Source organism: Microcoleus sp. PH2017_24_DOB_U_A, from assembly GCF_020738205.1.
Lineage (GTDB): Bacteria > Cyanobacteriota > Cyanobacteriia > Cyanobacteriales > Microcoleaceae > Microcoleus.
Genome location: NZ_JAEQCT010000016.1, coordinates 115,071 through 172,741, shown reverse-complemented (window position 1 = coordinate 172,741; position 57,671 = coordinate 115,071). Strand labels below are relative to the sequence as shown.

49 protein-coding genes and 1 CRISPR repeat array (3 of these 50 running past the window's edge) are annotated in these 57,671 nt (G+C 44.6%); of the genes, 21 read left to right on the top strand and 28 right to left on the bottom strand.

Features of this window, described 5'->3' with window-relative positions; genetic code table 11:
- Window positions 1-4: the 3' portion of a hypothetical protein gene (locus JGK07_RS01460; RefSeq protein WP_293174641.1), read on the top strand. Its footprint begins 236 nt before the window's first position; the window shows 4 of its 240 coding nt (coding positions 237-240); the start codon falls outside the window, past its left edge; the stop codon is at window positions 2-4.
- Here JGK07_RS01460 and JGK07_RS01455 read toward each other — a convergent pair.
- The 4 genes from JGK07_RS01455 to JGK07_RS01440 all read right to left on the bottom strand — a co-directional run.
- On the bottom strand, window positions 1-920 hold the 5' portion of the coding sequence (locus JGK07_RS01455; protein ID WP_293174644.1) for a protein kinase. The gene continues 19 nt to the left of window position 1, outside the view; the window shows 920 of its 939 coding nt (coding positions 1-920); its start codon is at window positions 918-920; its stop codon lies off the left edge, out of view. The genes JGK07_RS01460 and JGK07_RS01455 overlap by 23 nt on opposite strands.
- Window positions 921-1,381: 461 nt before the next feature.
- Window positions 1,382-2,113: a hypothetical protein gene (locus JGK07_RS01450; protein ID WP_293174647.1), complete on the bottom strand. Its 732-nt coding sequence runs from the start codon at window positions 2,111-2,113 to the stop codon at window positions 1,382-1,384.
- Between the two features lie 216 nt (window positions 2,114-2,329).
- Window positions 2,330-3,232: a hypothetical protein gene (locus JGK07_RS01445; RefSeq protein WP_293174650.1), complete on the bottom strand. Its 903-nt coding sequence runs from the start codon at window positions 3,230-3,232 to the stop codon at window positions 2,330-2,332.
- A gap of 10 nt (window positions 3,233-3,242) precedes the next feature.
- Window positions 3,243-4,754, bottom strand: coding sequence for an MBOAT family O-acyltransferase (locus JGK07_RS01440; RefSeq protein WP_293174653.1), 1,512 nt, complete (start codon window positions 4,752-4,754; stop codon window positions 3,243-3,245).
- A 546-nt stretch (window positions 4,755-5,300) separates the two neighbouring features.
- On the opposite strand from JGK07_RS01440, the gene JGK07_RS01435 reads away from it, so the two are divergent.
- Entirely contained in the window at window positions 5,301-5,576 is a 276-nt protein-coding gene (locus JGK07_RS01435; protein ID WP_293174656.1) for a hypothetical protein, read from the top strand.
- A gap of 131 nt (window positions 5,577-5,707) precedes the next feature.
- On the opposite strand, the gene JGK07_RS01430 is transcribed toward JGK07_RS01435, so the two are convergent.
- On the bottom strand, window positions 5,708-6,601 hold the full coding sequence (locus tag JGK07_RS01430) for an EI24 domain-containing protein (protein ID WP_293174659.1): 894 nt from the start codon (window positions 6,599-6,601) through the stop codon (window positions 5,708-5,710).
- 222 nt (window positions 6,602-6,823) lie between these two features.
- On the opposite strand from JGK07_RS01430, the gene JGK07_RS01425 reads away from it, so the two are divergent.
- On the top strand, window positions 6,824-7,573 hold the full coding sequence (locus tag JGK07_RS01425; RefSeq protein ID WP_293174662.1) for a 2-phosphosulfolactate phosphatase family protein: 750 nt from the start codon (window positions 6,824-6,826) through the stop codon (window positions 7,571-7,573).
- Between the two features lie 474 nt (window positions 7,574-8,047).
- On the opposite strand, the gene JGK07_RS01420 is transcribed toward JGK07_RS01425, so the two are convergent.
- Window positions 8,048-9,442 carry a lipid-A-disaccharide synthase-related protein gene (locus JGK07_RS01420; RefSeq protein ID WP_293174665.1) on the bottom strand — a complete coding sequence of 465 codons (1,395 nt, stop codon included), beginning with the start codon at window positions 9,440-9,442 and terminating at the stop codon, window positions 8,048-8,050.
- A 164-nt stretch (window positions 9,443-9,606) separates the two neighbouring features.
- Here JGK07_RS01420 and JGK07_RS01415 point away from each other — a divergent pair, with 164 nt between their 5' ends.
- Window positions 9,607-10,170, top strand: coding sequence for a Uma2 family endonuclease (locus JGK07_RS01415; protein ID WP_293174668.1), 564 nt, complete (start codon window positions 9,607-9,609; stop codon window positions 10,168-10,170).
- A 150-nt stretch (window positions 10,171-10,320) separates the two neighbouring features.
- Here JGK07_RS01415 and JGK07_RS01410 read toward each other — a convergent pair whose 3' ends face one another.
- The 3 genes from JGK07_RS01410 to JGK07_RS01400 form a co-directional block, all read right to left on the bottom strand.
- Window positions 10,321-15,513: a PAS domain S-box protein gene (locus tag JGK07_RS01410; RefSeq protein WP_293223476.1), complete on the bottom strand. Its 5,193-nt coding sequence runs from the start codon at window positions 15,511-15,513 to the stop codon at window positions 10,321-10,323.
- 578 nt (window positions 15,514-16,091) lie between these two features.
- Entirely contained in the window at window positions 16,092-17,384 is a 1,293-nt protein-coding gene (locus tag JGK07_RS01405) for an ATP-binding protein (protein WP_293174674.1), read from the bottom strand.
- A 596-nt stretch (window positions 17,385-17,980) separates the two neighbouring features.
- The gene (locus JGK07_RS01400) at window positions 17,981-20,299 is read right to left on the bottom strand and encodes a tetratricopeptide repeat protein (protein WP_293174677.1); all 2,319 of its coding nucleotides are present in this window, start codon (window positions 20,297-20,299) and stop codon (window positions 17,981-17,983) included.
- 455 nt (window positions 20,300-20,754) lie between these two features.
- On the opposite strand from JGK07_RS01400, the gene JGK07_RS01395 reads away from it, so the two are divergent.
- Complete coding sequence (locus JGK07_RS01395; protein WP_293174680.1) at window positions 20,755-24,279, top strand: glycosyltransferase; 3,525 nt, start codon at window positions 20,755-20,757, stop codon at window positions 24,277-24,279.
- 207 nt (window positions 24,280-24,486) lie between these two features.
- Window positions 24,487-25,815: a beta-xylosidase gene (locus JGK07_RS01390; RefSeq protein ID WP_293189683.1), complete on the top strand. Its 1,329-nt coding sequence runs from the start codon at window positions 24,487-24,489 to the stop codon at window positions 25,813-25,815.
- 285 nt (window positions 25,816-26,100) lie between these two features.
- On the opposite strand, the gene JGK07_RS01385 is transcribed toward JGK07_RS01390, so the two are convergent.
- Together JGK07_RS01385 and JGK07_RS01380 are read right to left on the bottom strand one after the other, a co-directional pair.
- Window positions 26,101-26,400, bottom strand: a complete 300-nt coding sequence (locus tag JGK07_RS01385; protein ID WP_293174686.1) for a contact-dependent growth inhibition system immunity protein — start codon at window positions 26,398-26,400, stop codon at window positions 26,101-26,103.
- Window positions 26,397-26,936 carry an RNase A-like domain-containing protein gene (locus JGK07_RS01380; protein WP_293174689.1) on the bottom strand — a complete coding sequence of 180 codons (540 nt, stop codon included), beginning with the start codon at window positions 26,934-26,936 and terminating at the stop codon, window positions 26,397-26,399. Before JGK07_RS01380 ends, JGK07_RS01385 begins: the two co-directional genes overlap by 4 nt.
- Window positions 26,937-27,434: 498 nt before the next feature.
- Here JGK07_RS01380 and rfbF point away from each other — a divergent pair, with 498 nt between their 5' ends.
- From rfbF to JGK07_RS01350, 7 genes are all read left to right on the top strand, one after another.
- Window positions 27,435-28,211 carry a glucose-1-phosphate cytidylyltransferase gene (rfbF, locus tag JGK07_RS01375; RefSeq protein WP_293174692.1) on the top strand — a complete coding sequence of 259 codons (777 nt, stop codon included), beginning with the start codon at window positions 27,435-27,437 and terminating at the stop codon, window positions 28,209-28,211.
- 450 nt (window positions 28,212-28,661) lie between these two features.
- Window positions 28,662-29,036: an acyl-CoA dehydrogenase family protein gene (locus JGK07_RS33095; RefSeq protein WP_366934274.1), complete on the top strand. Its 375-nt coding sequence runs from the start codon at window positions 28,662-28,664 to the stop codon at window positions 29,034-29,036.
- 67 nt (window positions 29,037-29,103) lie between these two features.
- On the top strand, window positions 29,104-29,694 hold the full coding sequence (locus tag JGK07_RS33090; protein WP_366934273.1) for a hypothetical protein: 591 nt from the start codon (window positions 29,104-29,106) through the stop codon (window positions 29,692-29,694).
- Window positions 29,695-29,735: 41 nt separating this feature from the next.
- On the top strand, window positions 29,736-29,900 hold the full coding sequence (locus tag JGK07_RS01365) for a hypothetical protein (protein ID WP_293174698.1): 165 nt from the start codon (window positions 29,736-29,738) through the stop codon (window positions 29,898-29,900).
- Window positions 29,884-30,615, top strand: a complete 732-nt coding sequence (locus tag JGK07_RS01360; protein WP_293174701.1) for a cyclase family protein — start codon at window positions 29,884-29,886, stop codon at window positions 30,613-30,615. Before JGK07_RS01365 ends, JGK07_RS01360 begins: the two co-directional genes overlap by 17 nt.
- 147 nt (window positions 30,616-30,762) lie before the next feature.
- Entirely contained in the window at window positions 30,763-31,509 is a 747-nt protein-coding gene (locus JGK07_RS01355) for a DUF1995 family protein (protein WP_293174704.1), read from the top strand.
- A gap of 528 nt (window positions 31,510-32,037) precedes the next feature.
- Window positions 32,038-32,817: a metallophosphoesterase family protein gene (locus JGK07_RS01350; protein WP_293195714.1), complete on the top strand. Its 780-nt coding sequence runs from the start codon at window positions 32,038-32,040 to the stop codon at window positions 32,815-32,817.
- Between the two features lie 392 nt (window positions 32,818-33,209).
- Window positions 33,210-34,781: a CRISPR direct-repeat array (repeat unit 36 nt; unit sequence CTTTCCCAAACGACTTCCCCGCAAGGGGATTGAAAC).
- Between the two features lie 556 nt (window positions 34,782-35,337).
- Here the strand turns inward: JGK07_RS01350 and JGK07_RS01345 are convergent.
- Window positions 35,338-36,189: a M48 family metallopeptidase gene (locus JGK07_RS01345; RefSeq protein WP_293189673.1), complete on the bottom strand. Its 852-nt coding sequence runs from the start codon at window positions 36,187-36,189 to the stop codon at window positions 35,338-35,340.
- 710 nt (window positions 36,190-36,899) lie between these two features.
- On the opposite strand from JGK07_RS01345, the gene JGK07_RS01340 reads away from it, so the two are divergent.
- Window positions 36,900-37,427: a DUF4330 domain-containing protein gene (locus JGK07_RS01340; protein ID WP_293174713.1), complete on the top strand. Its 528-nt coding sequence runs from the start codon at window positions 36,900-36,902 to the stop codon at window positions 37,425-37,427.
- Between the two features lie 391 nt (window positions 37,428-37,818).
- Here JGK07_RS01340 and JGK07_RS01335 read toward each other — a convergent pair whose 3' ends face one another.
- Window positions 37,819-38,718: an alpha/beta hydrolase gene (locus JGK07_RS01335; protein WP_293174716.1), complete on the bottom strand. Its 900-nt coding sequence runs from the start codon at window positions 38,716-38,718 to the stop codon at window positions 37,819-37,821.
- Window positions 38,719-38,951: 233 nt separating this feature from the next.
- Here JGK07_RS01335 and JGK07_RS01330 point away from each other — a divergent pair, with 233 nt between their 5' ends.
- Both JGK07_RS01330 and JGK07_RS01325 read left to right on the top strand, forming a co-directional pair.
- Window positions 38,952-39,116 (top strand): hypothetical protein, encoded by a 165-nt coding sequence (locus JGK07_RS01330; protein WP_293189671.1) that lies wholly within the window; start codon window positions 38,952-38,954, stop codon window positions 39,114-39,116.
- A 130-nt stretch (window positions 39,117-39,246) separates the two neighbouring features.
- Entirely contained in the window at window positions 39,247-39,861 is a 615-nt protein-coding gene (locus JGK07_RS01325) for a hypothetical protein (protein ID WP_293189669.1), read from the top strand.
- Here the strand turns inward: JGK07_RS01325 and JGK07_RS01320 are convergent.
- Window positions 39,829-40,758, bottom strand: coding sequence for a hypothetical protein (locus JGK07_RS01320; protein ID WP_293223470.1), 930 nt, complete (start codon window positions 40,756-40,758; stop codon window positions 39,829-39,831). The two genes, JGK07_RS01325 and JGK07_RS01320, sit on opposite strands and share 33 nt — an antisense overlap.
- Window positions 40,759-40,969: 211 nt before the next feature.
- Window positions 40,970-41,143 carry a hypothetical protein gene (locus tag JGK07_RS01315; protein ID WP_293174728.1) on the bottom strand — a complete coding sequence of 58 codons (174 nt, stop codon included), beginning with the start codon at window positions 41,141-41,143 and terminating at the stop codon, window positions 40,970-40,972.
- Window positions 41,144-41,952: 809 nt separating this feature from the next.
- Here JGK07_RS01315 and JGK07_RS01310 point away from each other — a divergent pair.
- The 5 genes from JGK07_RS01310 (at window position 41,953) to JGK07_RS01290 (ending at window position 47,396) form a co-directional block, all read left to right on the top strand.
- Complete coding sequence (locus JGK07_RS01310; RefSeq protein WP_293174987.1) at window positions 41,953-42,096, top strand: hypothetical protein; 144 nt, start codon at window positions 41,953-41,955, stop codon at window positions 42,094-42,096.
- A 46-nt stretch (window positions 42,097-42,142) separates the two neighbouring features.
- Entirely contained in the window at window positions 42,143-43,378 is a 1,236-nt protein-coding gene (locus JGK07_RS01305) for a transposase (RefSeq protein WP_293174989.1), read from the top strand.
- A gap of 263 nt (window positions 43,379-43,641) precedes the next feature.
- Window positions 43,642-44,565, top strand: a complete 924-nt coding sequence (locus JGK07_RS01300) for an MBL fold metallo-hydrolase (protein ID WP_293174734.1) — start codon at window positions 43,642-43,644, stop codon at window positions 44,563-44,565.
- A gap of 373 nt (window positions 44,566-44,938) precedes the next feature.
- Window positions 44,939-46,165: a bifunctional riboflavin kinase/FAD synthetase gene (locus JGK07_RS01295; protein WP_293174737.1), complete on the top strand. Its 1,227-nt coding sequence runs from the start codon at window positions 44,939-44,941 to the stop codon at window positions 46,163-46,165.
- Between the two features lie 322 nt (window positions 46,166-46,487).
- Window positions 46,488-47,396, top strand: a complete 909-nt coding sequence (locus tag JGK07_RS01290) for a MoxR family ATPase (RefSeq protein ID WP_293174740.1) — start codon at window positions 46,488-46,490, stop codon at window positions 47,394-47,396.
- A gap of 153 nt (window positions 47,397-47,549) precedes the next feature.
- On the opposite strand, the gene JGK07_RS01285 is transcribed toward JGK07_RS01290, so the two are convergent.
- From JGK07_RS01285 to csx10, 13 genes are all read right to left on the bottom strand, one after another.
- Window positions 47,550-48,764, bottom strand: a complete 1,215-nt coding sequence (locus tag JGK07_RS01285) for a glycosyltransferase (RefSeq protein WP_293174743.1) — start codon at window positions 48,762-48,764, stop codon at window positions 47,550-47,552.
- Window positions 48,765-49,086: 322 nt separating this feature from the next.
- Complete coding sequence (locus tag JGK07_RS01280) at window positions 49,087-49,512, bottom strand: hypothetical protein (RefSeq protein ID WP_293174746.1); 426 nt, start codon at window positions 49,510-49,512, stop codon at window positions 49,087-49,089.
- Between the two features lie 158 nt (window positions 49,513-49,670).
- Complete coding sequence (locus JGK07_RS01275; protein WP_293174749.1) at window positions 49,671-50,165, bottom strand: hypothetical protein; 495 nt, start codon at window positions 50,163-50,165, stop codon at window positions 49,671-49,673.
- Window positions 50,166-50,168: 3 nt separating this feature from the next.
- Entirely contained in the window at window positions 50,169-50,390 is a 222-nt protein-coding gene (locus JGK07_RS01270) for a hypothetical protein (protein WP_293174752.1), read from the bottom strand.
- A 170-nt stretch (window positions 50,391-50,560) separates the two neighbouring features.
- Window positions 50,561-50,791, bottom strand: a complete 231-nt coding sequence (locus JGK07_RS01265; protein ID WP_293174755.1) for a hypothetical protein — start codon at window positions 50,789-50,791, stop codon at window positions 50,561-50,563.
- A 236-nt stretch (window positions 50,792-51,027) separates the two neighbouring features.
- Window positions 51,028-51,663, bottom strand: a complete 636-nt coding sequence (locus JGK07_RS01260; protein ID WP_293174758.1) for a hypothetical protein — start codon at window positions 51,661-51,663, stop codon at window positions 51,028-51,030.
- A 2-nt stretch (window positions 51,664-51,665) separates the two neighbouring features.
- Window positions 51,666-52,745: an RAMP superfamily CRISPR-associated protein gene (locus tag JGK07_RS01255; protein ID WP_293174761.1), complete on the bottom strand. Its 1,080-nt coding sequence runs from the start codon at window positions 52,743-52,745 to the stop codon at window positions 51,666-51,668.
- Window positions 52,742-53,218, bottom strand: a complete 477-nt coding sequence (locus tag JGK07_RS01250) for a hypothetical protein (protein ID WP_293174764.1) — start codon at window positions 53,216-53,218, stop codon at window positions 52,742-52,744. The genes JGK07_RS01255 and JGK07_RS01250 overlap by 4 nt, the downstream gene beginning before the upstream one ends.
- Window positions 53,215-54,174, bottom strand: coding sequence for an RAMP superfamily CRISPR-associated protein (locus JGK07_RS01245; RefSeq protein WP_293174767.1), 960 nt, complete (start codon window positions 54,172-54,174; stop codon window positions 53,215-53,217). The genes JGK07_RS01250 and JGK07_RS01245 overlap by 4 nt, the downstream gene beginning before the upstream one ends.
- A gap of 101 nt (window positions 54,175-54,275) precedes the next feature.
- Window positions 54,276-55,136, bottom strand: coding sequence for a CRISPR-associated RAMP protein Csx7 (csx7, locus tag JGK07_RS01240; RefSeq protein WP_293241273.1), 861 nt, complete (start codon window positions 55,134-55,136; stop codon window positions 54,276-54,278).
- A 29-nt stretch (window positions 55,137-55,165) separates the two neighbouring features.
- Window positions 55,166-56,341 (bottom strand): putative CRISPR-associated protein, encoded by a 1,176-nt coding sequence (locus JGK07_RS01235; protein ID WP_293290673.1) that lies wholly within the window; start codon window positions 56,339-56,341, stop codon window positions 55,166-55,168.
- 13 nt (window positions 56,342-56,354) lie between these two features.
- Entirely contained in the window at window positions 56,355-56,870 is a 516-nt protein-coding gene (locus JGK07_RS01230) for a hypothetical protein (RefSeq protein WP_293241269.1), read from the bottom strand.
- Window positions 56,871-56,872: 2 nt separating this feature from the next.
- A protein-coding gene (gene csx10, locus JGK07_RS01225; RefSeq protein WP_293241267.1) for a CRISPR-associated RAMP protein Csx10 crosses the window boundary here: on the bottom strand, window positions 56,873-57,671 show its 3' portion. Its footprint extends 470 nt past the window's final position; 799 of the gene's 1,269 nt are visible here — the last part of the coding sequence; the start codon falls outside the window, past its right edge; its stop codon occupies window positions 56,873-56,875.

Sequence of the window (57,671 nt, the reverse complement as noted above, 5' to 3'; positions counted from 1 at the left end):
GTAATCAAAAGGTTAATATTTTTGAGTTTTTCTAAAATAACTTGGGTATTTTCAGGTCGGTTTTCGGGTAGCGGTTCCATCAATTCGTCGATCAAGCTTACGAACAACTCGTCAACGCCTACAGCTTGATTTCTCCAATTTATTTTACCAGTTTTTGCATTGACGGGAAAGTCGATCGGCTGTAAACCCGTTAATAAATGTACAAAAGTACGCCCCAGGGCAAAAAAGTCCGTTAGCGAAGCCCTCGAAGAGGATCGCACTTCTGGTTTACCTGCAATTTGTTCGGGCGCGGAGTATCCAGCAGAACCTATGGGTGCGGTATCCGTGTCTGCTTCGGCTGCTGCGCCAAAGTCAATTAATCGCAATTTCCCATCCGCTGCAAGCATCAAGTTGGATGGCTTAATATCCCGATGCACTAAATGATATTTGTGAATTGCCTCCAAAATATAGAGCATTTGTTGCAGCCAATCAACAGCTAATGTTTGAGAAATGTACTGATGTTTAGTTAGAAATTCTGCCAAGTTTTCGCCAATAATTTTTTCCATCACCAAACAAGACAATTGCTGCGAGTTATGGGGGAATTTAAGCTGGAAATAACCGTCTGGTTCGACTTGGGGAACTCTTCCCTTTCCCGCTAGCCAAATTAATGCCCGCGCTTCTTGTTGAAACAAACGAAGTAAATCGGGATTGTGTGTATGTTTCAAGACTTTTAACACCTTGAGTGTTCCCCATTCATTGTCCCCGGTTCCCCAATCTTGGACTTCAAAGATGTCTGTGGGGCGTGCGGGATTGGGCGATCGCACTGGCTTGATGATACGATAGCGATCGGCAATTAGTAAAGCCGTGCCACAAGCCTGACAATTTTGAGTAGCAGCAGTATTTTCCCGTTGTTCGCATTGAGGATTGATACAGTAACTCATCTGTCTTGATGCGTCCTGGACTGACGGATTTAACGGATTGATTCAATTATTAGCGCGAAACCCAGTAGTTCTGACCTTACTACTGGGTTTCTATTACCGGCCATTTTACACGCTACCACATTTAAGTCAAGGATTTAAGATTAATATCATCGCGCTCTACCGATTGAGCTACTCCCCAGTGTTTGGTTGGGGAGGCTGGAATTGAACCAGCAACCTCGATGACCTGATTGTTCCTGACATTCGTTTTGGCGATCGGCGGTGAATGCTGAGTTTAGAGTAATAACTTGCTATTGAATTTGTACGCAACGCTGCCTCTGCCAATTTGGGCTACCCCTCATTATTAGGTTGAAGGGACAGGAGTCGAACCTGTACTGTCACAGTTGTACGGTTTAAGTTGAAGTTTGAGATTGAACTTGTACTCTGTTTATATCTTAAACCATAACTATCAAAAAAGCAAGCTATTAGCGGAAAATAAATTGAAAAATTCGCTCTCCTACTCTCTGTTCTTCAACTTCAGAATTGTTAGCTTCTTCGCGGGAAAACATCACAGCTTTCTGCAATATTTCCACCCTTTGCAGCAACTCATTGATCCGCTGCGCTGGTAAAGCTCCAGAAAACTTGACAGTGCGCCAGTAGCCGATCGTAATATCTTCGTAATAAACATCGACTTGAGCCGGATGGTGTTCCGTAGCTTCAGCTTTAACGTGATTGCGGGGAGTTTTAAAAGTCTTGAGAGTTTGCACCGGTTCTGTTGCCCAACAGTCGGCTGAAGCATCAAAGTTCCAAGTCTCGGAAGCATCTAAAACAGGAAGTTTTTTGATGAATGCTTGCAAATCTGACAGTTGCTTTTCAATGAATAGTAAATAGCTGACTGGCACTTGGCTCAAAAGCACGTTTCCGTCTACAGTTACGTCGGCACGGGCTCTGCAATTTGTCCAGTCTTTGGTTGCGGTTACGTCGAAGAGTTTGGTCAAAACTTCTGTTGTTTTGCGGATAATCTCTTCGGCTTTGACTTCGACTTTTTTGGACTCGGGCGGCAGTTGTTCGCCTTCTTCGTCTTTGGGGCGGTACGTGCGGGAGATTCCCGAAAGCACGGCGGGCTTCTGGAGGGCTTTTTGGGCTTCTGCTAGTTCTTGGATCGATCGGCTTTTGATGCCTTTCTCGATCGCGATAATCTGATTTAATCGTGCCATAGTTCTAAATTATTGATGCTGAACTCATGTCAAGTATGGTTGCAGGGCGATCGTCAAACTCTTTCTCGTGTGGCTTTTAGGGCTTTGAGGACTGAAGTCCTGACTGCAAACCTTACGATTTTTAAGTTGACATCACGGATATTTGTAGTATGACATACTTCAAAGAGGATGACAAGCTTTCCTTTGTAGGCGCGGTGCCAAGAGTCCCCGCCCTGACTAGCCCAGTAATTTATGCCTCAAAAACTCGGCAAAATCTCTAGCATCGCTGCGGATCAAGTGGATGCCGTCATTGGTGCGCCATTCTCGCGGGGGCGGGGGTGGCAACCACTCAAAGCGATCGGACGGAAACAGCTTTTTAGTCAATTCTCGGACTTGTTTTCTCCTGATTGCAGCGTCAACTCGCGACTCTTGAGGAATGTCAAATAAAATTATTTTTGCCCCGCTATTTTTATTGATTTCAGCGATTTGAGCTCTAATTACAGCAGCTTCTTTTTTGATATCTTCTGCATCTTTTTTAGACAAAGGTTGGCTTTGAATGTCAACTGTTGTTTGGATAGCTTTTTGCGATAATTCCGGAGTAAGATTGCGAGCCTCTCCGCTATCTAGTGCCTCTTTTGTTGCTTTTTGATTTTGTTTAGAGCGTTTTTTTAACGAATGTATAAAAATACTAACTGGACGATATTCTTCTCTCAGTATTGGCAAATACTGGCGCATCCAATAAAAAACAGGATTGTACAAAGATTCAACTAAATCCCTATCTATTGTGCGACTAATAGTATCGTTAATTTCTACCAAAATAATCGGAGGGTTGCTATTACTTTTTTTAACTATTTCTAAACCCGTCTGGCTCGATCCTCCCCCCAAAGCTATGCTCTTTACGCCCTTTCCAATGTCTGTAACATGAAGGTTGGCAGATAGAGAACTACCCACCATGACAATTTTCAGATCGGAATCATCATATACATACCTTTGAGCTTTGACAATATTATTTTGAATCAGGCTAACTCCGTCAGAAGCTGGCAACACTCCGCCACTGACGAGAACTTGATAAAAACTTATTACAAACAGGAAAATTAGTACCGGGCGCAGAATAGATCGCAACTTGTATTTTATAAACATTGAACACCTTCTAGAATTGGAAATAAATAAATTGTTTCGAGCTGCCACTGTTGAGGAATATCATTGCTAGCATAATTCCTAAAGCTACATCTTGATAAATACTCCAGAATTTTTGATTTTTTTTAAGTGAATCATGTTTCATCAGATTTTGCCAAGTGGGAAAATGAGGAATGTGATAAATTACTACTGGTAGGGAAAAAGTTAGCGTCGGAATAATGTGAGTCCAACCAGGCTTGACTTTATAGTTGCGAACTAAAGTAACTACGAAGTCAACTGCTTCTTCAAATCGTGGGAGTTTGAAAAGCAGCCATCCGAAGGAAACAAAAGAGAAAATTCCTACAACGCTAACGCTGTCAAATAATAATTGCTGCCAGATTGGTTTGGTTTCTGCTGAATTGGGTTCTGGGGATTTATTTTTGGATTTGTCGAACCCAAAAAAGCGTTCTACTGCTAAACCAAATCCGTGATAAATGCCCCAAACTGCATAACTCCAAGCAGCACCGTGCCACAATCCGCCTAAAGTCATTACTGTCATTAAGTTAAGATAAGTTCTGATTTTTCCTTTACGGTTTCCTCCTAGGGGAAAGTATAGATAATCTCTGAGCCAAGTTGATAGGGAAATGTGCCACCTTCTCCAGAATTCGGAGAGGGAACGGGAGATGTAGGGAAAGTTGAAGTTGTCGGGAATTGCGTAGCCCAAAGCCGCTGCTAAACCGATCGCAATTAAGGAGTAACCGGCAAAATCGGCAAAGATTTGGATTGAGTAGCCGAACAGCAGCGTCAGGTTGGTAATAGTTCCAAATCCTTGGTAGTAGGGAAAGCTGATCCAGAAGGTATAGTCTTTTAAGTTGTCGGCGACGACCATTTTTAGGAAGTAGCCGACTGTGAGCGATCTAAAAATGAAATTGAAAGAAATGTCTTTTAAATATTTAGGCTCAATCTGGGGATAGAATGTCTTGGATTTTAAAATAGGGCCTGAGAGTAAATTGGGAAAAAAGCTAATAAAAAATGAAGTATTGAGCAGGTGTTGGCTAAATTTGGGTGATACGTAAGCGTGGGATTCTGTTTCGCTTTCGCTTTTATCTTTTTGACTCAGTACATCTACCACTAAACTTATGCCTTCAAAGGTGTAGAAAGAAATACCGATTGGCAGAGGTAATTTTAAGAATAAATAAGCAATACTGCCTTCGGTTCGAGCAATATTAAAAACATCTGCAACAAAGTTAGTGAGCAAACCGGCGTATTTAAACAAGCTCAAAATTAATACATTCAGAACTACTCCTAATAAGGCCCAAAAAAAACGCTGTTTCTTGTCTGAAATTCTGGCAATTTGAAAGCTGGCTGTAGCGTTGATCGCAATTGAGAGGAGCAGGATTGACAGCAGTGCGGGAGCGTTCCAACTGTAAAATATGAAGCTGGCAATTATGAGGATGGGAACTTGCAGTTTTTGTAAGGGAGGCAAATAATATATGGTGAAAACAATTGCAAAAAATACTAGAAATTCAATACTGTTAAATAACATATTCTTTTGATTTCGGTCTTTGATAAGTCTAACGGACAGCGGGTTGATTACTTTGGTTTTTCATCGGTTTTTCAACCGATATCCCTCGCGTTGTCTGGTGGGATTTTTGTGAAAAAACCCAGTTTCTGCGTCTCAGAGTTTTTTACCTAAGTTGTGACACCATTTTCCTAAAATAATGCAACTGTTGGCAAGCTTTAAACCCATACATAGTAAGTCATTTCCAACTTTTTGATTTTCTATGCAAAAAGCGAAAATCGAAAATCGAAAAAGTTATCACTCACTATATCAAGGAGTGGCACTAATGCCAAGAGCGGACTCGTGGTGAGAGGTCGATCGCGCTTCCTGCAAAAGTGTAGCAAAGTTTACCTATTTTTCACGCTGCGACTACCTCCTGAGATAGATGTGCAAATACCTCCAGGGGCAAATTGCAATATTGGGAAACATTTCTTAACATATAGATAACAAAGGGAATCCGAGGAGACCAAAAATCCTTAAGCCCTTGGGGTGCTCGGTTAACCAGATTCTTCGCAAACAAGGGCTAAATCAATGAACAAGCAGCAAAACTCCGAAGTTTCAGCATTTTTGCCAATGCTCCAAAAAGGCATTTGGCTGTTTGGGATTCTGTCTTGGATATTCGGGCTGACAGATAGAAGCATTGCACTATTGTCTGACGGATATCTGTCCGCGATCGATATTGTCCAGCTATTTACAGCTTCCTTCTTTTTCGTTAGTTGGATTTTTTTAAGCCCGTTTCTGAGTTCTAACTCCCAGAGTCAGCGGAAGGTAGAAGGCATTCGGCAGAAAGTAGAAGCATCTCGCTAGTTTTTAAGGAATGAGAATTAAATAACTTACAATCTTTATTGTTCTTGTGGGATGGGCGTCCCGCCCGTCCAGAAAGGACGGGCGGGACGCCCATCCCACTTTCAAGAGTGTAAATTATTTAATTTGCGATCCTAAGTTGTTATGTTAGATTCGGTCGGGCTGTTGGTTTCTTCTGTGGCGAAGCGGGCGGGCCAAATGCGATCGCAAAAAAACAAAGTCCCCGCCGTCATACACAGTGGAATCGCCAACAGATTCAACAGGGGAATGCTCACCAAACCCAAACAAACCAAACCAAAACTCCCGCTAGCCGGCAAACTCGCCCGAATTATCTCAAATTTATCCTGAAAAGGTAGCTTCCGCCGCTCCAAAGGTGCATTTAAAAAGTCCAAACAGACAATAGTCGCGCCCAAAGCTACGCCTCCTAAACTGCTAAGAATAGAGCCGGGGCCGGGGAGAAAATTCAGCAGCAGGAGCGGTATCCCGATGCTGAACAAAAGTTGTAGTTTTCGGATTTCAAAGCCGATCGCCATTTGTAGATCCCGAAAAATACTCGCCAAGTTCATTGGTGCTTCTGCGGGCAATTGACCGTTCCGCAGAAGTTCCAATTGTTCGGATAATTTGCCGTACCAGGGCGAACCTAAAATCACGCCAAACTGGACTAATAAAAACCCGATTATTAACAAAAGTCCTGAAACCAAAAGTACGCGCAGCAGCCAGCCGAAACCGATTGTTAAGACGCCAAGAAAGCTCAGCCAAGCTGGCAAACTCGCAATTAAATCATTAAATTTGACTGACAAATCGGCAACTAAAACGTCTATGCCTGCCAAACTAGGAAATAGCAAGCTTAAATAAAGACCGATACCAATTAAAAAATTTAGGACGACGGGAATTAATACATAAGTCCACAGCTTGGGAGTTTGCAAAATCAGCGTGAAAGCTCGAAAAGGATAGGTGAAACCTACCAAAAGTCCAAGGGGAGCGGTAATGGCTGCGGGGGCGGGATTTGAATTGAGCTGTTTTGACATATGGTTAAACAGTTGACAGTTGACAGTTGACAGTTGACAGCGAATTGATAAGAACGGAGATTTAAACTCCGTTTTTATCACAATCTGCCTTCATGAGTAAGGGCTTCAAACCCGGCTATTCGGTGAAGGAAGAAGGAAGAAGGAAGAAAGCCCTTCGACTACGCTCAGGGTACAAATTCTATTATTATTACGTATGAGGATTTATTGCAGGTAGCCCCAAAAGTGAAGCTTTTTATTTACCATACCCCGGAACTTACGCCAGCAGACAAGATGCCGGCTTGCGCGATCGCAGTTGATGTACTGCGGGCGACTACGACGATGGCGACGGCCTTGAATAATGGGGCGGAAGCTGTGCAAGTTTTCAGCGACTTAGATAAGCTGATGGCCGAGAGCGAAAAATGGCCTGGAGACAAGCGGATTCGCGCCGGAGAGCGCGGTGGCGCGAAAGTTGACGGTTTTGACATGGGGAATTCGCCGCTGGACTGCCCGCCAGAAAAGGTGACTGGAAAGCGAATTTTTATCAGCACAACTAACGGTACTCGGGCTCTGCAACGAGTGCAAGATGCTGCTACGGTGTTGACGGCGGCTTTGAACAACCGCAAATCTGTGGTGCAGTTTCTGTTAAGCAAAAAGCCGGAAAGTATTTGGATTGTGGGTTCTGGTTGGGAAGGGAGTTATTCGTTGGAGGATACGGTGTGTGCTGGTGCGATCGCCCAAAGTCTTTTAGCAGAAAGCGGTATTCCTGCGATCGATTTTGCTGGTAACGATGAAGTGTTTGGGGCGATCGCTCTTTATCTGCACTGGCAAGATCGGCTGCATGAATTGTTGGAAAAAGCCAGTCACGGCCAGCGCCTCCTGGGTTTGGGTGTGATTGAAGATTTAAAATATTGCGCGCAATTAGATACTTTAGATGTGCTTCCTATGCAGCGAGAACCGGGTGTGTTGGTGAAGTCGGATTTTAAAATTTCTTAGGCTGATTTCTGGGTTTTATCTTCGGAAGAAACGGCGAATTGAAATTGTCTGCGAGTGCAGTATTGGTAGGTACGCTGGGAGCATCTCAGTTTTGCATTTACAACAGTGCGAGCTTAAGAGCTCGCGTATTGTACAATACGCGAGCTCTTAAGCTCGCACTACAATAAAAAAAATGCTTTTTACAAAACTGAGATGCTCCCGATGCTCCCGGAGCATCTCAGTTTTGCATTTGTAGTGCGAGCTTAAGAGCTCGCGGGTATTATACTCGCGAGCTCTTAAGCTCGCACTCAAAGAAAAAATGCTTTTTACCAAAATGAGATGCTCCCTGCGAGTCCGCATCCAATCGGAGGACTGAAGTCCTCACTACGAACGACGGAAGTTAGTAATTAGCGAACAATATTTTTTCAATAAAGTGCAATTAAAGATATTGAGTAGGGAGACAATATTGTTGTATTCCTAGTGTATTCCAGACAATTAAGAATTGTTGGATTCGCCGAACCGTTGAATTAAACACTCGGCAATTCTGGCTGATGCACCGCCTTCTCCCATGCGGCGCCAGCCATTTTCAGCGATTAGCTGCAACCTGTCGGGATCGCGAAGCAAAGACTGGATGGTGCCGGCAACTTCGGCGGGATGTTTGACTAAAATTAATGAGGGGCCTAAGAGGCGACTTTGAGCTTCGGCAAAAGCGGGAGTAAATTGCGGGCCGCTTCCGGGAATGGCGATCGCCGGTTTTCCTAAACCGACAAATTGTTCTGTAGCGGTTCCGGCCATTGCGATCGCTAAATCGGCTTGGTACAAACAATCGTTAAAACTTTGCTGAGTTAAAATCATCGTGGCTTTTCTTTGCACAAAAGTCAAGGGCAATAGCAAATTAGGAGATTCTTTCCTAATTTCTTGAGCGCTAGAAACAGGAGGTCGCAAAATACTGCCTTCTCGCCGCTGGGTTTTAGTTTCGCCGTCTTGACGCCAGCCGAAAAATTCTAAACTAGGTCGCAAAGCTTCTAAGTTTAACTCGGGAGAAATAGCTCCGAAAAATAACAATTTGCGATCGCCAAACAGAGACAAAATTCCGGCTACAGCCTCTACTATTAGCAGCCAATTAGCATAGGCTTCCGGCGCTCGGGAACCGGGCAGTAAGGTGATGACGAGCGATCGCTCCATTTCCCGAAACTCTGCATCAGGGCCGTAAAAACGGGCGGGGTTTTCCGGTTCGAGTCCGTCCATCATGGGATTGCCGAGATTGTAGGCGGGAATTCCCAGCTTTTCTAAAGTCTCGGCGGTGAGGGCGTCCCGGACAAAAACGGCTTTACAGAGCTTTCTAGTCATCAACCAGCGCTCCCAAGGGAAATAAACCGATCGCGACCAAATCTTCCAAGCCCACGGGCGGGATTTGCCAGCCAGAGGCCCCTGCTCGTCCCGCACGTGATACTCCGACTTGGCCGTGCCGACAAAGGCATAGGGCGCGGCGCCCAGCCAAGCAAACAGCAGCGGTACAATATCTCCGCAAGCTAAGATTGCTGGCTTGTGATTTCCAGACTGTTGTGGCGATCGCACCCAAGCGCGGATAGCTTTAAACTGAGCTAGGGTCAACTGAAGCAACCCGCCTTTGACATCGCGCAAAAATTCCCTTCCGTCCATGTAGATAAAGCCACCCGAAGGCATCCGCTGCACCGGGCCGATGATGCAGGCGTTTTCTAGTTGAGCGAAAGCTTGCCCTTCGCCCACTAGCGGAAACACGGCTATTTCTGGGGGATGCGGGTGCTGTTGCAGTTCTCGCAAGATGCGAAGGGCGATCGCATCTTCTCCGTGGCCGTTACTGAGGCAAAGTATTTTCAATCCCAAATCTCTCAAAAAACTGTCTCTCATATTATCATCGGGCAAACAGGGCATCGGCCAAACAGGGCATTGGGCATACGTCACTTTTTTGAGAACTACTATATAGCAGAAAAAATGAAGTAAGTAGACCCGCGCGAGTCGGGCACTTTTTGGTAAAATAGCGGATGAAACTCCTATTTTAGAGGTAAAATCGGATGCTACAAACCCTGCCAAAATCTTTGACACTCGAAGAGTTTCTGAAGTTGTCAGAAACCAAACCAGCCAGCGAGTACATTGACGGTAAAATCATTCAAAAACCCATGCCTCAAGGAGAACATAGTGTAATTCAAGGCGAGTTGACAAGTGCTGCTAATGCTGCTCTCAAACCTCAAAAGGTGGCGCGAGCATTTCCCGAACTGCGGTGTGTTTTTGGCGGTCGCGCGATCGTTCCCGACGTGACTGTATTCACTTGGGAGCGCATTCCCCGTAACGAAAATGGCGGTGTGGCAAATGTGTTTGCGATCGCCCCGGATTGGACAATTGAAATCCTCTCCCCTGACCAAAGCCAAACTAAAGTTACTAAAAATATTTTACATTCTCTCAAACACGGAACTCAAATGGGTTGGTTAATCGATCCAGAAGAGCGATCGGTTTTTGTATATCGGCCGGCTCAATCAACCGAGGTGTTTGACGAACCGGAACAGTTATTGCCCGTGCCATCTTTTGCCAGGGAATTGCAACTGACAGTAGGAGATTTATTTGGTTGGCTGTTACAGTGAAACAACAGAATATTATATAGCCTTTCTCACTAACATGAGTTACGCATTGGGCGAAGCGAAGCGGAGGGATTGGGCCCAGCGTAGCGGAGGGATTGGATCTGACAACCAATAACTAATAACCAATAACTAATAACCAATAACTAATAACTACTAACCATCGATATACTGCTGTAAAATATTCCGAATTTGTTTGAGCTGAAATCCCTTAGCAAGTTGGCGGAGCTTCGTGGCAAACGGCACTAATTTTGGTTCCAAACTTTCCAGCTTAGCACTCTCCTCAAAAATTTCTTCAATGTCGCCCATAGCCGCAAGTTTCACAATTTTTGCTACCGACTCAGAAGCCGCAGGTAACAGAGCAGCATAAGCAGGAAAATCAGATGCTGGTGACAAACTGGGAGTTTTACAATTTTGGTTTTCCGGAGATTCCTCGTAAATCCATTCTAGTCCCAAATGCACGCGCAACTGTTCCAAAAAGTGATTTGCTTCGATCGGCTTGGGAAGAAAATCATCGCACCCTGCAAGGATGCTCTCTTGCTGCGCCGACTCGAAAACGCTAGCTGACAAAGCGATTAACACGACATCTTTTAATTCCGGCAACTGCCGCAGTCTCCTTGTAGTTTCTAAGCCATCCATTACAGGCATTTGCAAGTCCATTAAAATCACATCAGGTTGAAATTTGACTGCTTTGTAGAGGCATTCTTGACCATTTTGTGCCTCTGCAACTTCAAATCCCAAACGCCCCAGCATCCTGCACAACAAATCGCGATTTAGTTGATTGTCGTCCACGATTAGCACTTTCCGCTTATTGCCCACAAAACCGACCAGCCAGCGTTTTTCCCGCAAAGGAGACACCTCTAAGTAGCGTTTGGCTGCGGGCAATTCTAAATCTAGCCAGAAAGTGCTGCCTTTTCCGAAAGTGCTGTTGACGCGAATTTTGCTGCCCATCAGTTTAGCTAATTTCTGGCTGATCGAGAGTCCGAGACCCGTACCTTCAACAAAGGTATTGCCTCCTACTTGGTGGAACGGCAAAAATATTTCTTCTAACTTGCTTTTGTCTATTCCTGTCCCGGTATCCTCGACTTGAAATCGGATTTTTAAAGCGTGTTTAGCTGCGATCGCATTGTGGGAAAAGCGCAGATAAGTTTCTTTGAGTTCAGAACTCAAAAGCGAGAATTCGTATGTTTCTCCTTGGCTGCGACTCCAGGCCTCTGTGCCGACATAGCCGACTTTGAAAGTTACTCCGCCGCTGTTAGTAAATTTAACGGCATTGCTGAGTAAATTTATCAGAACTTGGCGCAATCTTTTTTGATCGACTTGGACGCAGGTGGGCAGGGGCGATACTTGTTCGTAATTGAAACAAATTCCTTTTTGATCTGCCCGCATCTGAAACAGATCCGCAATGTTTTTCGTAAAATTTAGAAAATTTAACTCTTCCGGGTAGAGTTCCATTTTTCTAGCTTCGATTTTAGAAAGGTCTAAAACATCGTTGATTAACATCAGCAGGTGTTGACCGCACTGTTGAATATTGCTGAGACTTTCTTGTTGATCGCAGCTTAAGTCTCTGTCGGTTTTGAGGATTTGAGCGTAACCTAAAACCCCGTTTAAAGGCGTGCGGAGTTCGTGGCTCATGTTGGCGAGAAATTCGCTTTTGGCGCGGTTGGCGGTTTCGGCGGCTTCTTTAGCTAATTTTAGGGCTGCTTCTGCTTGTTTGCGATCGGCTATTTCGGTTTGTGCTTGTTCAAATAGTGTCGATTGCTGGATCGCGATCGCCAATTGCACGCACAATTGCCGCAGGGATTCTATTTCTGAGGAATCCCAGACACGGGGGCCGCTGCAATCGTGGGCGATCAGCAGTCCCCAAAGTTGATTTTCTGCGGTGGGTTGGGCAGGGTAAATGCTTTCTCGTGCTTGTAAAATTGGCACTATTAAGTTAGCTCTAACTTCAAAATTTTCAAGAATTTTAATGTAGCATTCGCTCAGATTTTCACCATAAATATCTTCGATAGCTCGAATACAGCCTTGCTGGTAAATAGCAACAAATTTATCTTTAAAACAGGGGTCAAGATTGTTAAAACCTCGGAGAGAAATTCGATTATTTGCCACGGATTCGACAACTACAGTGCCGCTCCAGTCGGGATTAAAGCGGTAAATAACTGTGCGGTCTGTTTGCAATAATTGCCGCACTTGATCGACAGCAGCGGTGAGAACTTCTTCTAAATTGAGGGAAGAGCGAATGCGATCGAGCATGGCAACTACCAGGCGTTCTCGCCTTAATTGCTTTAGCAGCGCCATCTCAGCTTGTTTGCGGTCTGTGATGTCGGTAATTACTCCCACAAACCCGATTAAATTATCAGTTTCATCTTTAATACAGTCAGCGCGAAATAAGGTTGTTACCAGTTCCTTGCTTTTAGTTTTGATTTTGAGTTCGCCTTGCCAAGATTTGCCTTTACGAATCGTTTTAAACATTTCTTGCAGCACTGAATTTTGCGGATAAATTGCCGTTGCTCCACCCGCTGCGTTCAGTTCTTCTGCTGTGTAGCCGTACCGCTGAATAAAGGCTTGATTGTGGTAGATCGATCGCCCTGTCAAGTCAGCAATGCCGATCGCATCACTGGTGCTTTCTACGGCTTGAGTCACCCGCAGTAGGTCTAATTCAGCTTGTTTGCGATCGCTAATATCAGTAATGCTGCCGATATAGCCTTTAACTTCGTGCTTGTCTCCGATTTCGGCGATCGCCTGAGCGATCGCCCAAATTACCCGACCGTCTGGACGCAGAAAGCGGTATTCTGATTTAAAAGGAATTTTGTGAATAATTGCTCCATACCATTCATTCTTCACCCGATCCGCATCATCGGGATGTAGGGCATTCATCCAGCCAGTTTCGGCTGCTAATTCTGCATTTAATCCCGTGATTTCGCTCCACCGCTGATTCACATAAAGACAATTACCAAACGCATCACTGTGAAATATGCAAACCGGCGATGCTTCTGCCAAAGTTTGATAGCGGCGCTGGCTAGATTGCAGTTCTGATTCTGCTTGTTTTCTTTTGGTGATATCGCGGAAGATCGAAATTATCTCGCCCCCTGCAAGCATTGTCAGCGACAATTCTTGAGGGAACTTAGTACCGTCGCGCCGCTGACCGATCGCTTCTATATTGCAGTACCCTTTTTCCTGGAGCACCGGGATTATTTCACGTTCAAGATATTGAATTTCAGCACGGCTGTAGAGCATTTTCCATTTCTTCCCATACAGTTCGCTAGCGCTAGCCAAGCCGTACATTTTAAGATAAGCGTCGTTTGAATAAATACATTCTTTACGCTCGTTAAAAATAGCAATGCCGTCATGAGCAGCGCCCATAGCGACTGCTTGTCGCTGAAGTTCCGACTCAGCTTTTTTGCGAGAAGTAATATCGCGAGCCACTGCATAAATCAAACCTTCTTCGCTAAAAGGCGATGCCGTCCACAGCAACCATTTGTAAGAACCGTCTTGGCAAATATAGCGGTTTTCAAAGTAAATACTGGGCGTGCCACTTATTAGCTTTTCCGCTTCGATTAGAGTGGCTACTCGATCGTCTGGATGAATAAATTCGATTAATGGTTTGGCGAGCAGTTCGGCACTGCTGTAGCCCAGAGCATTTGACCAAGCAGGGTTTAATCGTTTAAAATAGCCGTCGAAACCAGCAATACAAAGCAAGTCTAAGGATATAGTAAAAAAGCGATCGCGCTCTGTCTGTGCCTGCTTTAACTCAGTGATATCCATCACTAAACCGTCCCAGAGAATATCGCCTTTGCTCCCAGATTTGCTCTGATTGGTGAGCCTTTCCGGTCTGGATGCTCCTTGCAGCCACTTAACTTTTCCGGATGGCATAATCTGCCGCCACTGCTGCCGCCAAGGTTCCAGCATAGCGGCTGAAATTGCGATCGATGCTTCTAAATCTAAGCGATCGTCTGCATGAATTCTGCTGAAAATCAATTCTGCATTTTGCTCTATTGCTTCTGGCTCTAATTCGTAAAGTTCCCGACTGCCTGAAGAAACGTAAGGAAAATATTTTTCTCCGCTAGCTGAGAGTCGGAATTGATAAATTACTCCGGGCAGGTTGGCTACGAGTTTTTGAAATCGAGCTTCGCTTTGTTCCAGAGCTATTTGCTGCCGTCTGTATTCGGTAAAATTTCTGATTGTGCCAACTATTACTTTACTGTTATCAGCTCTTTTAAAAACGCTTTTTTTGGTAGAAATTATCCATTCTTTTCCCGCAGTGTCGGTGAATTTATCTTCTGTTTCCAAACAGATATCTTTTGCCAATAATTCTTCATCTTTTCTGCAAAAAACATCCGCTTCTGATTTTGGAAGAAAGTCATATTCTGATTTGCCGATCAGTTCTTGTCGAGATTTCCCTATCAACTGACAAAAAGCATCATTTAATATCATCCACCGGTTCTGGTCATCTTTGACAAAAATTGGATCTGGGGTCGCATTTAGAGTGTGGTTTAAAAATTCTTCAGATGCTTTCAGTTGTGCTTCGTAGCGGTAGCGATCGCTCACGTCCAACACCACTTCAATTATCCGGTCAATAGATCCATCTAGGCCGCGGATGCAGCGCAGCGAAACTCGCGTGTAAACTATTTCGCCATCTTTTCTAAACCACCTTTTATCTGAGATGTAACCGTCGGTTTTACCTGCTAACATCTGAGAAAATTTTTCAAAATTGGCCTCAAAATCCTCTGGATGAGTAAGCTCCAGGCAATGCTTGTGCACGAGTTCGTCGCGATCGTATAAGAGCAAATCGCACAGAGCGTCGTTAACTTCAATCCAATTGCAATTTTCAGCAATTGCGGGGTCAATAATTGGAGCGACGATGGCAATTCCGATCAGGGAATTTTCCACCACCGAGCGATATTTTTCTTCGCTTTTTCGCAAAGCATCTTGACTGTTCTGGCGTTCTATGGCGTAACGGAGCGATCGCATTAACAGTTCGCCGTCGATTTTTCTTTTGACTAAATAATCCTGTACGCCCACCGAAATCAACCGCAGCGCCAGCTCTTCGTCGTTTTGGGCAGTCAAAACTACGATCGGCACATTTACCCCATACTCTTGTATCCGAGCCACCGTCTCGATGCCCTGACTGTCTGGTAGTGAAAGGTCTAATAAAATTATGTCAAAACTTTCTTGATTCAATCGCTGCTGCGCTTCGCTGAGGCACTCTACTTTCGTCAGCAATATATACTGCCGACCGCTAATTCCTGACAGCAAATCTTCAATAAGCTCAGCTTCCTGAGGGTGGTCTTCTACTAACAGAACCTTGAAGCACGTAGGAGGTACAGCTAAGTTAAAAACTGCTTTCATAATATTTATTAATTAAAAGTTGTCTCAAGCTAACTTGGATTTTATCTTTTATTTCCGGGGGAGTTATCGAATTGCACCTACACATACATCGGCGATCGGATTGCGGTGTGACTGAACGCTACAAAACTTGTGTTTAAGAGTTATAATTATATCACAAATTCACTCGGCTGTCAACGCGAAATATGTTTTATTCTAACTTGCAATTTAACTGCTACCTTCAAGCTTCGCCCTGAAAATATAGGATTTAATTCAGCTTCTCCTGCCATCTAGCTTCTGGATATAGCCTTTCTCAAAAATATGAGGTACTCATGGGCATAGGGCATAGGGCATCGGGAATAGGGCATAGGGCATCGGGCATGGGGCAAAGAGGGCATCGGGAATACTTCACTTTTTTGAGAACCGCTATATAGCCTTTCGAGCGAAAGATGAGGTACAAATTTGATTTGAGATTTGAGATTTGAGATTAGGAGATTCGAGGATTCGAGGATTCGGGGATTGCGGAATTGGGGAATTGTTAATGAATTGGTCAATACCTCATCTTTCCGATAACCGCTATAAGTGCGTGCCTGATGTCTCGATTAAGGGAGAGTAAAGTGAAAAGTTGAACCTTGACCAGGTTCCGACTCCACCCACATAGATCCACCGTGACGTTCCACAATCTTTTGACAAATTGCTAAACCAATACCTGTTCCAGAATATTCTCTTTGAGTGTGCAAGCGCTGGAAAATTTGAAAGATGCGTTCTTGATGCTGTGGAGCAATCCCAATCCCATTATCTGACACAGAAAACAACCAGTTCTCCTCCTGTTTGGAAGCGGTAATATGAACCGTAGGCGGTGCATCGTGGCGATATTTAATTGCATTGCTGAGTAAATTCTGAAAAAGCTGTACCAGTTGAGAAATATCTCCCATTATCTCTGGCAATTCACTGTAGGTAACAACTGCTTGATCGTTGCGGATAGCCCCTTGCAGGTTGGCAATTGCTTGCTGGACTACATGATTGCAATCTGCCAATTCAAAGGGTTTCTGACTGCGACCAACTCGCGAATATTCGAGCAAATCGTCAATTAAAGTTTGCATTCTCGTGCAGCCCTGAACGATATTGGTGATAAACTTAATAGCTTGGCTGTCGAGTTGGTCTTTGTAGCGTTTTTCTAAAAGTTGAGCGTAGCTGGCAATAGTTGCTAAAGGCGCTTGCAAGTCGTGAGAAGCTACATAAGCAAATTGTTCTAGTTCGGCATTCGACCGCGCCAATTCTTGGTTAGATTTTAAGAGGGCAGATTCAGCGCGCTTGCGGTTCGATATCTCTTGTTGGAGGAGCAAATTTTGCTCTTGCAAGGCTTTTTCAACGGCGAGGCGGTTGCTGATTTCTTCTTGCAAAATCTGGTTTTTTTCGTAAAGAGTTTTTTCAACGGCTAAACGGCTGGTGATTTCTTCTAGAAGCAGCACATTTTGTTCTTTTAGCTGTTTTTGTAAGTTCCGCAGGGTAAGGTGACTTTCGATGCGGGCGAGCACTTCTTCAAACTGAAATGGCTTGCTGATGTAGTCAACTGCTCCTACTGCAAATGCGTTTACTTTGTCGAAAACTTCATCTTTAGCGCTGATAAAAATTACCGGAATTTCGCGAGTTTTAGGTTCAGATTTTAGATGCTGACACACTTCGTAGCCGTTCATTTCCGGCATCATTATGTCGAGTAAAATCAAATCGGGCGGATTAGAATTGCAGGCTCTCAGAGCCATTTGCCCATTAATCACGCAGCGGGGCGCGTACCCCCGATGAGTCAACATTGTAGACAACAGGCGCAGATTTTCTGGCGTATCGTCTACTACTAAAATGTTTCCTAATGGCGTCTCTGGTTGCTGATTGTTCATTGAGTGTTTTCCCAATATAAAGGAAGAAGGAAGTTCGGCAATGGATTATGTAACACAAGATGTAACGGATGGAATAAGGCTTAGTTATAGCTTTTCTGAGAAAGATGAGGTACGACTGGGCATAGGGCATAGGGCATAGGGCATAGGGCATAGGGCATAGGGCATAGCGCATAGGGCATAGGGCATAGCGCATACCTCACTTTTTTGAGAACCGCTATATGTAGAAGAGAAGTCAGAAGCAATAAAGCAAGGATTTCGGTAATTAATAAAATCCTAACCCTCGGGTGCGGTTCGTATATTTTATTTCGTAATTAAAAACAGACTGGGTTCTAGTAGGAATATTGGGGAAATAGAACTAGGAATCATCTCAGACATAGAATTTTCTATCATTTGTTTGTGCGGATTTTTTGGAATTGTTCGTTTACCAGAAAGAATTGGTTTAAATCCTCTCCCTTTTGGAAGAAATTAAAATTAGACGATTCATTACTCCAATCCTCTTCCTTCTAGGTAGAGGTCGCCCTCAAGCTGTCAACTGTCAACTGTCAACTGTCAACTGTCAACTGTCAACTGTCAACTGTCAACTGAATGAACAATCTTTAAATCTCCAGCAATAGAGTCAGAGCGTTATTGTACCAAGTCAATCCTTTATCTAAAACCTTAAAGCCAGCTACTTTACACATAGATTCTAAAGCATAAGCTGTAGGCAGCCACCACCAAGGGCCAAAGTCGTTGATGTCAAAAACGGCTTTATCAATTACTCCGAGAATTGGTGTGCCGTAGGTGTACTGCTGCCAGTAAGCTGTTAAGATAGCTCGTTCTGCTTCGCCCAAAGCGGGAATGAAGATTACCCCAGAAGCTGGAATTTCGTAGCGTCCCCGCTCGTTTTCTATAAGTTCTTGGGTAATCGCTGAAGTTAAGATTAAATACTGCCCTGTTATTTGACGCAAGCTCATTAAAATTTGCAAAGGGTGGGGGTGATGGTACAAAACTCCTGCACAGTGGACGACATCGTAAGGCTCACCAATTTCTGCAAGCTGAATCTGAGTTATATCTTGACTGATACAATTATAATTAGCAATATTTAAACTTGCCATGCGATCGCGAAAATCATCCCAAATGTGTGCGGATGCCGGCGTGACATCAATCATTGTCAGAGAAACTGCACCGTATTTGCTTGCTACGGATACTTTTTCGTTGACTTTTCCCCACAATCCCCCGACTTCTGCAAAAGTCTGATTTTTGACGACTCGGGCAATGTAGCGATCGCGAATATCGTCATTCTCCAACTCTGATAATATACTGCGATCGCCCGTAGAGTCATTTTTTTGCAAAATTTCCGCCAATTTCCCGGATATTGCGGCATCTTGCGGCCGAATTTCTAACGCCATCAAGTACAAGACTGTAGCTGCGTCGGGGCGATCGCTCTCGGCAAACTTTTGGGCTGTTTCGCAGTAAAATTCAGGAGCGTGCAGCGGCTGCAATTCGTGGTGATAGTAACTCGTTGCCGGATCTAAACCTGACGGCACTCTTTTGATGAGAGCATCGCCTAACTTGGCGTAAATGTTGGGGAGATCCGGTTCGATTTGCAGCGCACAAAGGTAAGCAGAAACAGCTTCGTTCCAGTTGTGGATCTCAGTCAAAGCATCGCCTAAATTATAATAAGACCAAGAAAAATTGGGGTTGAGTTCAATAGCGCGCTGATAAGCAGTAGCTGCTGCTTTCCACTGATCGGTTTTTAACAGCGGTTCTCCTAAATTGTGGTAAGCCCAAGAAAAGTCTCGATTGAGTTCGATCGCCCGCTGGTATGCCAAGATTGCTGCCAACCAATCCTGGAGTTTAACTAAAGTTAATGCTAAATTATAATGAGACCAAAAAAAATCTGAATTAAGAGCGATCGCCCGCTGGTAAGCTGTCGCAGCTTCCGACCATTTTTCTAATTGAAAAAGCGCATCTCCCAACTTGTGACAAGAACCAGAAAAATTCGGATCTAAGTCAACAGCTTGCTGGTATGCTGCTGCGGACTCCGACCATTTTTCTAATTTGCCGTAAGCTTCACCGAGGCTGTAGTAAGACCAAGAAAAATTTGGGTCAATTGCCACAGCCGTGCGGTAGACAATAATAGCTTCTTGCCATTGTTCTAATTCGAGCAGAACGCTGCCTAAATTGTAGTAAGACCAAAAAGAATTCAGATTCAGCTCAATACTTTCGCGGTAGGCAGCTTCGGCTTGGCGCCAGAGTTTATTGGCTTGCAAAACATTGCCTAATTTGTAATGAAACTCCGAAATATCCGGTTGCAGCTTGATAGCTTTGCGGTAGTTAACAATAGCTTCGTCCCACTGTTTTAGGGCGCTAGCAGCTTCGGCTAATTTGGTGTAAGCTTCACAACAACTAGGGTTTAAATAAATAGCGCGGTGGTAACAAACTAGAGCTTTTTGTGGCTTGTTTTGCGCCAACAAAGTATTGCCCAAATCTAGATATTCTTCCGGTATGTCGATCGGTTCCACGCTGAGTGATTGATACCAACAGTCGGCTGCTGGCTCAGCTTGACCGACTTCGGTAAATATCCGGCTCAAATTGCGGTAAAATCCTGCAAAGTCTGGTTGTAGGGCGATCGCTTTTTGGTAACAGTCGATCGCTTCTTGCCATTGTTGCAAACTAGCGCAGAGGGTGCCGAGGTTAGCAAAAGCTTCGGCAAAATCCGGTTTGTGGGCGATCGCAACTTTATACCAATACCGAGCGTCTTCTAGCTTACCCTGAGCTTGCAGCGCCTTTCCTAAGGTTTTGCAAGTCTCGGCGGAATCGGGGTGGGATTCGAGAATTTGGTGGCAAAGTGCGATCGTCCGATCCAACTTCCCTAAAGCTAAATATATTTCTGCCTGTTGTTGCAAATCAACCGCGGCTGTTTCTGAATTCACTTTTAACGTTCCTGTTTAGTAATAATTCCCTGTGTAATTGTAGAGCAAAACCTCTCTAATATCCTCCAGATCGTGCACCGACATCAGCCTGACTGTAAATACCGAGTACCTGGATGGCATTTATGCGATCGTCATCGAGGGCTACGCTAACGAACTTTAATAGGACTTACGCACAGGTTGCCAGAAACCGGGTTTTTGCTGAGAAGACGCGCTGTGATTCGCAAATTTGGGAAAAAACCCGGTTTCTTTGTCGGAGTGCGTCGAGGACTGTTTAAGTTAATTTGTACGCAAGTCGAGCAAACACATATTTCGATTAAACTAAGATAGCAACCAGTTAAGTAAACCCACCTAATAAAACTCAAAATACGGCTCGCGCTTAAGCTTGTTGTGTATATCTTTTTCCCTCTTCCCTCTTCCCTCTTCCCTCTTCCTTCTACTGAACAACCAGGTAAACAATGTCAGCAGCCACACGCACACCGCAAGTCAGCGTAATTATAGCAGCATACAACGGATCTCGCTACATCGTACAAGCGGTAGAAAGCGTGTTGTGCCAAACTTTTACAGATTTAGAAATAATCGTTGTAGACGACGGTTCGACAGATGAGACACATCAGGTATTGCAGCCTTATTTCGACAGAATTCGCTACGTATATCAAGAAAATGCCGGAGTAGCAGCAGCCCGCAACCGAGGAATTCAGGAATCCAAAGGCGAATTCATCGCTTTTTTAGATCAAGATGACTTCTTTTTGCCAGATAAATTAGCAGCACAAATATCCCTATTTCGCCAGCAACTCTCCTTAGGAATTGTTAACAGCGGCTGGCGCATTGTCAACCAGCAAGGCGACAAAATTTCCGATATCAAAGCTTGGGAATATTTCCCAAAATTGAACTTAGAAACTTGGATAGTACAAATGCCCGTACTTCCCAGCGCCATGATGTTTTCACGTCAGTGGCTGGAACTTGCAGGCGGATTTAATTCAGAATTTGATTCAGTAGACGATTCAGATTTAGTTCTGCGTTTAGCCCTCTTGGGTTGCGAAGCAGCATGGCTGCCTCAAGTGACAGTATCCTACCGCCAGCACGATCAAAATGTATCAATAAAAAAAGCTCTCAAACAAGCCAATCTTTTTATTACCTTAAAACAGCAATTTTTCGCCAAACCAGATTTACCGCAGCACATCCGCGAGTTAGAAAATCCGGCTTTTTACGAAGCATTGACTTGGATGGCTTGGCAATTGTACTATAGTAACCATCCAGTAGAGGCGGTTGAATTTTTCCAAAAATCTATCCAGTACAGTCCTTATCCTCTAAGGCCAACAGTCACCGATTGGCAGAAGCGTCTGAGTGCGATCGCTCAAACTTACGGAGTTACAATCGATTTTCAATCGTTAAGAAACTTACCAGAATGGAAAAAAATAATGGCTAGCATACCTACCTCAAAAACACCGCGAGTCAGCGTAATTATCCCGGCATACAACTGCGAACACTACATTACTAGAGCTGTGGAGAGCGCTGTAAATCAAACTTACCAAAACTGGGAAATTATCGTCGTAGATGATGGTTCTACAGACAATACGAGGCAAACTTTAGAGCCGTACCGCGATGTGATTCAGTACGTATATCAAGAAAATCAAGGAGCAGCAAAAGCTCGAAACCGCGCTTGCGAAATGGCCAAAGGCGAATTTTTAGCATTTCTGGATGCCGACGACTTTTTCCTGCCAGAAAAACTCGCCAAACAAATTGCTTGTTTTGAAGCTGACCCCACTTTAGGGATGGTACAAAACGGCTGGTTGATGGTTGATGAAACCGGAAAAGACATCTACCCAGTCATGCCTTGGGAAGACACGCCCAACTTAGATTTAGAAAGCTTTGTCCTGCACAAAAGCGTGCGTCCCAGTGCAATGATGGTGCGGCGCGAGTGGTGGGAACGTCTGGGCGGTTTTGACCATCGCTTTCCGCCAACAGAAGATTTAGATTTTGCTTTGCGTTTGGGTTTAAAAGGCTGCAAATGTGCGTGGTTAAAAGAGATATTAACCTGCTACCGCCAGCACGATAGCAATCTCATGTCCGGTGGGGAAAAAGTGATGAAAAGCATGGAAATTGTAATGGAGCAATTCTTCGCCCAACCCAATTTGCCCGATCGCATACGCCAATTACAAAAGGCAGAACGTTACAAGTCTTTAGTGTGGATAGCGTGGCGGATGTACCGCGACGGATATTTGCCAGAGATGGTCGAGTGTTTGAGAAAATCCCTGTACTATACTCCTTATAATGGCACAGAAACAGTTTTTAAATGGTTGGAAACTTTTAGAGTTTCTTCGGAAAAATACACGAACAACTTTGATGCTTATGCCTTAACCAATTTAAAAGAATGGCAAGACATGGTGGCGGAGGCAGTCAACAATACCTATCAATTTAAATCAGAGCCTAGTTCAATTGGCCGCCAGCTTGCACCGCACGTACTCGTCTATGCAGAAGACCACGGAATCGGCGGTTTGGCGCAGTTCAACCACTCGCTACTTTCCAAATTAGCAGCCGACGGCTACCGAGTTACTAGCGTGCAAACTAAAGCTTCTAATCCTTTAATTACCGAACAGCAACAACTAGGTATCGAGCATATTTGGCTGGAGTTCGATACGATGAGGGAGTTTTTGCGAATTGCCTACAATTGTAGCGATGCTGAAAGAATTTACGCGGAAGCTAAACCGGATTTAATTATATTTAGCGATGGCTGGCCGATGGCAAATTTTGCTGCGAAACAAGTTGCACTCAAACAGAACATACCTTATGTAATTACTCTGGGTTATATCGATCGCACTTATAAGACTTTTAACCGTGGAGATCAGGTTCCCTATTTCGATGCAGTGGCCTATCAGTACAATTTAGCTAAAGCGGTGATAGCTGTTTCCCACGAGAATTTAAACTTGTTTAAGAGTTTGTTCAAAATGCCTCGGGAATGGGGTAAAGTAATTTATTACGGCAGGCCGAACAATTACTTTGAACCGCCCAATCTCTCAACCCGCCAACGCCTGCGCCAAGAACAAGGCATTCCCGAAGAGGCTGTGGTTTGTTTCACGGCGGCGAGACTGACTCCAATTAAAGGATATCAGTATCAATTGCAGGCGATCGCCAAACTGAAAAATCTGCCTGTTTGGCCGCAAATTTACTTCGTTTGGGCCGGCCCCGGTTCCACGACTCACGACAACATGGAACCGGAATTGAGAGCAACTGTCAACGAATTAGGAGTCACCGAACAAGTTAAATTTATCGGCCAGCGGTGGGATATTGCCGATTGGTTGGATGCCAGCGACATCTTTATTTTATCATCCAAAGCAGAGGGAATGCCGCTAGCAGTGATGGAAGCAATGGCGAAGGGATTGCCCGTAATTGCTACAGCAGTCAGCGGAATTCCCGAAGAGTTGGGAGATACCGGAAAGTTAATTGCCGATCCGACAATTGACGCGCAACAGACAGCACAAGAGTTAGCCGCAACGGTAGAACTATGGGCCCAAAATCCCGAATTGCGGAGGCTGGCAGGACAAGCTTGCAAACTGCGAGCCCAAGAGCTTTTTAAGGAAGAACGGATGCTGTTGGAATACTCAGAAGTTGTCGCCCAAGTCTTATCTGCTAGCGGCAATCGAGACGAATTTGCGTTAGCGAAGCCCTCGAAGAGGATCGCGCCCAAAGTCCAAAAGCAGATCGAAAAAGTTGACAGTATGCTCCATTACTATTATCTAGTATGGCAGGCTTGGCAAGCTTGGGAGCGCGGGGATATGTCCGGGATGGTGGAGAAGTTGCAGTCAGCTTGGAAATGCACGCCATTGTTGACAAGCGAAACTATCTTGAGTTGGATTGTAAATTTTGTTGCCTTATCTTCAGAGAAAGGGGAGCAATTCGATACTTGTGCGCTGATTAATTCCGAAGCTTGGCAAGAATTGATGGAATTAGTACAGGGTTTTGAACTCGCCTTGTCTCGTTAAATTTTAAGGTACGTTGTTGCGATGAAAGCGCTCTTTCATATATAAACAAAGAGCGCTGAAGCGCAACTACATACCTTGGAAAGAACTCATTTTAAGGTACGTTGTTGCGATGAAAGCGCTCTTTCAATATATAAACAAAGAGCGCTGAAGCGCAACTACATACCTTGATTGAATTGAAGTCTTTTTCTGTTTGCAACCACATACAATATGCAATTCACCTTCAAGTTCAAACCTATTAATAAGCTGCTGCCAATTTGCTTAGCTTTGGTAACAATCCTGTTAATCGCGTATTTTGGGCAGCAGCCAACAATTGCCCAAATGCGATCGAACGTCACAGTCGATTTTGGACAGCCAGCCACCGGTATCACCTCCATGAGCGGCTTCTTGCACGGAATCGACCCCAGCAAGCCCCCCGATAGCTCCATTAAGCCCTTGCAGCCCAAGCTGTGGCGCGCCGGAAGACTCGATATTTACGATCGAGTAATCGCCAGCGGAGCCGAATTTCAACTATTAGTTAGCGACCTCTGGGGCTACGGCAGCAACCCCAAAGGCTGGCCCTATCAAAATTACCCCGCGTGGGAAGCCTTCATCCGACAGTTAGCCCAACAGAATAAGGGCAAAAAAATTATTTGGGATATCTGGAACGAACCAGATTTAGTAAATCCGTTTTGGAAGGGAAGCAGAGAACAATTCTTTGAAACTTACAAAAGGGCTTACAAAATCTTGCGGCAAGAATTGGGGCCGTCAGCGATGATTGGCGGGCCGAGCATCAGCACTTACAACAAAGAATATCTCGCGGCTTTTTTGGATTACTGCAAAGCGAACAAACTGGAAGTAAATTTCCTAGCTTGGCACGAACTCAATGATACCATAATTTTATTTGTTGACGATCACGTATTTGATGCTAAACGCAATTTCCAACAAAGTCCCTTTTACAAGGAACTAAAATTGCAAAAGATTTATGTCAACGAAATTGTCGGAGAATTAGCGCAGTATCAGCCGGGGGAAATTTTAGGTTATTTGTCTAACTTGGAGTATGCAAGAGCTGATGGTGCTTGCAGAGCTTGTTGGGATACAACAGTAGGTAAAAAAGTTAGTAATTGCTTCAATAATACGCTGACAGGGATGGTTACGCCGAATACTTTTGAGCCGAGGGCTGCTTGGTGGACTTACAAAGCTTATGCTGATGGAGTGAATTCGCGGGTGCTGAGTCGATCGGATAGCGATCGCCTTGTGGCCTTAGCTAGCAAGTCAAATCCCGAAGGTAAAGCACAGGTACTTTTGGGTTATTTCGATCGCAATTATTCGTCAGCCACAACCGTTACCTTGAATCTTGTAAATTTGCAGCAGCTTGGGATTAAAAACGGTCAAAAAGTTAGTCTCAAATTAGAGAAGATTCCTAACAATCTCGAAGGCGCTGTGCAAAAGCTGGTTACGGTTAAAGAAGAAAGTGTTTCGGTTGTTGGCAATAACTTGACTTATGTTGTTCCTAATGTCAAAGTTCATGAAGGTTATTTGTTGACTATTACCAAGTAAAATCACTCAAGAGTCGGCGGTTGGAAACCGCGACTACACAAACGATGTCCGCCTCCGCGGACGAAGAAATATGGATGGGATTTGAGAGAAATGTGCGATCTAATTTTAAATCCGAGGTGGTTAGAAACCCGGGGGTTGGAAACCGCGACTACACAAACGAAGTCCGCGCAACGCGAGACTAAATAGTAGGCAGTATCTACAAAAAAATCAGGCTTAAATACTCCTCTATCTCTTAGTCTGCGGAGGCAGACTTGGCTTGTGTAGTAGCGGTTTCCAACCGCCGAATCATCGGAGATTTATCAACGATTGCTGCACGGATTCCAGCCATTCTCTGACAGTTTGATTTTTCGATTGTGGGTCATAGTAACAGCCTAATTCATCCAGGACGAAGGTTTCTAAATCTGGTTCGGAAATCGACATTTCTAGCAGTTGACTAAGTTCTTGCGATGCAGCTTCAATACTTGCGGGGGGTTCGCTGTTCAGGTAGTTATTGACTACATCACTGGGAGTGTCAGCTTCTAGCGCCCACTCTTGGTGAAAGTAGGAACTGAAAAATTGGGTTAAATTAGGAAATTGATCGATCATTGGGGATAAGCTGTGAGAATAAAGTATCCGGGAGGTAATTTATTGCTGCGCTGGAGGACGATTTTCAGGCGAGAGACTGGAGTTGCTTTGGATGAGCGGCGGCGCAGAGTAATGCCAATTGTTCTGTTGGCGTTGTAGTCGATCGTATAACGATTGCCTCCTTTTTTTACCCAGGAGGCGATCGCACTTTGATTTTTGGACATTGCTTCCGCAATCGCCGCTTCAGCGACGGAACGGTTAGCAAAGGAAGATGCAGCAGCAATTTCCATTTCTCGTCCGAGTCGCTGTGCTAATTCTCCTTCTGTTTTACCAACGTGTCTCTCTAAAGTGTGTCCTCCTGCGGCTTCGTGAACATCCAATCCGCCGCCCGGTATCTTAGGGACAAAGGCTATGGTGGTTTGTGGTATATTTGAGATTTCCCCTGCAAAAACAGCGCCACCAACAGCGGATATTGCCGAGTGCAATAAGATTGTGATTGAGGCGATCGCGCAGATTATACCTAAAAATCTTTTTAGGCGATCGAGTTGACTTTTCATTGTTGTTTTTGATGTTCAGTATAGTTGTCTAATGTTTTTGTCTGTTTCCTAGTTTAGCATTAGTGATAGTCCTGGACGCACAGGTGCCTAGAAACCAAATTTTTTACGAAAATTATGCGCTCTCAGGGTGCATCTCACGCAAGGAAAATATGTTTGTAGGGGCGAAGCATGACCGTAGTCAATATAGGATTATAACTAATAACTTATATGCGGTCATGCTTCGCCCTCTTCAAAATTGAGATGCACCCCGCTCTCACCCACAAATTAGGTTAAAAACCAGGTTTTTTTGAGGTTGATGCGTCCGGGACTGAGTGAGTTAGGAATTGCACGCAGCATTTAAGTGCGCGATGCACAGTCCGCACCCTACATTGTATTTAGAATAGGATTTTTTTAGGGTTTACAAAGCTTCACTCAATCTGAGAAATTATTAATAATTCTTTGAAAAAATCCCAGATAATTGATGATAGATTAATTGATAAGTTTTCAAAAGGTGAAAAAATGCAAGTAGTCATCCTAGCGGGCGGTCTTGGTACTCGTCTGAGAGAAGAAACAGAATTTCGCCCCAAGCCTTTAGTTGATGTCGGCGGGCGCCCGATTATTTGGCACATCATGAAAATATACGCCCACTACGGCTTCCAAAACTTCATTGTCTGCTTGGGCTATCGCGGCAACATGATTAAAGAATATTTCCTGAATTATGAAGCCATGAACAATGACTTTACGATATGTCTGGGACGGAAAAATACCATCACTTATCAGCAGGAACATCGCGAACAAAATTTTCATGTAACGCTGGCTGATACTGGTGCAGAAAGCATGACGGGAGGGCGGGTAAAACGGATCGAAAAATATATCGATGGCGAGAATTTCATGGTGACTTATGGTGATGGAGTTGCTGATGTCAATATCGATAAATTGATGGAGTTTCACAAGTCTCACGGTAAGCTGGCAACTGTAACTACATTTCGCCCGATTTCACGTTTTGGGATTTTGGATGTTGACAGTGAAGGTCAAGTACGAGAATTTGCTGAAAAACCTCAAATAGACGGCTGGATTAGTGTTGGATATATTATATTTAACCGCCGGATATTTGAGTATTTGGGTGAGGATGATTGTGTTTTAGAACAGGAGCCAATGCAGCGTTTGGCAGCAGATGGACAGTTGATGGCTTACCGCCATGAAGGCTTCTTTTATGCGATGGATACTTATCGGGAATATAAGTATTTAAACGAGCTTTGGGATGAAGGGAAGGCTCCTTGGAAAGTTTGGGAATAATGATTAATTAAGATGGCGGTTTAAACCAGGAAAACGGCGGTTTAAACCAGGAAAACGGCGGTTTAAACCGCGTCTACACAAAGGAAGTCTGCCTCCGCAGACTGAAGAAACGGCGGTTTAAACCGCGTCTACACAAAGGAAGTCTGCCTCCGCAGACTGAAGAAGCTAATATAATTTTAATCGCATTGTCTTCAACCCACGGAGGTGGGTTTTGTTTCTATAGACGCGGTTTCAACCGCCGAGTCTGAAGATTCAACCCACGGAGGTGGGTTTTGTTTCTATAGACGCGGTTTCAACCGCCGTTTCTGAAGATTCAACCCACGGAGGTGGGTTTTGTTTGTGTAGACGCGGTTTCAACCGCCGAGTCTGAAGATTCAACCCACGGAGGTGGGTTTTGTTTCTATAGACGCGGTTTCAACCGCCCAGTCTTCTATAAAATCATCATAAAAAATGGATTTTCAATATATTCTAAACAGCGCGGAAAGTTACCTAAAAGAGTGCGTTGCACCCCGCGCGGAAATTATCGACAGTGACTCGGAAGCGCTGAAAACAGCACTTTTAGGATTGGAAAATCGATCGCTCTTAGCGTTGCGCGTTCCCCAAAAATGGGGCGGCGCGGACATTCCACCGGAGCTTTTTTACCAATATCAGGAATTGACTGCGCGATATTCTGGGGCTTTGTCTTTCCTGCAAACTCAGCACCACAGCGCAACTGCGATGATTGCTAGCAGTGACAATGAAATGCTCAAAGGCAGATACTTGCGCGCGATCGCCCAAAAAGAGTTACGCTTGGGTGTTGGGTTTTCGCATTTGAGGCGATCCTGAAGATGGCTATCTACTGTCGGGGAATGTTCCTTGGATTACTGGTTTTGGCTTGTTTGAAAAGTTTATTGTGGCTGCGGTACTTCCAGACAATCGCGCGGTTTTTGGTTTGCTGCCTTTTGCTAATATTGAACGGGAATCTGGTAAAATAGCTGTCAGCGAAATCATGCCGTTAATCGCGATGAATTCGACTAATACTGTGACAGCAAGTCTTAATAATTGGTTGTTGCATGAATCGGAAATAATTTCGGTTAAAGCTGTCGGTTGGATTGCGGAAAATGACAGCAAAAATATCCTGAATTTTGTGCCGGTTACTTTTGGCTGTATTCGCGCGGGATTGGATGTAATTGTAGCGGCGGCGATAGTTAAAGATTCGCCTGCGATTGTGGCGGCTTGCACAAAATTGGAACAGAAGCTCGATCGGCTAAAACAGCATTTCCTACAATCTCAACATAGCTCAAAAGCCGAACAATTAGCGCTCCGAGCGGAAGCTATTGATTTGGCTGTGCGGTGCGGGCACGCTGCGGTGGTGGTTTCTAGCGGTGCGGCTAACGGTAGGCTGCACCCGGCTGGAAGAGTTTATCGAGAGGCTTTGGTGTATACTGTTTCCGGGCAAACAAAGGATGTGATGGCAGCGACGCTCGATCGCATTCTAGAGTGATTCAGCTAGGTTGATTTTGATTTGAATCTGGAACGGGCAAGATGCCCATTCCACAAGAAGAAAAAAATGTGGGATGGGCATCTGGAAGGGGCAAGATGCCCATTCCACAAGAAGAAAAAAAAATGTGGGATGGGCATCTTGCCCGTCCTAATATTGTAGGTATATCAGCTAACCTGAGTTTTTGTGTCGATGACAAACAACTTTAACTCAAATAATTTAAAAACGATCGCCTACCGCGACATTATAGACTTAACCCATGCAATTCATCCACAGATTCCCATCTGGCGGGGTGATCCAGCGCCGGAATTTGAAATAGTATCTGAAATAGACAAAAACGGCTATTTCCTGCGAAAATTCTGCATGGGAGAACATAGTGGCACTCACATCAACGCACCGAATACCTTCGATCCAGCAGGCGCGAGTGTTGATAGTTATGCGCCCCAGTCTCTAGTTTTGCCCGGAATTGCGATCGACCTTCGGGAGCAATGTCTTGCCAATCCCGATTACACTTTAACGATAGATGATATATTGAATTGGGAACGCCAGCACAAATTTATTGAACCGGAAAATCTAGTTCTATTATATACTGGATGGCAAGCTAAATGGAATGATGAGCGAGCATTTTTCAATCCTGACGATGGCGGAGTTTGCCACTTTCCGGGATTTGGTCAAGCTGCAACTCAATTTTTGCTGGAAGAGCGATCGATTGCGGGAATTGGTATTGACACTCACGGAGTCGATCCGGGACAAGATGAAAGTTTTGCTGTGAATAAAATGGTATTGCAACAGCAGCGAATTGTGCTGGAAAATCTGGCAAATCTCCACTTTTTACCTGCGGCAGACTTCACTTTGGCGATCGGAATATTACGCCTTTTGGGAGGTTGCGGTTCGCCCGTGTCCGTGTTAGCTTTTGTAGCTTAAGCTGTGGCATATTTGAATTGCATATTTCGGGCGGGCTGGAAGCCCACCCCACAAGATTTTGATTATTTATTAAGTCTAATTTAAATTTTGATTAGCTTAATGCGGTAAAATTGGATTGAGAGAAGTCGAGTACGAATAATAAGATTAATGACAGAACTGCCTAACGATCTCAATGATGCGATCGCCCAATCGCGCATTGCCACCGCCGCCGCCCTCTCGGATGGCATGAATCTCCTGCAAGTCGAATTAGTCTTTCCCGAAATCGCCCTGCAAGCACAGTCTATCACGCAACAATTCTTACCAGAATTTGAGGAAAGCCACTCCGGGATGAAAGTGTTTTTTCCCGATGCTGGTGCAGCCGCCCTCGCCCGCCGCGATTGGGGAGAAGTACCTTTTAAAATAAGTGATTTGGGCAGCAGCCGCACTCCTGTTGAAGATAATATAGCACCGGAAGATCAACTGTTTTTGCTGGTTAATCCGGCGGCGGTAGAGGTGTCGCAAGTTGAAAAACTTTATATAGCTGCGGCGGGCCGCCCTGTGATCTTGCTCAACCCGCGCCTAGAAGATGTTGCTACTATAGGTATAGGTTATGCAGGCCGTCAGTTGCGCGATCGATTCCTGAGCAAAATCGAATCTTGCTATTACATCAGGCCGCTAGATACGGCAGCTTTATTCCGCTGCTATCCGCAACCGTGGCAAGTCTGGCTGGAAATAAATGACGAATACGAATTAATTTCGGAAACTGCTCAAAAACCTGTGGGAGACGATTTAGAACGGATTTTAGCGAAGGCTATGGGAGTCGCCGATCCTGATTCGACTGCACCGGCAAAACCGCTAAAAAAGAAAGGTTTTTTAGCAGAAATGCAGACTTTCCTCAAGGCTTTGACTCAGTAGTATTGTAGAGTGCGTTAGCTAGAGTTATTTTCGATTTGCTCGATCGACTCATCGCTGGCGCATCCTACACCTTAAACAGTTGACAGTTGACAGTTGACAGTTGACAGCGAAGTGATAAGAAGGGAGATTTAAACTCCGCTATTATCACAATCTGCCTTCATGCTGGGGCTTCAAACCCATGCTATTCGGTGAAATCATTGTTGAGTCAATCTAAAATCGACTGACTCGATAGTAGTAATTGCCACAGCAGAATTAACAGCGGTTATCAATTCTCTGAAAGACTTGCAGGAGAGGGCACTCCCGTGTTTCTAGGGTATCTTTGTACTTCACTTATACCGAAAGCTGGGATAACTTCTCAGTGTTGCGATCTGTAACTACGCAAATAAAATTGTGAACTTTACCAAAAGTTTATAAAAGTAGTATAATGGGTGACACCCCTCCTCAGCGAAAGATCGGAGGAAATAGCAGCTAAATCAGATGCTATAAGCGAGTAATTAAGGTTTCGATTCAGGAAAGCGGATAAATACAGTGAACCAGCGGCGCATTGTTATTGGGGACGTACACGGGCATTACGACGGGTTAATGCTTTTGCTAGAGGCACTTGCCCCGAGTTCGGACGATCGCGTATATTTTTTAGGAGATTTAATCGATCGCGGGCCGAAAAGCGCTCAGGTATTAGATTTTGTGCAGCAAAGCCCCTACCAAACGCTGCTGGGAAACCACGAACAACTGATGTTAGATGCTTTGTCGGGGCCCTCAGTGGATATGCGGGCGTGGCAGTCTTGGCTGTACAGCGGTGGGGATGCGACTGTCGCTAGTTACAAGGATACAGGGATGATGCCGTACAAACACTTAGATTGGCTGCGATCGCTCCCAACGCATCTAGACTTAGGGGATATCTGGCTGGTGCACGCGGGTGTGCATCCAACTATGCCAATTGACAAACAGTCGATCGAACAATTGTGCTGGATTCGCAAGGAATTTCACGCGATACCGAAACCGTATTTTCCCGATAAATTAATTATTACCGGTCACACGATCACGTTTACCTTTGAGGGTGTGAGGCCCGGGGAATTAGTCAGGGGCCAAGGGTGGCTGGATATTGACACGGGGGCTTATCATCCAAAAAGTGGCTGGCTGACTGGATTTGACTTGAGTTATCGCAGAGTTTATCAGGTAAATGTGTTTAACAATCAAGTGCGGATTTTGCCGTTTGATGAAGTTGTCAGACAATTGAAGCCGCAGATTCCACCTCCAAAAGCTCAGTTGAAAGCTCAGTTGAACTCTGTTGTTCAACAGGAAGCTTAATTCCAAACGAAGTGCTGGGAAAAGCTTGACAATTTGTTCTTGAGTCTCTATTGTTTGTAGTAGTGGAAAGCAAGGGTTTTTCACGCGGAACTTTGAAAATTGAATAGATTTTGCGATCGCCTGCGGTTGGTTTCATAACTGCAAGCGATTTTGATCTAGGTGGGCGATCGGCTGCGGTGGGTTTCATTGCCGCAATTGATTTCGACGCACCTAGGGCGATCGGTGAAACCCTGATTCTTGAGTTGAGGTGCGTCGATTGTGTTTGTAGTCTGGGGTTGAGCGTTTTCAATCCTATGCTTGTTGAAGATGACCCCCCATCTATTGAGAGTGAAAAAACGGTGCGTCGATTTGGCGTCTGGAACGCTCTCTGGGTAAGGGTTTGTAGCCGAACTCTTTCCCAAACGACTTCCCCGCAAGGGGATTGAAACATTTAGAGGTACAAAGTACTCCGAATTTCGTATAGCCTTTCCCAAACGACTTCCCCGCAAGGGGATTGAAACCGTTCCTCAGTAAAAATCGTAACTGTCTTGTTACAAGTACCTTTTCCAAACGACTTCCCCGCAAGGGGATTGAAACGAGAACGCCGTCCGCCAGTTGCAACGAAACACGTCGCTTTCCCAAACGACTTCCCCGCAAGGGGATTGAAACTTCTTGAGCTTGAACGGCCCGGTTCCAAAAATTGATAGTCAACTTTCCCAAACGACTTCCCCGCAAGGGGATTGAAACTTTTGGATTAAACCAGAAACTAAAACAACAAACAATCCACTTTCCCAAACCACTCCCCCGCAAGGGGATTGAAACATTGTTTCTTCCGAAGAAAAATTTATACACAAACCCAAATCCTTTCCCAAACCACTCCCCCGCAAGGGGATTGAAACTGTATTTGACTTTCGGAAAACAATATTTCGCAAAACTTTCCCAAACTACTTCCCCGCAAGGGGATTGAAACGTTTTCATTTCTATTCTCCATAGCTCATTTCTTCGAGCCTTTCCCAAACTACTTCCCCGCAAGGGGATTGAAACGCAGGGTTGCTGGAAATTTAATTCTTGTAATTGGTCTGCTTTCCCAAACGACTTCCCCGCAAGGGGATTGAAACCAAGTACCTCCTTGGCAACTTGAATAATTTCGTGGCTTTCCCAAACGACTTCCCCGCAAGGGGATTGAAACTGTTGATGTCTGTTCCAACAATTAAAATTGAGTTAGCTTTCCCAAACGACTTCCCCGCAAGGGGATTGAAACCAAATTCCGCAATAATTGTCGCCTGGCTTCTTAGCCAACTTTCCCAAACGACTTCCCCGCAAGGGGATTGAAACGAGAGTGGCTAAAGCTGCCATAAGGACAGAAAAGACACTTTCCCAAACGACTTCCCCGCAAGGGGATTGAAACTTCTGCGACGATCCGCCAACGATGGCGAAAATACAACTTTCCCAAACGACTTCCCCGCAAGGGGATTGAAACAAAAAGCAACAATGGTTTATTATTTCCCCTTCTTTCCCAAACGACTTCCCCGCAAGGGGATTGAAACAAGATTCTGGAACTTTGGAAGTTTGTTCTCTGTCAGCTTTCCCAAACCACTCCCCCGCAAGGGGATTGAAACTCTATTAAAAGTCAGAATTTCAACTTCCGCTTCTATAGGTTCTTTCCCAAACCACTCCCCCGCAAGGGGATTGAAACGCCCCAACGTTGTGCGAGTGCACCCGAGACAGAAACAGTCTTTCCCAAACCACTCCCCCGCAAGGGGATTGAAACGGTATGCTTTCTTGTACCTCTCTGCACTGAACTTTCCCAAACCACTCCCCCGCAAGGGGATTGAAACATGAAATTGTTAAACTCAAGGTTTTGACTTTGTTGACTTTCCCAAACGACTTCCCCGCAAGGGGATTGAAACTTCTTGATTTTGATTGCCAAATCACTTGGAATTTTGCTTCTTTCCCAAACCACTCCCCCGCAAGGGGATTGAAACTCCAAAAACTTAATCTCGGTGAAAAACCCGGTTTCTTGAGTTTTATGTGTCAGTTATAGAACCCATTTGACATCTTTGAGTTTTTGGGTTGTGTGACGAGAAATATAGAGAGAAACCCGGTTTCTCAGATTTAGGCAAGGGGCAAGAAACCGGGTTTCTACGAGTTTTTCGGTTGGGTGACGAGAAATATAGAGAGAAACCCGGTTTCTCAGATTTAGGCAAGGGGCAAGAAACCGGGTTTCTACGAGTTTTTGGGTTGGGTGACGAGAAATATAGAGAGAAACCCGGTTTCTGAGATTTACGCTCATGGCAAGAAACCGGGTTTCTACGAGTTTTTCGGTTGGGTGACGAGACATATAGAGAGAAACCCGGTTTCTCAGATTTACGCTCATGGCAAGAAACCGGGTTTCTACGAGTTTTTCGGTTGGGTGATGAGACATATAGAAAGAAACCCGGTTTCTCAGATTTACGCAAAATAGCTCTCAAATGGGTTCTATAGAATGCGTCACCTTGAGTTCGATCGCACTTCAACGCAACTCACCCACCCTACCAAAAACTACGATCGCAACAACCGACGCATTTCCAGCTTATAAGCCGCATTATTCAAACCTTCACCGCTAGCCAGATCCGGATCAATAGCCTGGGAAATCGCAGCAATTCGATCGCTAGTCGCCGGGTGAGTGCTCAAAATACTCGGTGGAGAAGGCTTGTTAAGCAACTTTTTCATAAAATCAACCATCCCAGATTGAGCGTAGCCCGATCGCCCCATAGTTTGCAAACCCAACTGATCCGCCTCATACTCAGCTTGACGGCTGTGAGGGCGACGCAAAGCCAACTCCACCCCAATCTGAACCGCCTTAGAACCATCCAGCCCAGTCGCCGAAGCTACACCAGATGCGATCGCCATTTGACGCATTTGCTTAATCGAATGGCGAGCACTAATATGCCCGATTTCGTGCGCGATCACGCTTGCTAATTCCGCCTCATTATCCGCCGCCGCCATCAAACCCTTATTCACATAAACAAAACCGCCCATCGTCGCAAAAGCATTAATATTGTTATCGTCAATCACCTGAAAAGTATAAGGAATATCCGGGCGATCGCTTTCTTGGGCCAGTCGCTGACCGATGCGGTTGATGTATGCTGTAGTAGCCCGATCGCGATCGATCCTAAACTCCCTACTCGTCAACTGCTGATTGATTTGTCGGCCAACAGTCACCTCCTGGCGATCGGACATATTCGACAATTGAATAACTTGAATCCCCCGCAAAATCAGTTCCGGTAAAGAAAATGCTTGAGTCGGTTGTGGGGAAATCACGCAGATACCCGCAGCCACAATCACCGACAGAAATAGATAAATCCCCCGGCCACAACTACGCCGACAAGTCAACCAAAAACCTTTTAACATGATTTATACGCCCTAGAAGAAGGAAGAAGGAAGAAGGAAGGAAGAAGGAAGAAGGAAGAAGGAAGAAGGAAGAAGGAAGAAGGAAGAAGGAAGAAGGAGATAAGATGTCGGTTGAAACCGAATCTACAAAAACAAAGTCCGCTAGGGTGCATCTGGCGCAAGGCGAATATAGCCTTTATCAAAAAGATGAGGTATGACTGACAGCTTATATAACCGCTTAAACCAAGAGGGCTGAAGCCCAACAACATACCTCATCTTTCTGAGAACCGCTATATATTCGTAGGGGCGAAGCATGACCGCAGAAAATAGGAGATTATAACTAATAACTTATATGCGGTCATGCTTCGCCCTCTTCCTTGCGCCAGATGCACCCGTCCGCGAAACGCGAGACTCAAGAAAATAATGTAATTTCAACCGTCGCTTCTTCAACCTGCGGAGGCAGGTTTTGTTTGTATAGACGCGGTTTCAACCGCCCGGTCTTTTTTTTTAGGAAAAACTCAAAAAGTCACTAAATCGGCAGACGAAATATAACGCTACTTAGTTGCTATTTTAACTTGTTCCTAAATTTTAACCACTCTCCCCTCTCCCCATCTCCCCCTCTTCCCATCCCCCACTCTCCAAGTCCTGCGGATTTTGGGCGATCGTTGTGGTAATATCTTTTGGCTTGTACAGATACTCCTGTCGCTGTCAGTGAATTAAGTAAGCGATTTATGAAAATTTTGGATTCTCAAGGCCGGTTGTTCGGCAAACTCAGCATTCTAGACGTAGGTGCAGCAATGATTGTGCTGCTAGTTGCAGTCGGCATCTTCTTCTTTCCCGGTACTTCCGGCGGTTCCGTCGCCCAAGTCGGCGGCGCCAGCGTCAAAACCGTAGAAATGGATGCAATTGCGATCGGACTCAAAGGCACAAACTTTCAAGAGTTATTCAAAGCCGGCGATAAAATCAACGTAGTAATCCGCAACCAGCCCTCTGGTCAGATTACAATCAAAGAGGTAAAAACCATAACTAGAACCCTCGCAGTTCCTCAGCCCAACGGCACCTTAAAAGCTGTCCCAGATCCTAGAGAAGAAGAATCTTTCAGCAGAAATATGAGATTTACTCTAGAGGGGAAAGGTCAAATTACTGAAAACGGCCCGGTTTTAGGAAATATGAAAGTCAAAATCGGAACTACTCTCGAACTTGAAGGCAAAAAATACATTTTCAACGCCAGCGTCATCGACGTGCGAGTCAAAGAATAGTCAGTTGACAGTCAAATAGGTACGTAGTTGGGCTTCAGCCCTCTTTACACATATATTTAAAGAGGGCTCAAGCCCAACTACGTACCTTGATTAATTTTGAGCGATGCTTTCATCTCCCGACAATAAAACTACCCTGCTTCGATTTCAACGCCAGCGTCATCAACGTGCGAGTCAAAGAATAGTCAGTTGACAGTCAAATAGGTACGTAGTTGGGCTTCAGCCCTCTTTACACATATATTTAAAGGAGGCTCAAGCCCAACTACGTACCTTGATTAATTTTGACAGTTGCGTCCCAGACACGAGCAGACCTTCTTCTTTCCTCGAACTTGGAACCTCTATCCGTGACATCCGTCAAATCCGTTACAGAATTGGTTGCCGAACTTCTTTACTCTTAAGAAAACAACCTTAAATACTGCCGAATTAAACCAATAGTCACAGCCGGAACTTCCAACTGCGGAGTCAAACCCACATTTTCCAGAGTTTGAAAAACCTTAATTGCATCCGGGTTGAGATTAGCCAACCGCTGGCCAATCTCGGGGCTAGTAAACTGAGATTTTTCACCCCAAATAATCGCAGTCGGTGTTGTTAGCTGAGTGATATAAAGTGACAAATCAAAACACAAATCTCCCCGCACAAAAGACAAGGCTGCATATTCTGCATTTGGTTCCAAAGCAGATTGCAGATAAGCATCGACAATTTCTTGGTAGACTCGACGGGAATCGGCAAATTGGCGCTCTTCTAAAAAGCTGCGAATGCCGCCATCTGTGGCAATGCCCGTACTGTAGAGCAAGCGGTCTAAAATTGGAGTGTTGACGAGTTTAGCAAAGAAACTGCTGCCGTAATCTTGTCCGAAGTCTGACAAACCGCTGGGAATCGTCAAAATCAGCGATTTGAACAGATCCGGGCGGGCGATCGCAGCTCGAATCGCGATCGCCCCTGTCAGCGAAGAAGCTATCACATCCGTAGGACTTCCGCAAGTTTTTTCGATAAATTGGATCAGAGATGTGATATAATCTTCGACCTGATAATTTTTTTGGGGATGTTCCGATCGCCCCCAACCGATTAAATCCGGTGCTAAGACTCGATATTCCGCTGCAAAAGCCGGATAAACTTTCGACCATTCGTAGGCACTTGACCCGCCCCCAAAGCCGTGAAAAAATACTAAGTTCGGTTTATTTTCCGAATTTGAGTTCGGCAATCCGATCCAAGGCATTTTTTCAGCAGTGTAATATACCATTCTGCCGAGAGAAGTCACGATCGATCGCTGACCGAAGCCGAGAGGAACAAGCATAAATAAGCCTCAATCGCTGTGAGATTGTAGAGTTTCGCGGGTCGCCTCGTCTTTATTTAAAAAGATTGCAAAGCTGGCGCCGTTTTTGTAAAGATTCAGTATTGATTTCAATCTATTTTAGTACAAGTGAAGCCTGAAACTACACACAGCAACTAAGTTTTGCGATCTGCGCGCTCAGGTTGTGCAGTTATCCTCACCGTTGCAAACTACTTGCGATCGGAGATAATAACAAAATGATGGGTAAGACCCCTCAACACAATCAAGTCGGTTCGCCGACTCCGAAAGCAGGCACTCGGAAAGCAGCGGTATCAGATCTAGCTTTTAATCGCGGCAGGTTTACAGCCGAGAGCCGATCGCAAATAATTAATTACCATATTTTACGGAGCAGTGGCTTTTAACGTCGAAGGTTTCTGTTAAAAGGCGGGCGATGGGTTTTCGATACCTCTGATTGCAGGCAATAAAATCATGAGTCTCGCCGTTATCAATTCCAAAACACAACAAACAACTAATATCAGGGAGGTTCAAAAAATGCAACTGCTTAGGAAACGGGATCGCGAGGGTTTTATGGTTGATGCAAAAAGTCTTCTAGCTGACGGGTTTGCAGAGTTTGATACTGCCTGTCGAAGCATGGATTTAAACGGCAAACAGACATTTGTCGCCACTCCAGAACGATCGGGTTCAGGGTTAGATGTGCGATCGCGCGTCAGCGCACCGGGAATGGTTCGCCTAGCTTTAGAAGAATTGAAATGCTTTGAAGTAGTAGAAAACCAGTTTGCCCATTGGGGAGTGACTTTTAGCAATACCGTCGCCATCCAACCTTCAAACCCAGCATTCCTGACGGTTTCTGGGTCAACAGTGTTAATGGGCGCCCCAAAAAGCGGACTGATAGAAGTAAGTTTCAAGTATCCAGTTCGCAGCGTAGCAGGACTTGTCACCAGTTCGCGGCGAACGGTTTTATCTGCTTGCGACATCGACGGTAACCCGATCGTTCAAGATGAAATGCCGGCGCCGAATCTAGCAGGGTCTAATTCTCCGATCGCGCCCAACACACCCCTGCGCGTCAAAGCCCCGAACATTCATCGCATTACATTTTATGCTTTTGACGGTCAGCTAATAGTCGATGACTTTATTTTTGGATTCTAAAACAATGCCATAAGTATCGTCCCAAGTCTGCAAACCTTCAAGAATGGCATTGCGGACTATAGCCTCGGGTTCCCGACTCAACATCAGGCGAAAGCACTCGGCAGCCCGGGAACGGGCGCTCCAACTTTTGACAGAAGTCACGCGGTTAAACCCACCCTGATTCACCAAATCGGTCATTTGCCGCACTGCAATCAAACGCTTCACAGGGTCAGCATCAGTCAAATCTCCCAAGATCCGATCGAGCGCTGCTTCATCTTCATCTTTTGAGGATCCCAGACTCAGCGCTTGGCGCAGCAACAGCCCTGCAATCGCGATCGTGCCAAAATTCTGCAAAATCAGGCTCAAAGCCATCCAGTGGCTCTCAGAGTCCGCCCAAATCGCCAAACTCATGTAAGCACCCAAGGTAGCAATCCCGCCGGCGCCTACTGCTAAAACCAACCGGCGGTTCGGGCTCTGCCAAAATTGCTCGGCTTTCGATCGCAGCAATTGCCATTCCCCGGACTGCCCTCGGTAAACCAGCATCATCGCTGCGATCCCCAGCCCTGTCGAAACCAATAACTGACTGTTCCACCACCCCCAAACTGCTGCCAGGGTGAAAGCCGCCAACCCACCTTTCGATCGACTCAAACGCGGTAGCAGCCACTTGAGAAAGGCGCTAGAAACCACAGGCGATCGAGCTCGATTGCTCTTCCCATCCACCCTCCGGCGTTTTTTTTCGGTTCTCTCTGGGGTTTCCTGCGGGCGATCGTCTAGACTGCTAAATGTCCTCAAAGCTCCGGCCTCAGTCATTTCTAAGGAGATCTCGCTCAAAGGAAGCTGACCTAGTTGCAAAGTGCGATCGGACTCTTTCGTTACGGTTTGATTCAGCTTAGTTGTAGTTTTTTTAAATTGATTCATAGTTACTTTTTTTACAAATAACTTTAAGTTATTTAGGCGTCTTTTGTACAGATTTTGATTTTTTCCAAACAAGAGTGTGAGACTTTAGAATACCAGAAATATCAACTTGTGGTGAGTGCCACAGATGAGTCAAATTCCGAGAACTTATTACTCGCAAAAGACTGATTGAAGATAGTTGGGAAAAGCACAACAGGTAACGCACGAATATTTCTCACTGACTTTTGAGTTCAAAGGCGATCGGAGTTGGGTGCCGGCAAAAAACACAAAAATTGACAATTTCAGAAATTTCGGGTATTTTGAGTGCTGGAATTCGCCCGCCGAGAACTGCGCGACGAAAATATAGCCTTTTGCCAACAGTCTGGGATCTCGCTACGCCCGGTGTCATACCATTTCCGATTTTAGATTAAATAATTGAAAAATTGGGTAGAATCACTGATTGCGATCGTGGTTGGGATCGGAGGCCTACAGTTGAGAAATGCTTCTGCCATGAATCAAATCATACTTTTTGGATGCTGTGGCCGACACCTACGGCGGTCCGTCCAGCTCGCTGTCAAGCTGTGCAGCGTTTCAAACCAGCCTCATTGGCTAAGATTTTTGAAGAAAATGTCGATCGCCCTCCCAAACTAGAACAAAAGCTGAGTAGGAGTCGAGCGTTGCCAGCAAACAGATGCGTTGCCATCAGCTATAATTTTTTCAGGTAGGGCATTAAATTGGCACGACCGAATCCCATTCCTCGGTACGACCTCGATCGAGTACGACCGCAGAGGATTTCCTTTTTATTTTAGGGAGCGATCGGGCAAAAGTTCCAGTCACTCGGAATCGGACGGCAAAAGTTCCAAGGACGGCGGCATCGCCCGTTAAATAATCCTCTGGAAAGAAACTTCACTTGAGATGGGGTAAATCAACAGTATATAGTTTTCTAACGAATGTTAACATTTGGTAACAAACCGCCTAGATTGAGTGAATGGCATATATACCACTCAGACTCATGAGTCAAATTTCTGGGCTTGCACGCAAACACATATCAGGAAGTTCTCCGATGAAGGCAAGATCAAAAGCATCAAAAACGAAGCAGGACAAAGACTCTACGATGTTGAGTCATACCAGCGCGGTGCAATTGTCGTGGGAACTATTTGCGAATGTCGCGTCAGTTCAACCAAACAGCGAGACGACCTTGCTAGGCAAGTTGAATTTATGCGAGAACGATATCCAGAAGCTGAAATCCTCCAAGGCATCGGCTCTGGACTCAACTTTAAGAGAAAAGGACTGCAAGCCCTACTGGTCAGAGTTATGCGCACAGATCAGCTCAAGATTGTTGTTGCCTGTAGAGACATCTAAAGCAGATTCGGATTTGAGCTATTCGAGTTTATGGTCAAGCAAAACGGTGGAGAACTCCTGGTTCTCTCAAACCCTTTTCACTGCCCTGAAACCGAACTCACAGCCGATTTTCTTGCCATCCTTCACGGCTACCGTTGCCGAATGCACGGCCTCAGGAGCTACAGCCAGAAAATCAAGAAAGATCCGAATATTCCCCAGCCCTGAACAAAAAGCTCTGTTGAAAAGATGGTTCGGTGTTTCCCGATTCGTATTTAATGCAACAATTAAATACTTACAGGAGCCGGGAACCAAAGCCAACTGGCTAACGATCAAGACAGGGATTCTCAACTCATTACCTGACTGGGCGTCATCGGTTCCATTTCAAATTAAATCAATTGCAATTAAAGACGCCTGTCAAGCCGTCAAAAAAGCCAAAGCAGACTTCAAAAAAGACGGACAAGTGCGTCGCTGTAAATTCCGCAGTCGCAAGGATACAAAGCAATCTATTTACATCCCTAAATCTGCAATCAAAGATTGTGGCATCTATCACACAATATTGGGTCGGTCAAAGCTGAAAGAGGCATTACCCAAGGATTTCAGTGACGGACGGCTAATGCTTGCCTATGGCGAGTATTATCTAATTGTCTCCGAAGAAGTGCAGCCGCGTCAGACCGACAACCAAGGTCGCGTGGTTGCCTTAGATCCCGGTGTTCGCACGTTCATGACTTTTATTTCCGAGAGTTCTTACGGATATCTCGGCAATGACTCCAATCTTCAAATCCAAAAACTGTGCTTCAAGCTAGACAGGTTAATCTCAAAAATGAGCGCATCTCCTAGCGCGCAGAAGAAAAGATTTAAAAAGGCTGCTGACAGGTTGAAGTCCAAGGTTCAACACATGGTTAAAGAGTTGCACGACAAGACTGCTAAATTCTTAGTTGATAATTTCGATGTCATCTTATTGCCATCATTTGAATCTTCAAAGATGGTTAGCAAGTCACGTCGCAAAATTCGCTCTAAAACCGTGCGTCAGATGCTGACTTTATCTCATTATCAGTTCAAGAAACATCTTGAATGGAAAGCTTGGGAGTCAGGTAAGGTAGCCCTGACTGACATCAACGAAGCTTATACATCAAAGACAGTTTCTTGGACTGGAGAAGTCAAGAAGATTGGCGGTTCTCGTGTTATTAGAGACCGAGATGGACGCTGCATGAACAGGGATCTAAATGGTGCTCGCGGGATTTTCTTGCGGGCATCGGTTGATACACCTTGGTTGAGAGAACATCTCAGCCTATGTATTTGTTGACGAATGTTAGCAAAAAAGTATCGGTTACGCTAGTGAAGAGAGAAAAGAATAGTTACGATCGAGACTTCATCAGTCCACCTTGTAATTTATTCCTCAGTTATCAAGCCCAACAGTTTTGCATTTTCTGGGAAGCGAGACTCTTGGCACTTCCAACAAGTGGGAAACTAGACCGTCAAAAAGCTTGGGTTTGATGGTAAAAGCCTTACTAATATTATGTAAACACCTTATCGATGGCTCGCCGGAACAATCTTGCAGGAAAACCCATGTCTAGTATGCAAAACCAATTTACGGTTCACTTTTGGGGCGTTAGAGGTAGTATAGCGTCTCCCGGAGCTGAAACAGTACGTTACGGGGGCAACACGCCCTGTATAGAAATGCGAGTGGGTGACAGCCGCCTAATTTTCGATGGCGGTACTGGGTTGCGGGTTTTGGGACAAACTCTCCTGTCGCAGATGCCCGTAGAAGCTCATATGTTTTTTACTCACACTCACTGGGATCACATTCAAGGATTCCCATTTTTTGTCCCAGCTTTTATTAAAGGCAATTGTTTTCACATCTATGGGGCCGTTGCTCCTACTCCTAATCAAGCTACTATCCAGCAGCGACTCAACGACCAGATGCTCCACCCTAATTTTCCGGTGCCCCTGCAAATTATGGGGGCAGACCTGAAATTTAACGATATAGAAGTGGGTGAACCCATGGAAATCGGAGAGATTAAGGTGGAAACAGCTTTGTTGAACCACCCCGGTGAAGCGATCGGCTACCGCGTCAACTGGCGGGGTTATGCGGCTGCTTACGTGACTGATACTGAACATTTTCCCGATCGTTTGGACGAAAATGTGCTGTATTTGGCTCGCGATGCTGAGGTGCTGATCTATGATGCTACTTATACGGATGATGAGTATTATTCGGAAAAGTCTAGCAGGGTTGGCTGGGGACATTCGACTTGGCAGGAAGCGGTGAAGGTGGCAAAGGCTGCTAATGTCAAAAAGTTGGTGATTTTTCACCACGATCCGCTGCACAATGACGAGTTTTTAGACAAGGTGGGAGAGCAAGTGGCTCAAAGGTTCCCGAACAGTTTGATGGCGCGGGAAGGTTTGTCGTTACAGTTGCTGCCTCCTCAAAACAAGGATTTGTCTGAAGGGTCGTCTGAAGGGTCGGTGGAAGCCCCTAAAGTGCCTGCGTGATGGATTTGAGATTGCCAGATGGTTCTTAAACAGTTGACAGTTGACAGTTGACAGTTGACAGTTTGAGAGCGGCATCTACAAGGAAGAGGATGGGAGTAATGAATAGTCTGATTTTTATTTCTCCCTCAAAGAGAGAGGCTTTCAACCAATTCTTTATGGTAAATCTTGAGGTCTGAAATCTAAAATTTAAGTGAGGGCTGACCTGACTCAAAGACGGATACAAGCCCCGGCTTAAGTCGTAGAGAACCAAAAAGTTTAGATCGAAGTTCTAACTCCCAGTATCGATTCTGTGGAGTCAAATCTAAAATCTAAAATCTAAAATCTAAAATCGACTGGCGATCGCAATCTGGCTAAGTATGGCAAAATCTTAAGCGTGTGGATAACTTCTTCTTCAACCGCTGCTCTGACTCCAACTTCTGTTGCCTTGGGAAACTTTGATGGTTTGCACCTAGGGCATCAACAAGTCGTGCAGCCAATTTTAAATCGATCGCCGGGGCTAACTTCTGCGACGGTTTCTGCGTCGGGGCAAAACTTGCGCCCAAACGCTGGCAGAGATCAAAATTTGGAAGGCGAACATCCGGCAAGCTGGGAAAACGACTCAGCAGCACTGCCGGAAACAGCCCGCAGCGCCCTGAATTTCAATGGTGCGATCGTGGCGCACCCCCGGGCCGAGGGCAACAGCCTCTCTGGTCGCGATGATGCTGCGGGCGATCGGCTTTACGGTACTGTGGTGACATTCAATCCCCACCCGCAAGAATTTTTTACAGGTCAACCCAAAAAACTGCTGACACCTCTGGCAGAAAAGGTAGAATTGCTCGCAGCAATGGGTGTCGAGCAACTTGTGCTGCTGCCGTTCGATCGAGAATTGGCAGCATTGACTGCTGCTGAGTTTGTCGAGGAAATTCTGGTGCGGCAACTGCAAGCGAGTCGTATTAGTGTGGGGGTGGATTTTCGGTTCGGACGCGGACGTGCTGGGACGGCTGTAGATTTGCAGTCGATCGCCTCGGGTTACGGTATTGATGTTGCGCTGATACCCCTGCACAATTGCGATGAGGGCGATCGAATCAGCAGTTCCGCGATCCGCGAAGGTTTAGCATCCGGCGACCTCACAAAAGCGAATAAGTTGCTGGGGCGGCCTTACAGTTTAGTCGGGCCTGTGGTGGGCGGACAGCGGCTGGGTAGGACGATCGGATTTCCGACTGCTAATATCGAACTGCCACCGGAAAAATTTTTGCCGCGTTTTGGCGTGTACGCGGTGCGAGTCTCGGTGAAGGATGGAGGCGGAATCATCAAAAAAGATGAAAATTCTGCCTATAAGTGGGAAAATCCCCAATCTCTAATTCCGCGCCAAGCATCAGATTTATCATTCATAAATGGGGTGATGAATGTTGGTTGCCGCCCGACGGTAAACGGTCTACAACTAACTGTAGAAGTTCATCTGTTAGATTGGTCTGGGGATTTGTACGGTCAAACCTTGAGCGCAAGTTTGATAGAATTTTTGCGACCCGAACAAAAATTCGCTTCTCTGGATGCTCTCAAAAATCAAATTCAGGCAGATTGTGATGTTGCTAGAAAGGTGTTAGCTGCCAATGATGAATAGATCTCTTGCAAAAGTTTTTTTAAGCAAAATTTCGGACGGGCTAGAAGCCCATCCCACAAGAAAAATAATTGTGGGATGGGCTTCTAGCCCGTCCTAATTATGAATCCATTGTGTATAGTTTTGCTTGGGCGATTGAAATCGCGTGTACAAAAACGAAGTCCGCGCAGGCTGAGTGAGAATAAAAGAACAAGCAATTAACAACTAGCAATTAGCAATTAAGTAAATCAACGTAATTAAGGTAAAATGCGGAAGGCTAAAAAGCTTCCTTCTTCCTTCTTCCTTCTTCCTTCTTCCTTCTTCCTTCTACTTAAAAATCAGGGATATGAGAGAACATATTGAGCGGCTCAAACAAAATCTAGGCAAGACAATTGTCGGTAAAGCGGATGCTATTCGCTTGGTACTTGTAGCCGTGCTTTCGGGCGGACACGCGCTGCTGGAAGACGTGCCTGGTGTGGGAAAAACGCTGTTAGCGAAGTCTTTAGCGCGATCGATCGATGGGAAGTTTCAACGAATTCAGTGTACTCCCGATTTGTTACCAACGGATATTACCGGTACTAATATTTGGAATCCTAGCAGTGGCAAGTTTGAGTTTTTGCCGGGCCCAGTTTTTGCTAATGTTTTGCTGGCGGATGAAATCAATCGGGCGACGCCGCGAACTCAATCTGCTTTGCTGGAAGTGATGGAAGAAAAGCAGGTGACGGTAGATGGAGTTTCTCGGAATGTTCCGGCGCCGTTTTTTGTGATTGCAACTCAAAACCCGATCGAATATCAAGGCACTTTTCCGCTACCGGAAGCGCAGATGGATCGATTTACTTTGTCTTTGACGTTGGGCTATCCCGCTGCGTCGGAAGAGTTGCAAATGTTGGAACGGCTGTCTGATACTTTTGCTGTGGAAGATTTGCAGCCTTGTATTTCCTTGGAACAGGTGCAGGAATTGCGCCGTTTGTGCGCTGCGGTGCAGGTGGAAGGCTCTTTGAAGCAGTATATTGTGGATTTGGTGCGATCGACTCGCCAGGATGAAGAGATTACTCTAGGCGTGAGTCCCCGTGGTGCGGTGGCGTTGCACCGGGCATCTCAAGCATTGGCATTTATTTCGGGGCGGGATTTTGCTACCCCGGATGATGTGAAGGATTTAGCGCCGCACGTACTTTCTCATCGGTTGATTCCGGCGGGGGGAAGGAAGGCGAAGACGATTGTTGATAAGTTGTTGAGAGAAGTTGCTATTCCTTAAAAAGATAAGACGGCGGTTGAAACCGCGTCTACACAAACAAAGTCCGCCTCCGCGGACTAAAGATAATTCGGCGGTTGAAATCGCCAATTCTTCAACCCGCGGAGGCGGGTTTCGTCTGTATCGACGCGGTTTTAACCGCCCGGTCTTCTTATATTATGATGATTGTTGAATAGATCCTTGAAATAGCGCCACTAATTTCTTTGCCTCTAGATCAACATTATGTTGTTGAGCAACCCGTTCGGCTCCTATTTTCCCCATTTCTTCTAGCTTTTCTAAAGGTGCTTCCAATGCCGCACGCATTGCAACCGCTAATGCTTCTACGGAACCGGGAGGAACTAACCAACCGCAAACACCGGGTTCTACGAGCTCCGGGATACCAGCAACATAGGTGCTAATTACAGGTCGATTGAGAGCGAGGGCTTCCATAATTACGACGGGTAAACCTTCAGCAAAACTCGGCAATACCATGGCGCGGGAAGCTAAAATCTCTTTCTGAACTCGATCGCCACTGGCCCAGCCGGTAATTTCTATATAGTTTTGCAGATTGAGTTGTGCAATCTGCTGTTCAATTTCAGCTCGCAGCGGCCCGTCTCCAACAAATACCAATTTAAACTCCAAGCCTTGAACGGCTAGCTTGCTGGCGGCTTCTAGTAGTAACAAATGACCTTTTTGTTCGCTGAGTCTCCCGATGCAGGCTAAGCGGGGTGCTGCGGGTATGGGGACGTGGGGTGCGGCTAAAAATGCTGCATCGACGCCGCAGTGTATGACGTTGATTTTTGACCAATAAGCGCGATCGCACCACCGAAATAGCTGACTTTTGCCGAAGGAACTGACTGCTGCTACAAAGGTCGATCGTTTAATTTTTTCATCTAAGGAAAGAAGTGTAGCTTTATCAAATTCTTCGGGGCCGTGAACGGTGAAACTGTAAGTCGGGCCGCCTAGGACGCGACATAACATTGCAACAGTTGTGGAATTTGTGCCGAAGTGAGCGTGAACGTGTGTGGTACCGGATTCTGCGAACCAGTTTAAAAGAATGCAAGCTTCTGCGAAATAAGCTAGATGCAGTAAAATCCCGCGTTCTGAGTGTAAGCCAACTTTGAACATTAAGCGCAAAGCTTCGAGGAATCGAATTGGTCTAGTTGCGGCAGTGCGGAGTAAGCCCAACGCTAAGCCCTGTACGCCAACTCCTAGGATGACTTTGGTCAATTCTTGTTCTTGTTTGTCTGCGCCGTCTACGAGTTCGGATTCGCAGGATCGAATGGAGTAACGCCCGACTTTGAGGCCGCAAGTTTCGACGGCTAGGAGTTCTCTGCGGACGAAGCTGTGGCTGACTTTGGGGTATTGGTTGACTAGGTAGGCGATGTTCATGAAGGGGGAGAAATTTTTGTGGTAAAACTCTAAACCAGTCTAGCCTTATGGGAGGTGAAGGGCGATCGGGCGATCGGGAAAGTTTGGGTCAATTAGGTGGATGATTAAAGTCCCCTTGCGGGGAAGTCTGAGCAACTATCAGAATGAATCTGACTGTTATTCAGCATTACGGAAGAGTTTGTTTCCGTCCCCGTTAGGGGAAGTTGGCAGTTGTTTGATTTTTCACTTAAGAAACTCTTGCTTCTTAAGCTTACCAGCCTATCCCTATTTTGTTTAAAATTCAAGTATGTGAAAGTTAGAAGCTGAGTTTTATATCTTTTTCTCAGGGATTTAATAGCTTTTTAACTATTTGTAGATTATCAAAAGACCGATCGACATCTATTTTTGTATGTCTAGTATAATGAAACCGAGAATTAGTTTTTATACTTGTTTTTATACCTGCTTTCATACCTGTTAAGTATCGCGCTATTTGACTTTCATTTTTCAGATTTTTATAAGCCTTCTCCAAGCTTCTATCTCGCCTGTCAGCAATGTCACGAACATAATCAAACAGGCGATCGTGTGGCGATGAGGAACCTTGATATTTTTCTTCAAGATCGACTTTCTGAACCTTTGCATAAGCTTCGATGCAGTGTAAAGCTGAGTAAAAACACATTGTCACTGCCCAATCAGGAAAAGTATCTCTGATACTAAGTGCCGCCTCTTCATTATTCTTAGCTTGTTCGCGATGGGACTGTTCGCTCGGCATAAAAATCAACAGCTACTTTCTAGTTTGTTCAGTAATTTAATCTTTGGCGTTGCCGATCGCAGATATAAATTTGGGTAGGAATGAACGGTTATTCTCCCTTGCCGTGTGTATCGAGATCGTCGATGAATTATGTCTCTATTCAGCAACGCCTAATTGTTTTAAGTTCTAGCTATAACATACCAATTACTGCCAGACTTAACTGGATTATAATAACTTGTAGGACTTGACAAAGTTATTATTTCCGATCGAGCAACTTCTTTCGCTCCGTCTTGGATTTTGACAAACTTTTCCACGAGTTTTTCGTCAAAGTACCATTTTTCATTAGTTTTATCGCGTAAATCCCATTCACAATCAATTACTAAGTCTTGGATTTTGTCCCAAGTTTCATAATCCAACTCTGTTTCAGGGCATAGTTCTAATTCAAACTCAATCCAGTGAATGTCTTCCGTTCTAGGAGCTATTGCTCTAACTTTGGCGACACCATCTATCTTGGCTAACTTCTGGACTAATTCCTGTACTTCAACAGGAGCAGTAGGCGATTTAAATGACTGCTTTGGTTTCAGAGGAGAAGGAGGGAATTCAAAGAATTTAAAAGTTTTTGGATTCGATTTTGAGCTTTGAAGTTCTGCTCTTGAGTTTGTGATTACTGTCATTGTCTATTCCTGCAAAAATTCATTAAGACGGTCTCTTAAAAACTTGGCTTTTTGCCTGGTAAATGCAAAATTGCCTACCAAATTTTGTGTCTGTTTTGACTCTGGCTCTTCCGCAGTAAAAGGACTATCTGATAACATCCCTGCTATTAATATCCCATCGCTCTCGTCAATAGCTATTACTACACCAGTCACCAGATAAACTTTGTTTTTTTCTACATCATTCATTTGTGTCATCCTTAGGTATTATCTTAGAAAAACTATCACAGATTCTTGGGCTTTGTTTAAAACTAGGAACTGGATATATTCATGTGGGCAGTTCCTAGTTTATAGGCAAACGCTAGCTGACACAATGGGCTGCTTTTAGGAGCTAATTATTTAAGCTGCGCCGTTTTCTGTTAGGCTACAAGTCGGTATTCGGACTTTTGTGACGAGACAAAGTAGCCTGGAACAGCATTTCCCCAGAAAACTGTATAGCAAGCTACACAATACTTCTGTTTGACTTTCTTTTGAGTGGACTCGGAACGGTTCAATGCTGAGTAATAGTCAGATTCGTTTTGGTATTTCTCCATAAACGGCTGAGAGTTAGCTAGAGATAGTTTAGAGTTGACCATTTGGGGGCTATCCATAAACAACTAAAGTTTTTAAGAATCTTACACTAACCATTCTAAACCTTTTCATAACTCATGTGCAACCCTGTTGTAACAATACTTCCGCAGACAGTTTTTGGTTGTCCAGTCTCAAATAAGGGGTTTAGGGCGATTGGGCGAGCTGCCAACGGAAAATCGAGGGTTTCAGACTACGACCTAAACACTGTCCGGACTATTGTTATAATCCGTAAAAGTTGGTAGATTTGATGGCTAGATCAGTCCACACATTTTACACTTTTGAGATTCCCATCTTCCTTGATAGCGACAATCTTGACTGCGACAGCTTGTCCTTCTTGGAGAGAACTAGCTTTTTTGGGTTCTTTTTCCGTCAGCTTAATAGTTCCCAGAATTTCATAAGTTACCTTATTTGCTTTTACGGCAATAACAGTAGCTGCCAAGATTTGACCAATTTCAAACTTTTCAGACTGCATAACTTGAGCAATTTCCGCTTGCCGCGCTGACTCGGCTACTGGCGCAACAATTTCCTCAATTGGCACAGCTTCTCTGTAATATCTCATCAGACGTGCTGACCAACCTAAAATTTCCAGCATTTTCTGCGGATTAGTTTGTTCGCTTTGAAGATACTTGGTGCAAGCTTCGTCAATATTCTGGTAATAGTCAGATGTTTTTTTGCTGTGACCGATTTGTCTGCCATTACTGACTAAGGTTTTCAAGTATTTGAAAAACCTCGCTCCCGCATTGGACTCATTGACTGAAGCGCGAAGATAGGCGATCGCCTTTCCCAATTCATTGACATCGGTTTGTTCTTTTACCAGAGTTTGCGCGATCGCGTGAGCAATTCCCCACTGGTGTTCGGTCAAAGATTCTGTGACTAATTCAGTATTCGACATCTTTAATACATTCCTGTTGGAGGTTCGCGATCGGTCGGATATTTTAAGACTTCAGCCAGTTCTTGCAATTGAGTTGCTTGCACTAAACTCGAATGAGCAGCTTGAATATTTTTTTGCATGAACTGTTGCAATTCAGTGCCATTCATGCTGTCAGATTCGGGAGGATTGTAGGAAGAATAGCGATCGCGCAAATCTCCCTTGTTCTGCAACACCCTTGCTGCTGTGACTTCCACAGTCATGGTTCCCATGCCGATCGGCTTCCCGCCACCTACCTTGAGGGCGATCGCATATTTTGGATCTTGGCCCAGCACAATCAAAAGCGTTCCCAACTCTGCTGGCGTTAAATTTTTGAATTGTATCTGTGTTTTAAAAGTATACTCTTTAGCAGCTTGCTGAACAGTAATGCCTTGATTTTGACCTTTGTCGATCGCTCTAATTGTGTGATAATAAAACTTGCGTCCAGCTACATTACCTCTTTGGTCAAAATATGCTCTTCTTTGGTCAGGACGGGGACGATATAAAGATGGCATAAATCCAGTAGCAAAACCTGTTTTTTCGCATTTAGCATCGCTGAATTCAATTAGCCCTTGCCAATCTAAAGCACCGAATACTTGACTTGCCGGACAGAGTTCTTGTTTATTTTTACAAGGCAGGCGATCGGACGGAATTTTATCTTTGTATCTTGATGTAATTACTGCTAAAGTGCTATTAGTAATGGCTTCGTATGCCGATCGGATGCAGCCTTTGAGAGAACTACCTTGAATTGATAGTTTTTGGTCAATATTTTGAACCATTGTTTTGATTAAAGGGACGCGGCTGCCTATGTCGCTACCCATGACAACTACGCCTGTAGAGACGTGCAAAGTAGTCTGAACTTTCAAAGTGATAAACAAAGTTCCGTGCAGGCGATCGACCAAATATTTGTGATGTCCGGCAGGAGCTTTTTTCGGCGGGCGTTCGTTGGGAAAACTAATTAATTCATAAGGTTTAGGCACTCCGATTTCACCAGCATAGTTATTAGAAACGGGGCGGCTTGGCGGCGGTGTAGAACCTCGGAGTTTAGGTACGGGATTATTAGTCATTTTTTACTCCTGACGGTGAGGGCGATAAAATGAACGGTGGCAGTTCTTTGGTCTTTAAAGTATCGCTGACCTATGGTAATATTCTTAGAGTCAATTTTTTCGTCATTTTCTCCTTTATAGATAAAAGTTTTAGGAAATTTGGGTTCGTCAAGGCTGTGAAAGTAAGCAGCGCGATCGCAGCATTCCCAATTTTCGCCGATCGCCTCAAATCCCTCTAAATCGGCTGGAACCCTACTCAGGATTAACGCTTCATATGTACTTCCCTGCTTTTTCCAGCGCAATTCGCGATCGCTATTAAACATCTGCCCTTCAAAGCCGAGAGACAACTCATCGGGCAATTTCCTGCAAATGCCACTGACTGCGTGGGGCGATCGCACAAAATAGTAACTTTCCTCAGTTGCTAACTCTTCTAGCAACTTTTTGGCTTCATCCGGTGATAAACGCGATCGAACATATACAAAACCTGTATTCATGCTACAGCACCTGTTAAAAGCTTACTCCAAGCAGAAACTGCACATTTAAATAAATTGGGTACACCAGTCTCACCATCACCTTGCCATTTTAGCTGCACTCCAAAACCTAAATCCATCGGTTCAGCAGCAATTGGAGTTTGTTCGCGATCGGGTTGAGAAAAGCCGTAATTTCCGGCTTCATCAACTTCTAAAAATTCTCCTGCACCCAGCAAGAAAGCGTGTCCCCATTGACCAGGCTTTACTATTTGTTTAATTTGGCGATTATCTTCATCTAATACACAACCGGGATACTGAACTACGGCTTCGTTAAATTTTACTGTCACCGTCCCCAAACCGCGAGATTTAGCAAAACCGATGCCAAACCAGCCATCATTTAAGTCTCGCAAAACTAAGCCAATTAAGCCTAATTGTGCTAAGGAAAAGTTTTTCAGATGTATTTTAGTGCGAAATTCTCCAGCGGTGCAGACTTGATAGTTAAATGGGCCCACGGCTACGGAACCAAAAACGCGATCGATCGCGACTCCATTTCGTTCTTGAATTTTAAGCTGTTTCTTATCAATTGGGTGAGCATCTTCTATTCTAAGTCTGCTAGCAATTGAAGTGTTGCCGAAAATGCGATCGGTAAATGAAGATAACTTGTAAATATCGCTGGATGATTTCTTCTGTAAGTAATCGTAATTGTCATTCAATGGATCGTTAGCCCAGAGAATGTCTGGATTATTAGGATTACTATCTGTTCCTATGGTTCTGACAATTCTCTCAGCATGAGCGCGAATAGCACCTTTTAAACTGCTTCCCGGTAGATAAATTGACTTGCCTCCTGCGTGGTAAGTCTCGACAAATTCCATATCCGGTTTAGTCGGATCGGCTCCTTCTTTACCGGATTTGATGAGAATTGGGCCGTCGGGAATGAGAGTTAAGTCAATGGTACAGTGGTTGACAAATCGTTTGTGCATAATTTAGTCGGTTGAGAGATGGTTTAAAATTAAGCAGCTACTAACTTATTCAGTTGAACTTCACACTTTTGGAAAACATTGATAATTATTTAAACTCATATTTACCTCGCAGATGTTGCTTGAGATTTGTCAGAAGTTTTCTCGTTGAGATGCTTAATAAGTTCTTCTACCCAATAGTCTTTGAAATCTCTTGCGTCTTCATAAGCAGTATCGTCTCCCATGACCAATTTTTTCAGATATTCAATTAACAAGTCAGGTCTATCTTCAGGATAGTCAAACCAGCGCATTTTATCAATTTCTAGTTTAACCACACCTAAGCCGCGCGATCGCCCTCCTCCGAGAGGTATTTGTTCTGTTTCAAATTGATGCAAGCCGATCGCCAATAAGCCCAATTCCCACTCTTCAGCATTTTCGACAACCGCTTTAAAATCAAAGGGAGTACCTGCGGGGACAACTTGAAAGTCGTAAAGTTTCCCGTCGGCGGCGGTTTCGGTATCTCTGTCAATGGCTACTCCATCTCGTTCTTGATATTGTCCGAACCACGCATCGGGTTGTACAGTTAAGTCCCGCACTTGGAATTTGCTGGCAAGCCAAGGGGAACCAAAAAGACGAGATACTAGATCGGTATGCTTGAGAATCTCGGCAGTTAGAGCTTTGTCATCTTTGAAATTTTCTTTGATTATCTTCATTTCCCCAGAGGTAATCGACCACTCGTTTTCTATGGCAGGATTGGCTACCAGTTTGCGATCGCTGCCCAAAATTCCTCGCAGGAAGCTTTCTAAGCGCGATCGGAGTGCACCTTTAAAGCTTGAGCCGGGAATCAATGGTCTACCCAAGGCATCTTTGATTACGGGTAGATCGGAGCCAATGGGTTCAGTCGATCGACCTTTACTAATGCGAAGTGCTGTTACAGTTGTCAGGGTTCCCGTGATTTCCAGTCGGTTTTTGAATGTGTCAAACATGACTTATCCTTTTATTCAATTGATAATTATTAAGGATTTTTATTGACATCTGGCTCTTTCCCGTAGCGACGAAGTGTTACAACTCCCCCTGAAGCTGTACAACTAACTCGTATACCTTCCGTTATACGGAAGTGTGCAATATCTCCTTGATTTTGATATACTTCATAGAGTAAACCTCCATTGCTTTTGAGATAAGCAGTATCACCGTTAGATTCTTCGAGTAAGCCGGAAACTTTAGCCAATTTTTCTTGGAGATCGACCTTATATTTGTCTTCACTAATATTTTTATAGTCTTTTCTAAACGTATCTTTGTAAGATATCCTAGGAAAATCTTGGAGTTCCTTGGATAAAAAATCATTTTTACACTGATTCCAAATAAGTTGTCCCCAATTAGAAAAGATCATTTTACCATCAATTTCTGCAATCATAGCTTCTGGAATGTTTTCGGTTTTTGATGGAAGTAGCCCAGTATCAGCATTGAGCAATGCTAGAGTAGGTACATGATCTGTCAGCCGGGAATAATCTACGGTTATTGGCAAACGAGGTATAGTAATTAAATTTGATTTGGCTCCTTCAAAGATATAGATTATTTTATCTGCATAAAACATCCCAAATGTATTCATACATCCTTGCAGTGCTTTAAACCCACCTACCAAGTTGAAATATATTTCATAGTTTTTTTCCTTGTCTTCCTTCACTCGTTTATGAATCCAGTCCAGCAAATTGTCAATTCCCTGATTAAAATCTTGAGTATTAGCTGTTGAAAGTTTTGCAGGGGTGTAAACTTCAACACTAATTCTTCGCTCCCTTAAAAACTCTTCAACAATCTCTGCTGTAATTTTTCCCTGTACTGTATCTGTAGTAATTAGTACATGATGGTCTAGCTTACCTTTTTCTAGCTGATCGTCATATAATCCATAAATACCATTTAGTTCAGCACTCGTTTCTCTGATCTCGATTGTATTAGCTTCGTTGAGCTTGTCTTCAGCCCTCTGCTTTAAGTCTTGAATGATATTATCAATCTCAGAACCAGGATTAATCTCTTGTTCAGTTAGATTGGCATTGTCCTGCAACTGAGAAGCCAAATCTGGTTCACACTGACTATCAATTTGATTAGTAAGTAAACTTGTACCAACAGTTGAAATAACTAAACGAGGCTTGATTTGACGAGACATAACTTTTTCTCCTATTTTTTGAGCTATCAATTTTGAGTTTTTTCTAAGTTGATTGAGCTAAAGTTCTCTCTCCTACCATTGCTGTATGCTCTCGTGCTAGATAGCCTAGATAGAGCTGTACAATTTTGAGATGAATATTTCTTTCTATTCTCTCCCGATTCTGAGTATCGGTCAGATAAGATTCCAGAGGATTGCTTTTAGGTATATTCCTCCTCAGTTTTTGTAATATCTTTGTAACGTCCTCATTTAATTTGTCAAGTTCTTCAACTAATGCTATCGCAAACATATCTTCCTCGTTGAGAATTTTCCAGATAGGACTAGAATCTTTGCGGCCTATCTGATAGCGAATGTAGTTTTTGATAACTTCAAGAGAAGAACTGGAATCAGTAGCAACAGCCAGAACATTTTTGAAGGGAGATTTTTTATCTTTTGTGGCAATGGAGAATTTTTTAGCTATCTTGTTTACTTTTTCAATTATTGCGTCCATCTGGTTACTGATTTCTCGCTCAATTCTAAGTTCTAATTGTTCTTGTAAGGATAGATCCAGAATTTCTAACATATCTACACTGCCTCCTCTCTAAATATATTATGAAACTGGTTGCAAATTTGAATTTGTCCGAAACCTTCGCAAGTGCGATCGCCCAATCCCCTCATTTCCAACTCTCCCAATCTCTGAATCCAAACCTCTGGTTGAGTTGTACTGAACAAATAAACCGCTCCTTTCGTGGTAATCAGCTCTACATCTTTCATCAACCCCCAGCCCGCATTCCAACCAGACAGAAAATCATAACTGCTGTAAGCCGCCTCCAAACGCAAAGATTTATCTTGAGCTTCAACCCCTGCAAACTGGTGCAACATCTTTTCAGATATTACAGTTGTACGTCGCCAGTTTTCAGTCAGTATAGCATCAGATTGCAAGTCCAGGGTGAAGTAAGTTAGCTTTGTTGGTGACTCTTTAATAGGACTGCCAAAAACTACCCATTTGTCCCAACGCTCTTTTAGCCTTTGATTGAATTCATCGATGCGATCGCTCACATCTATCTTAGCATCAACAGGATTTTTTGTCTGAATTTCAACTTTCCCCAATCCTCTGGAAGTCGAACCGCCCAATCTAAAATTTTGATGGCGATCCTGAATGAAATCCCGCAAAGTCTCCGCTAAATCATCCTCGACTAAAATCGCACCTCGATAGTAAACAGGATTTTGTTTGGTTTCCTGAGATTCATTCAAAACTTCCAGGCTGTAAAGTATTTCTTCCTCAGATGTAGCCCTGCGACGGTTAATCCCAACTCGCGTTAGCAGGCGTTTGTTGACCGTAAGACTGTGATACTTTTTATTGAACTTACAGTAAAAACTAATA

What these genes read in the sequence shown, in the direction of transcription:
- JGK07_RS01395 (WP_293174680.1), top strand. Translation starts at nt 20,755, where the DNA reads ATGTCAGCAGCCACACGCACACCGCAAGTCAGCGTAATTATAGCAGCA.
- JGK07_RS01345 (WP_293189673.1), bottom strand. Translation starts at nt 36,189, where the DNA reads ATGTTAAAAGGTTTTTGGTTGACTTGTCGGCGTAGTTGTGGCCGGGGG.
- JGK07_RS01255 (WP_293174761.1), bottom strand. Translation starts at nt 52,745, where the DNA reads ATGACTAATAATCCCGTACCTAAACTCCGAGGTTCTACACCGCCGCCA.
- JGK07_RS01410 (WP_293223476.1), bottom strand. Translation starts at nt 15,513, where the DNA reads ATGAAAGCAGTTTTTAACTTAGCTGTACCTCCTACGTGCTTCAAGGTT.
- JGK07_RS01335 (WP_293174716.1), bottom strand. Translation starts at nt 38,718, where the DNA reads ATGCTTGTTCCTCTCGGCTTCGGTCAGCGATCGATCGTGACTTCTCTC.
- JGK07_RS01380 (WP_293174689.1), bottom strand. Translation starts at nt 26,936, where the DNA reads ATGAAAAGTCAACTCGATCGCCTAAAAAGATTTTTAGGTATAATCTGC.
- JGK07_RS01280 (WP_293174746.1), bottom strand. Translation starts at nt 49,512, where the DNA reads ATGCCGAGCGAACAGTCCCATCGCGAACAAGCTAAGAATAATGAAGAG.
- JGK07_RS01250 (WP_293174764.1), bottom strand. Translation starts at nt 53,218, where the DNA reads ATGAATACAGGTTTTGTATATGTTCGATCGCGTTTATCACCGGATGAA.
- JGK07_RS01450 (WP_293174647.1), bottom strand. Translation starts at nt 2,113, where the DNA reads ATGGCACGATTAAATCAGATTATCGCGATCGAGAAAGGCATCAAAAGC.
- JGK07_RS01365 (WP_293174698.1), top strand. Translation starts at nt 29,736, where the DNA reads ATGCCCATTCCACAAGAAGAAAAAAATGTGGGATGGGCATCTGGAAGG.
- JGK07_RS01435 (WP_293174656.1), top strand. Translation starts at nt 5,301, where the DNA reads ATGAACAAGCAGCAAAACTCCGAAGTTTCAGCATTTTTGCCAATGCTC.
- JGK07_RS01330 (WP_293189671.1), top strand. Translation starts at nt 38,952, where the DNA reads ATGATGGGTAAGACCCCTCAACACAATCAAGTCGGTTCGCCGACTCCG.
- JGK07_RS01315 (WP_293174728.1), bottom strand. Translation starts at nt 41,143, where the DNA reads ATGACACCGGGCGTAGCGAGATCCCAGACTGTTGGCAAAAGGCTATAT.
- JGK07_RS01405 (WP_293174674.1), bottom strand. Translation starts at nt 17,384, where the DNA reads ATGAACAATCAGCAACCAGAGACGCCATTAGGAAACATTTTAGTAGTA.
- JGK07_RS01310 (WP_293174987.1), top strand. Translation starts at nt 41,953, where the DNA reads ATGCGAGAACGATATCCAGAAGCTGAAATCCTCCAAGGCATCGGCTCT.
- JGK07_RS01355 (WP_293174704.1), top strand. Translation starts at nt 30,763, where the DNA reads ATGACAGAACTGCCTAACGATCTCAATGATGCGATCGCCCAATCGCGC.
- JGK07_RS01340 (WP_293174713.1), top strand. Translation starts at nt 36,900, where the DNA reads ATGAAAATTTTGGATTCTCAAGGCCGGTTGTTCGGCAAACTCAGCATT.
- JGK07_RS01270 (WP_293174752.1), bottom strand. Translation starts at nt 50,390, where the DNA reads ATGAATGATGTAGAAAAAAACAAAGTTTATCTGGTGACTGGTGTAGTA.
- JGK07_RS01265 (WP_293174755.1), bottom strand. Translation starts at nt 50,791, where the DNA reads ATGGATAGCCCCCAAATGGTCAACTCTAAACTATCTCTAGCTAACTCT.
- csx7 (WP_293241273.1), bottom strand. Translation starts at nt 55,136, where the DNA reads ATGTTTGACACATTCAAAAACCGACTGGAAATCACGGGAACCCTGACA.
- JGK07_RS33095 (WP_366934274.1), top strand. Translation starts at nt 28,662, where the DNA reads ATGGATTTTCAATATATTCTAAACAGCGCGGAAAGTTACCTAAAAGAG.
- JGK07_RS01230 (WP_293241269.1), bottom strand. Translation starts at nt 56,870, where the DNA reads ATGTTAGAAATTCTGGATCTATCCTTACAAGAACAATTAGAACTTAGA.
- JGK07_RS01300 (WP_293174734.1), top strand. Translation starts at nt 43,642, where the DNA reads ATGTCTAGTATGCAAAACCAATTTACGGTTCACTTTTGGGGCGTTAGA.
- JGK07_RS01360 (WP_293174701.1), top strand. Translation starts at nt 29,884, where the DNA reads ATGACAAACAACTTTAACTCAAATAATTTAAAAACGATCGCCTACCGC.
- JGK07_RS01275 (WP_293174749.1), bottom strand. Translation starts at nt 50,165, where the DNA reads ATGACAGTAATCACAAACTCAAGAGCAGAACTTCAAAGCTCAAAATCG.
- JGK07_RS01325 (WP_293189669.1), top strand. Translation starts at nt 39,247, where the DNA reads ATGCAACTGCTTAGGAAACGGGATCGCGAGGGTTTTATGGTTGATGCA.
- JGK07_RS01260 (WP_293174758.1), bottom strand. Translation starts at nt 51,663, where the DNA reads ATGTCGAATACTGAATTAGTCACAGAATCTTTGACCGAACACCAGTGG.
- JGK07_RS01290 (WP_293174740.1), top strand. Translation starts at nt 46,488, where the DNA reads ATGAGAGAACATATTGAGCGGCTCAAACAAAATCTAGGCAAGACAATT.
- JGK07_RS01245 (WP_293174767.1), bottom strand. Translation starts at nt 54,174, where the DNA reads ATGCACAAACGATTTGTCAACCACTGTACCATTGACTTAACTCTCATT.
- JGK07_RS01320 (WP_293223470.1), bottom strand. Translation starts at nt 40,758, where the DNA reads ATGAATCAATTTAAAAAAACTACAACTAAGCTGAATCAAACCGTAACG.
- JGK07_RS01385 (WP_293174686.1), bottom strand. Translation starts at nt 26,400, where the DNA reads ATGATCGATCAATTTCCTAATTTAACCCAATTTTTCAGTTCCTACTTT.
- JGK07_RS01415 (WP_293174668.1), top strand. Translation starts at nt 9,607, where the DNA reads ATGCTACAAACCCTGCCAAAATCTTTGACACTCGAAGAGTTTCTGAAG.
- JGK07_RS01285 (WP_293174743.1), bottom strand. Translation starts at nt 48,764, where the DNA reads ATGAACATCGCCTACCTAGTCAACCAATACCCCAAAGTCAGCCACAGC.
- rfbF (WP_293174692.1), top strand. Translation starts at nt 27,435, where the DNA reads ATGCAAGTAGTCATCCTAGCGGGCGGTCTTGGTACTCGTCTGAGAGAA.
- JGK07_RS01445 (WP_293174650.1), bottom strand. Translation starts at nt 3,232, where the DNA reads ATGTTTATAAAATACAAGTTGCGATCTATTCTGCGCCCGGTACTAATT.
- JGK07_RS01390 (WP_293189683.1), top strand. Translation starts at nt 24,487, where the DNA reads ATGCAATTCACCTTCAAGTTCAAACCTATTAATAAGCTGCTGCCAATT.
- JGK07_RS01440 (WP_293174653.1), bottom strand. Translation starts at nt 4,754, where the DNA reads ATGTTATTTAACAGTATTGAATTTCTAGTATTTTTTGCAATTGTTTTC.
- JGK07_RS01420 (WP_293174665.1), bottom strand. Translation starts at nt 9,442, where the DNA reads ATGAGAGACAGTTTTTTGAGAGATTTGGGATTGAAAATACTTTGCCTC.
- JGK07_RS01430 (WP_293174659.1), bottom strand. Translation starts at nt 6,601, where the DNA reads ATGTCAAAACAGCTCAATTCAAATCCCGCCCCCGCAGCCATTACCGCT.